Consider the following 41,883-nt stretch of genomic DNA (forward strand, 5'->3'; position numbering starts at 1 on the left):
TTTTAGAGCGATTTAGAGCACGTTGGAATGCCGCGGCAACCTAACAGAAATCAGTGCCGCGAAAATAACAAATGCGCTGGATATCCATAAACACGCTTCCAGCCCGAAGACCTGAAAAACCCAACCGGAGAGCACGGTGCCGATCAGCCGTCCCATGGCGTTGGACATGTAGTAGAAGCCCACATCCAGCGATACGCCGTCTTCCTTGGCGTAGGACACGATCAGGTAGCTGTGCAGCGAGGAATTCACCGCGAACAACGCACCAAAGATCATCAAACCGCCCAACAGCACCCACTGCGGCGACAACCCGGAGTTCAGTCCCAGCGCGATTGCCGCCGGCAGGCCTGCCAAGGCAACCGCCCAAAGAAACGCGGCGCGGCCATCCGGGACATGCCCTCGTTGCTTGCCGGTGATCCGCGGCGCGAGCGATTGCACGATGCCGTAGCCAATCACCCAGGCCGCCAGGAATCCACCGACCTTCCAGAAGTCCCAGCCAAAAACGCTGCTCAAGTACACCGGTAAAGCCACCACGAACCAGACATCGCGGGCACCGAACAGGAACATCCGTGCCGCCGACAAGATGTTGATGGCCCGGCTCTTGGAGAGGATGTCACGGAACCTGGGCTTGGCTTTCGCCTTGCCCAGGTCCTTTTTCAACAGGATCAGGCTGCTGAGCCAGATCAGCGAAAGAACGCCTGCCATGGCCAGCAGCGCCCCTCTGAAACCGATCAGGGCGAGCAATGCCCCGCCGAGAAAGAAACCGACGCCCTTGAGGGCATTCTTCGAGCCGGTGAGGATGGCTATCCATTGATAAAGCGTGCCCTGTTGCCCGTCGGGCACCAGAAGCTTGATCGAGCTTTTGGCGCTCATCTTGTTCAGGTCTTTGGCGATCCCCGACAGTGCCTGCGCCCCCATCACCCAAGGAATCGTCAGCCAGGCCACCGGCACCGTCAGCATCAACAGCGCCACCACCTGCATCCCCAGCCCGATGTTCATGGTCCGGTTCAGCCCCAGTCGCGCGCCGAGATAACCGCCCAGCAGGTTGGTGATCACGCCAAAGAGTTCGTAGAACAGAAACAACGCCGCGATTTGCAACGGGCTGTAGCCCAACCCGTGAAAGTGCAGCACCACCAACATGCGCAAGGCACCGTCGGTGAGGGTAAAAGCCCAGTAATTGCCCGTAACAAGCAGGTATTGCCGCACTGACGGCGCGAGGGCTGACAAGGCTTTCATCAACGCTCCTTAAACGGCCAGACCGACCATCCTGGCCAATTCGACGGTGCGGTTCGCGTACCCCCATTCGTTGTCGTACCAGGCATAGATTTTGACCTGGGTGCCGTTGATGACCATGGTCGACAGCGCATCGATGATCGATGAGCGCGGATCGGTGCGGTAGTCGATGGACACCAGCGGACGCTCCTCGAAACCGAGAATACCTTTGAGTTCGTTCTCGGACGCGTCCTTGAGAAACCGATTCACTTCGTCAACCGTGGTGACGCGATCGACCTCGAACACACAATCAGTCAGCGAAGCATTGGCCAACGGTACGCGCACTGCGTGACCATTCAGACGCCCGCGCAGCTCCGGGAAAATTTCCGCGATGGCGGTGGCCGAACCGGTGCTGGTCGGGATCAGGCTCATGCCCGAAGCCCGCGCACGGCGCAGATCCTTGTGGGGTTGGTCGAGAATGCTTTGGGTGTTGGTCAAGTCGTGAATGGTGGTGATCGAGCCGTGGCGAATGCCTAGCGCTTCATGGATCACCTTGACCACTGGCGCGAGGCAATTGGTGGTGCACGACGCCGCGGTAACGATGCGATGTTCCGCCGGATTGAACAGTTGATGGTTGACGCCCATGACGATGTTCAGCGCGCCCTCTTCTTTCACCGGAGCACTGACCACCACGCGCTTGACGCCCTGGTCGAGGTACGCCTGAAGCACCGCGACAGTCTTCATCTTGCCGCTGGCTTCAATCACCAGGTCGCAGCCCGACCAATCGGTATCGGCAATCGCCTTGTTGGCGGAAACCTTGATGCGCTTGCCGTCGATGACAATGCAGTTGCCCTCGGCGCTGGCTTGATCATTCCAGCGACCATGCACCGAATCGAAGTTCAGCAGGTGCGCATGCGTCGCCGCGTCGCCTGCGGGGTCGTTGATCTGCACGAACTCAAACTCCGGCCAGTGCCAGGCGGCGCGCATGGCGAGACGACCGATGCGGCCAAAACCATTGATGCCCACTTTGATAGTCATGTTGGTGTGCTCTGTATCTGTTGTCAGGGATAGGCTTTTGAAATTATCGAACCGGACAGCAGGCGGCTGCCCGTTCAGGGCGCTCACCCATGTCTTCAAGACGTTTGGCATCCGCGCTCAGCCAATGCTGGTTGGTTTCAAGCACGACAGTCAGCATTTGAAGCACCCAGTCAGGAAGGCTCGGGTGCAACCGGTAGTAAACCCATTGGCCTTGTCGACGGTCCGACAGCAATCCGCTGGTGCGCAACTGCGCCAGGTGCCTGGAGACTTTCGGCTGGCTCTCATCCAACGCACAGGTCAGCTCGCAGACACACAACTCTCCCTCGCGGGCGATGAGCAGCATCATGCGGACCCGGTTGTCGTCAGCCAGGCATTTGAAAACAGTGGTCGGCGTCAGAGAGTCAGCCATTTCGGGTCTCGGCGTTTGGGTTTCATACAGCAACACGGGCTTCGCGACACAGGCAAGCCTCATTAATATGCGTTTTGCCGAATATATGTTTTTCCGTATATGCGGTAAAGCAGCAAATCTTCGACCAACACAACCAGCGTCCTGACGTTCGTGCGGTCCCGGGAAGATCAGCGAAAGGATTTCGTATACCCTATCGCTATCTCACTCCAAACGATCGCCGCCGTGAACCTACCCAAACTCAACGCTCCCGACCTTGGCAATACGCCTTCGACCTCGGAAATCATCACCCGTCATCTGCGCGACGCGATCGTCGCCGGGCATTTCGCCGAAGATGAGCCGATTCGCCAGGACGACATTGCCCGCCAGTTCAACGTCAGCAAGATTCCGGTGCGCGAGGCCCTCAAGCGGCTGGAAGCCGAAGGGTTGGTGATGTTCCAGCGCAATCGTGGGGCGATGGTCACGCGGGTTTCCGATGCCGAGCTGGCGCAGATGTTCGAAGTGCGCATGTTGCTGGAAGACAAAATACTGCGCCTGGCCATCCCCAACATGACCGAAGAAACCTTCGCCCGTGCCGAGCGTATCTGTCAGGAATTCATCGGCGAGGACGACGTGGGCCGCTGGGCCGAGCTCAATTGGGAGCTGCACGCCTGCCTTTACGAACCAGCACAACGGCCGTTTCTGGTCAGCCTGATTCGTTCGGTCAACGACAAGCTGGAGCGCTACCTGCGCATGCAAATGAGCCTGTCGGCCGGCAAGGAACGGGCCGATCACGAACACCGTGAAATCCTCGCGGCTTGCCGTGCCGGCGATGTGGAGCTGGCGGTGAAGCTGCTGGACGAACACATTGCCGGGGTCTGCAAGACCCTGTTCGAACACCTGCCCCACGCCCACTGACGGCTCAGGATGCTGTGCCGATTTCGTCATCGGCACAGGATAAATCCATCAAGCCGGCACCTCGCCGCACAGGCCACTCTTGCGTTCACTCATCTGAACGGACGTGGCCCTTCCATGAAACGCATCACCGTGATCGACTCCCACACCGGCGGCGAACCGACCCGTCTGGTGACCGCCGGTTTTCCTGACCTGGGCACCGGCAGCATGGCTGAACGGCGTAAGTTGCTGGCCGACCATCACGATCAATGGCGCGCCGCCTGCGTGCTGGAACCACGAGGCAGCGACGTGCTGGTGGGTGCCCTGCTCTGCACACCGGTAGACCCGAGCGCCTGTGCCGGGGTGATTTTCTTCAACAACACCGGTTACCTGGGCATGTGCGGCCACGGCACCATCGGCCTGGTGGCGTCGTTGGCGCACCTGGGCAAGATCGGCCCCGGTGTGCACCGCATCGAGACGCCGGTGGGGACGGTGCAGGCGACCCTGCACGAAGACCATTCGGTGAGCGTGCGCAATGTGCCGGCCTACCGTTACCGCAAGGCGTTGGTGTTGCAGGTGCCGGGCATCGGCCAGGTGGTCGGCGATATTGCCTGGGGCGGCAACTGGTTTTTCCTGATCGCCGAGCATGGCCTGCGGGTGGCCGGCGACAACCTTGACGCGCTGACTGCTTATACCTACGCCGTGCAACAAGCGCTGGAAGCCCAGGGCATTCGTGGCGAAGACGGCGGGTTGATCGACCATATCGAACTGTTCGCCGATGACGATCACGCCGACAGCCGCAACTTCGTACTCTGCCCCGGCAAGGCCTATGACCGCTCACCGTGTGGCACCGGCACCAGTGCCAAACTGGCCTGCCTGGCGGCCGACGACAAGTTGCAACCGGGGCAGATCTGGCGTCAGGCCAGTGTCATCGGCAGCGAGTTCGAAGGCTCTTACGAATGGCAAGGCGAGCGCATCGTGCCGACCATTCGTGGCCGTGCCTTTATCAGCGCCGAGGCCAGTTTGATCATCGAACAGGATGACCCGTTCGCCTGGGGCATTCGCCCATGAGCGAGGGCCTGGTGGCCGATGTGATCGTGATCGGCGCCGGCATCATCGGCGCCGCCTGCGCCCAGGCGCTGGCCCGTCGTGGCTTGCAGGTGCTGGTGCTGGACGCCGGCCTGCACGGTGCGACAGCGGCGGGCATGGGCCACCTGCTGGTGCTCGATGACAACCCGGCCGAATTGGCCCTGAGCCAATATTCCCTGCAACGCTGGCGTGAACTGGCGCCGGACCTGCCCGACGGCTGCGCCTACCGCAACAACGGCACACTGTGGCTGGCGGCCAACGCCGAGGAAATGGCGGTCGCCCACAGCAAATACCTGAACCTGAAAGCCCAGGGCGTGGCGTGCGAACTGGTCAGTGCCAGCGCCTTGCGTCAGCGTGAACCGGAACTGCGCGAGGATCTGGAAGGCGGCTTGCTGATCAATGGCGACGGCATTCTGTATGCGCCGGCGACGGCCCGCTGGATGCTCGACACACCGAACATCCGTCAGCACCGGGCGCGGGTCAGCGCGGTCGATGGCAATCGCGTCTGCCTTGACGACGGTCAGTGGTTGCGGGCCGAAGCGGTGGTGTTGGCCAACGGCATTCAGGCCAGCGACCTGTGCCCGGAGTTGCCCATCGAGCCGAAAAAGGGCCACCTGCTGATTACCGACCGCTACCCCGGCACCGTCACCCACACCCTGGTGGAACTGGGTTACGTCACCAGCGCGCACAACGCCACCGGGCCATCCACCGCCTGCAATATTCAGCCGCGCCCGACCGGGCAATTGTTCATCGGAGCCTCACGGCAATTCGGCACCACCGACCCGCAGGTCGAAGGCTGGATGCTGGCGAAAATGCTCAAGCGTGCCGCCGAGTACATGCCAGGCCTGGCCCGGCTCAACGGCATCCGCGCCTGGACCGGTTTTCGCGCCGCCAGCCCCGACGGCCTGCCGCTGGTGGGCCAGCACCCACAGCAGCAGGGCTTGTGGCTGGCGGTCGGGCACGAAGGGTTGGGCGTCACCACGGCCCCCGGCACGGCCGACTTGCTGGTGGCGCAGCTGTTCAACGAAACCCCGCCACTGGCCGCGCAACCCTACCTGCCCCAGCGTTTCCTCGGAGAACCTGTCTATGCCTGAATTATTGCTGGACGGCCGCGCCTTGAAGGTGGCCGAGGGCACCAGCGTCGCCGCAGCCTTGGCGCTGGGCAGCGACGGATGCACACGCACTTCGGTCAGTGGCCAACGCCGCGCACCGCTGTGCGGCATGGGCATTTGCCAGGAATGCCGGGTGACCATCGACGGCCGGCGACGCCTGGCCTGCCAGACTCTGTGCCGCGACGGCATGCAGGTGCAGACATGCCCATGAACGAATACGCCGATCTGCTGATCATCGGAGCCGGCCCCGCTGGCATGGCCGCTGCTCTTGCCGCTGCCCCCAGTGGCGCACGCATCGTCATGCTCGACGACAATCCGCTGCCGGGCGGGCAAATCTGGCGTGACGGCCCTCAAGCCAACGTACCCGATCAGGCCCGTCGCCTGCGTGAGCGATTGCAGGCGTGCAGCAACATTCGCCGTCACGCCGCCACCCGGGTGATCGCCAGTCCCGGTCCGAAACAGCTGCTGGTCGAAAATGACGATGACGGCTGGCTGATCAGTTATCACCGATTGATTCTGTGCACCGGCGCCCGCGAGTTGCTGCTGCCCTTCCCCGGCTGGACGTTGCCCGGCGTGACCGGGGCCGGTGGCTTGCAGGCGCTGATCAAGGCGGGCCTGCCGGTGCAGGGTGAGCGCGTGGTGATCGCCGGCAGCGGCCCGTTGTTACTGGCGACTGCCGCCACCGCGAAAAAACACGGCGCGCAGATCCAGCGCATCGCCGAGCAAGCCTCGCGCACCGCCGTCGCCGGTTTCGCCGCACAACTGCCCCGCTGGCCTGGCAAATGGCTGCAATCGTTCAGCCTGTTCGACCGCCATTACCGCACCGCGACGCATGTGCTGGCCGCCCTTGGCACTGACCGACTGGAAGGTGTGCGCCTGCAACAGCAGGGCAAAATCATCGAACTGGAATGTGATCGGCTGGCCTGTGGTTTCGGCTTGATCCCGAACATTCAATTGGGCCAGGCACTGGGTTACGCCATCGAGGGTCAGGCGTTGGCCGTGGATGCCTGGCAGGCCAGTCGCGTCGATCATTATGCGGCGGGAGAATGCACCGGGTTTGGTGGCAGTGAACTGGCGTTGGTCGAAGGTGCCATTGCTGGGCACGCGGCGGTCGGTGACCTTGAAGCGGCACGCCAGTTGTGGCCACGTCGGGCACGCTGGCAGGGTTTCGCCAAGGCACTGAATCAGGCCTTCGCCCTCGACCCACAACTCAAATCCCTGGCCCGCCCCGACACCCTGGTCTGCCGCTGCGAAGACGTGCCCTACGGCGCATTGACCGGGCACACCGACTGGCGCGAAGCCAAGCTGGCCAGTCGCTGTGGTATGGGCGCCTGTCAGGGCCGGGTGTGTGGCGGCGCGGTGCAGCACCTGTTTGGCTGGCAACCCTCGGCGCCCCGTCCGCCCTTCAGCCCGGCCCGAATCGAGACCTTGATGTGCCTGGACGACACCCCGCCAGCCTGAAACCCCCTCGGGGGTTTCAGCCGCGCTGTCGAGCCTCTATGATCCCGGGGTCGCCCTCAGACCCCAGCGCCATGTACCCCTCGCTCAGCACCTTCAAACCCTCCGACCTGCCCACGCTGTTGAACAGCCTGCAGCCGATTGCGCCGCTGCTCGACACCCTGGCGGACGTGGTGTTTTTCATCAAGGACCGCGAAGCCCGCTATGCCTTCGTCAACCAGACCCTGGCCCGGCGTTGCGGTTTCAAACATCGCGAGGATCTGCTGGGGCTCACCGCCGAGATGGTCTTCCCGGAACGCTTCGGCCCGCTGTACACCGAACAGGATCGGCGGGTGCTGTCCAGCGGTCGCGAGATGGCCGACCAACTGGAACTGCACCTGTATTACGGCAACCAGCCGATCTGGTGCCTGACCCACAAACTCGCCTTGAAGGATGAACAGGGTCACATCGTGGGCCTGGCCGGGATCTCCCGCGACCTGCAATCGCCGCAGTCCAATCACCCCGCGTTCCAGAAACTCGCCGCCGTGGACGCGCACATCCGCAGCCACTTCGCCCGCCCCATCAGCCTCGCCGAACTGACCGCCATCGCCGGTTACTCCGTGGCGCAACTGGAGCGTCACTGCAAGCGGGTGTTCCAGCTCACGCCACGGCAGATGATCAACAAGGCGCGCCTGGAAGAAGGTTCTCGGCTGTTGCTGCACACCGAGTTGCCGATCACCGAGATCGCCTTGCGCTGCGGTTACACCGACCACAGTGCGTTCAGCCGGCAGTTTCGTGCGTTGACCGGTCTGTCACCGAGCCAGTATCGCGATACTCAGCGCTAAGGATCGTTCCCACGCGGAGCATGGGAATGATCAACCCACAGTAAGACCAATAAACAGGCGATGTTTAATAGACATCTCCAGACACTCACCCAGGCTACACATCCTTGCGCCTCTGCCTACGACTACGCCAGAATCCGCCGGCTAGTGCGCCTGTGGCCCGGGCTATATCGTTTCCCTGTCGCTGAAAAAAACAGCGATCGGGTTTGGTAGCCCGCCGTTCACATGTCGCATAGCTTCACCTTATGCAGGTGCTTCTTCAGCATTTGTATTTATGGTGGCCATGCGTAGGGTGCCCTCGGGCACGCCGGTTTTGCCATGTGGGCCGGTCTACCAACCTTCGTATGGCCACCACCTCTTCGTTTGGTAGCGAGAGTGATGGCTCCTCTAATCACATATGGAGTTCCATCTATGTTCAAACCAACGCCAAATCCACCGGAAACCGACGACGTTTCCCCCTACGAATCCCTCGATTCGAAAAAGCTCCACGCAGCCGCCGACCGCGCCCTCGATCACTACCTCAAACCACCCACCCCCAAAGACACCCAGCGCAAACCCAGCACCATTTACCACGTCGGCCCCAAGGTCGATAACGAAACCCTGCTGGTCAACGCCTGCGAATCCCTGGCGTCAGCGAGCATGATGCTCAGTGAGTTCGCCGGGTTGATGGACATGCCCCATCGCAACATCATGTTGGGGATTCAATCGGTGGTCATGCTCGGGGAGCTGGCGGTGAACCGCGTACTGGATAACCTTGATCCGCAGGTCTAGCCAGAATCTGTGGCAAAGGGGCTTGTTGTGGCGAGGGGGCTTGCCCCCGTTCGGCTGCGAAGCAGTCGTAAAACCGGTGTATGCGATGCACCTGAAAACCTGCGGTTGCAGATTTTGGGGTCGCTGCGCAACCCAACGGGGGCAAGCCCCCTCGCCACATGGGTGTGTCAGAGCACGGGGTGATCGCAGGGCGCCGATGTTCCTTAAAGGGGCGCCCCGCACAACCATTGCTCCCATCTGTAACACCCACCATCGCGGCCCCCGCCCCTCACGGCGTCACTCTGACGCACCGCAACACCTCTACTCCAAGGTCTGCCAACAAATTCACGCCTCGGCCTGGAAACGGGCACGTTGATTGCTATATTTAATATCGTATACGAAATCCCCAATACGATATCCAACAGCACATCACATCAACGAGGCCTCTATGAAAAACCCCGCATTTGCCGTAGCCCTCAGCGCTGTTCTCAGTACCTCCTTCATTGCCACCGCCCAGGCCGACAAGCTCGACGACATCATCGGTTCAGGCAAGCTGCGCTGCGCCGTGACCCTGGACTTCCCGCCCATGGGTTTCCGCGATGCTGGTAACAACCCGGCCGGTTTCGACGTGGACTATTGCCATGACCTGGCGAAAATCCTCGGGGTCGAGGCCGAAGTGGTCGAGACGCCGTTCCCGGACCGTATTCCGGCGCTGGTCTCCGGGCGGGCCGATGTGATCGTCGCCTCCACTTCCGACACCCTCGAACGGGCCAAGACCGTCGGCCTCACCGTGCCCTACTTCGCCTTCCAGATGGTGGTGCTGACCCGCGACGACACCGGCATCAACAGCTTCGATGACCTCAAGGGCAAACCCGTGGGTAACACCAGCGGCACCTATGAGGCCATCGCGCTAGAGAAAGACGTGAAGAACTGGGGCACCGGCACCTTCCGCGCCTATCAGTCGCAGAACGACACCCTGCTGGCGGTTGCCCAAGGCCATATCGACGCCACCGTGGTCACCAACACCGTGGCCGCCGCCACCCTCAAATCGGGCAAATACAAAAACCTGAAAGTCGCCGGTAACGCGCCGTACGTGATCGACTACGTCTCCCTCGGCGCCAAGCGTAACGAGTATGGCCTGCTCAACTACCTCAACCTGTTCGTCAACCAACAGGTGCGCACCGGTCGTTACAAAGAGTTGTTCGTCAAATGGGTCGGCACTGAAATCCCGCCGACCAACCTGACCGTGCCACAGGTCTACTACTGAGGTGTCCGGCATGCCTAGGCCCACTTCTCTGACCGGTCGCAGCCTGGTCGCGGGCGCCGCCGAGGGCGCCCTGCTGTTCGCCGATATCGGCTTGAGTTTCTGGGGCGGGGTCGATCCGTTTAGCGGCGAGATCATTGACCGTCACCATCCGCTCAGCGGCGAATACCTGGCCGGCCGCGTGCTGGCCATTCCCAGCGGTCGCGGCTCGTGCACCGGCAGTAGCGTGTTGATGGAACTGATCAGCAACGGTCACGCACCGGCTGCATTGGTGCTGGCCGAACCCGATGAGATCCTGACCTTGGGCGTGCTCGTGGCGCAGACGATTTTCGAGCGTTCCCTGCCGGTGCTGTGCATCGGCCGGGAGGCCTTCGCCGCGTTGCGCGGCAAGACCTTCGTTCGGGTCGACGGCGCCTCGGTAACCGTGTTCGAACACCTGCCGGGCGATGCCTGGCAGGCACTCGACAGCCCATTGCAAACGCAAGACCCAAGCGCCCCGCTCGAACTCACCGAACACGACCGGGCGCTGCTCGACGGCCAACATGGCAAGGCTGCACAAGTGGCCATGCAGATTGTTCTGCGCATGGCCGAACTGCAAGGTGCCCGCCGCCTGGTGGATGTCACCCAGGCGCACATCGACGGCTGCATCTACACCGGACCTGCGAGCCTGCGCTTTGCCGAACAACTGGTGCAATGGGGCGCCAACGTGCGGGTGCCCACCACCCTCAATTCAATTTCCGTGGACCAGCGCCGCTGGCGCGAATTGGGCATCGACCCGGCGCTCGGCGAACCGGCCAGCGCCTTGGGCGATGCCTATATGGCGATGGGTGCGCAACTCAGTTTCACCTGTGCGCCCTACCTGCTCGACAGCGCGCCGAAGGCGGGCGAGCAGATCGTCTGGGCCGAATCCAACGCGGTGGTCTACGCCAACAGCGTGCTGGGGGCACGCACCCTGAAGTACCCGGACTACCTGGATATCTGCATCGCCCTGACCGGCCGCGCCCCGTTGATCGGCTGCCACCTGGACGCACAACGCAAGGCCCGATTGCAGGTCGAAGTGCCCGCCCTGGGTGAACTGGACGATGCCTTCTACCCGCTGCTCGGTTACCACATCGGCGCGTTGGCGGGCAGCCGGATTCCTCTGGTGCGCGGGTTGGAAAACCGCAAGCCGAGCCTGGACGACCTCAAGGCGTTCGGCGCGGCGTTTGCCACCACCTCCGCCGCCCCGTTATTCCATATCGCCGGGATCACCCCGGAAGCTATCGACCCGGCGCAGGTGCTGGAGGGAGATGTAGCCCTGCCCGTGGAAACAATCCGCCTGAAGGATCTATTGGTCAGTTGGCGCGAACTCAACAGTGCCCGCGACAGCCGGGTAGATGTGGTCTCGTTGGGCAACCCGCATTTCTCCCTCAGCGAGTTCGCTCACCTGGCGCGACTGTGCCTGGGTCGGCACAAACACCCCGACGTGGTCCTCGCCATTACTTGCGGCCGCGCCGTGCTGGAGCAGGCTTGCGAAGCCGGGCATATCGCCGTGATCGAAGCCTTCGGCGCCACCCTGGTGACCGATACCTGCTGGTGCATGCTCGGCGAACCGGTGATCCCGCCGGGCGCAACAACCTTGATGACCAACTCCGGCAAATACGCCCATTACGCACCCGGCCTGGTGGGTCGCAAGGTGCATTTCGCCAGCCTGGCTGAATGTGTCGATACCGCTTGCAGTGCCACGGCCAGCGGTCGTCTGCCGGCCTGGCTGCAAACCGCCGCCCCTCTGGAGACTCTCGCGCATGTTTGATTACACCTTCCAATGGCGCGCCACCCTGCGCGCCCTGCCGGACATGCTCGCTGGCGCCTGGGTCACCTTCGAGACCGCCGCGCTGTCGATGATCTTCGGCGTGCTGATCGCCCTGGCCCTGACGGTGATGCGCGAAAGCAAAACCCCGCTGCTGCGCGGTATCGGCAACGGCTGGGTATCGATCGCGCGCAACACCCCATCGCTGTTCCAGATCTATGTCCTCTACTTCGGCCTCGGCTCGCTGGGCTTGCACGTCAGCTCATGGTTCGCCCTGCTCGCCGGGATCACCTTCAACAATGCCGGGTATCTGGCGGAGAACTTTCGCGGCGGCCTCAAGGCCGTACCCGACACGCAAGTGCGCGCCGCGCGTTCGCTGGGCATGAGTGCCTTCCAGGCCTACCGCATGATCATCGTCCCGCAGCTGTTGCGGATCGTCTTCTACCCGCTGACCAATCAGATGGTCTGGGCGGTGCTGATGACGTCGCTGGGGGTGATCGTCGGGCTGAACAATGACCTGACCGGGGTGACCCAGGACTACAACGTCAAAACGTTCCGCACCTTCGAATACTTCGCTATCGCCGCCGCGCTGTATTACCTGATTGCCAAGGCGATCGTCGCGTCAGCCCGGCTGATGGCCTGGCGGTTGTTCCGTTACTGAGGGCTTGACCATGTTTTCCACCAGTTTTTCCTGGAATGACCTGCTGTTCCTGCTCGATGGCGCCTGGGTCACCCTGCAACTGACGTTCTGGTCGATCATCCTCGGCTCCTTCGCCGGGCTGTTGTTTGGCCTGCTGCGAGCGCTGTTGCCACGCGCCAGCCTGCCCCTGGCCTGGGTGCTGGACGTGTTTCGCAGCGTGCCGCTGTTGATCCAGTTCGTGCTGTTCAACTCGCTCAAAAGCATCGTCGGCTTGAACCTCAGCGCCTTCAGCGTCGGCTGCATTGTGCTGGGGGTCTACACCGCCGCGTACTTCACCGAGATCGTGCGCAGCGGCGTGCTGTCGGTGCCGTTCACCTTGCGGCGGGCCAGTCGTTCGCTGGGCCTGAGCTTTTTGCAGGACCTGCGCTGGATCGTCCTGCCAATGGCCACCCGCGTGGCCTTCCCCGGCTGGCTGAACCTGGTGCTCGGGGTGATGAAAGACACCGCGCTGGTGATGTGGATCGGCATCGTCGAACTGCTGCGCGCCTCGCAAACCATCGTCACCCGCATTCAGGAACCGTTGCTGGTGCTGTGCGTCGCGGGCCTTATCTATTACGTCATGAGCCTGGTGGTTGCACGCCTGGGCGCTCGTCTGGAAAGAAGGTGGCAAGAAAATGATTGAGATCGACAACGTACATAAATCCTTCGGCGATCTGGCCGTGGTCAAGGGTGTCAGCCTGACGGTGGACAAGGGCGAAGTGGTGTCGATCATCGGCGGCTCGGGCTCCGGCAAATCGACCCTGCTGATGTGCATCAACGGCCTGGAGCCGATCCAGAAAGGCAACATCCGCGTCGACGGCGTCGAGGTCCATCACAGCGCCACCGACCTCAACCGCCTGCGGCAGAAAATCGGCATCGTGTTCCAGCAATGGAATGCCTTCCCGCACCTGACCGTGCTGGAAAACGTGATGCTGGCGCCGCGCAAGGTCTTGGGCAAAAGCAAGTGCGACGCCGAGGCGCTGGCGGTGCAGCAACTGACCCACGTGGGCCTTGGCGACAAGCTCAAGACCTTCCCCGGCAAGTTGTCCGGAGGCCAGCAGCAACGCATGGCCATCGCCCGCGCCCTGGCCATGTCACCGGACTACATGCTGTTCGACGAAGCCACCTCGGCCCTCGACCCGCAACTGGTCGGCGAGGTGCTGGACACCATGCGCATGCTCGCCGAAGACGGCATGACCATGGTGCTGGTGACCCACGAAATCCGCTTTGCCCGCGATGTGTCCGACCGTGTGGCGTTCTTTCGCAATGGCCTGGTGCACGAGATCGGCTCGCCGGATCAGGTGATTGGCAATCCGATACATGCGGAAACGGCGGCGTTTCTCAAATCAGTGAAATAACGACCGGCGATAAAAGGAGTCAGCCATGCGTTCATCGAAAGTCATTCATGTGGTCAGTTGCCACGCCGAAGGCGAAGTCGGCGATGTGATCGTCGGCGGTGTCGCCCCACCGCCCGGCGCCACCGTGTGGGAGCAATCGCGCTGGATCGCCAAGGATGAAACCCTGCGCAATTTCGTCCTCAACGAACCCCGTGGTGGCGTGTTCCGCCACGTCAACCTGCTGGTGCCGGCCAAGGACCCTCGGGCGCAAATGGCCTGGATCATCATGGAACCGGCCGACACGCCACCGATGTCCGGCTCCAACTCGCTGTGCGTCGCCACGGTGCTGCTCGACAGCGGCATCCTGCCGATGACCGAACCGCAAACCCGGCTGGTGCTCGAAGCGCCCGGCGGCTTGATCGAGGCCGTGGCCGATTGCCGCGACGGCAAGGTCGAACGGGTGGAAATCAAGAACGTGCCCTCCTTCGCTGATCGCCTCGACGCCTGGATCGAAGTCGAAGGCCTCGGCTCGTTACAGGTCGACACCGCGTACGGTGGCGACAGTTTTGTCATCGCCGACGCCAAACGCCTGGGCTTTTCCATCCGCCCTGACGAGGCGGCCGAGCTGGTCGAGGTCGGGTTGAAAATCACCCGCGCGGCCAATGAACAACTGGGCTTCGTCCATCCGCTGAACCCCGAGTGGTCGCATATTTCCTTCTGCCAGATTGCCGCGCCCATCGTGGTTGAAAATGGCATCGCCACCGGGGCCAACGCCGTGGTGATTCAACCCGGCAAGATCGACCGCTCGCCCACCGGTACTGGTTGTTCGGCGCGTATGGCAGTGTTGCAGGCCAAGGGATTGATGCAGGTTGGCGAGCGCTTTATCGGCCGTTCGATCCTCGGTTCCGAATTCCATTGCCGCATCGATTCGATGACCGAAGTGGCCGGCCGCCCGGCGATCTACCCGTGCATTTCCGGCCGGGCCTGGATCACCGGCACCCACCAATTGCTGCTCGACCCCAGCGATCCCTGGCCACAGGGCTATCGCCTGTCAGACACCTGGCCCGGCGCCTGAAACTCCCCCAGACCAACGGCTATAAAAAACCCTGATTGATTGAAAAAACCACTGGCCGAGTATCAGCATTTAAAATATCGTATACGAAATACAAAAACGAACCGGAGGCAACAATGAGCAAGCGCATTAACTGGAGTGGCGTCTTCCCCGCGGTGACCACTCAATTCAACGATGACTTCTCCATCAACCTGGAAAAAACCCACCAGGTGATTTCCAACGTGATCCGTGACGGCGTATCGGGCCTGGTGGTGTGTGGTTCGGTGGGGGAAAACACCTCATTGACCGCCGAAGAAAAAATCGCCGTGACCGAAGTTGCGGTCGACGCTTCCCGCGGCCGCGTGCCGGTGATTTGCGGTGTGGCCGAGTTCACCAGTGTGCAAGCGGCCAAGGTGGCGAATGCGGTGCGCAGGGTCGGTGTCGACGGCGTGATGCTGATGCCGGCGCTGGTCTATGGCTCCAAGCCGTTCGAGACCGCCGAGCATTACCGCTACGTGGCGAAGAACGCCGACGTACCGCTGATGGTTTACAACAACCCGCCGATCTACAAAAACGACGTCACCCCGGACATCCTGATTTCCCTGGCCGACTGCGACAACGTGGTGTGCTTCAAGGATTCCTCCGGCGATACCCGCCGTTTCATCGACGTGCGCAATGAAGTCGGCGACCGTTTCGTGCTGTTCGCAGGTCTCGACGACGTGGTGCTGGAAAGCATCGCGGTGGGTGCCGAAGGCTGGGTCTCGGGCATGTCGAACGTATTCCCGAAAGAAGGCGAGACCATCTTCCGCCTGGCCAAGGCCGGTCGCTTCGCCGAAGCCATGCCGATCTACGAATGGCTGATGCCGATCCTGCACCTCGATGCCCGTGCCGACCTGGTGCAGTGCATCAAACTCTGCGAAGCCATCGCCGGTCGCGGCAGCGCCCTGACCCGTCCGCCACGCCTGGCGCTGCCGCAAGCTGATCGGGAGTTCGTCGAACAGATCATGGCCAAGGCCATGGCCAACCGTCCGGAGTTGCCGGACGTCGGTCTCTGAGTGATTGCCGGGCGGATCCTTGCGGGTCCGGCCCGGCTACCTGTTTTCGCGCCTCTACAGGAAACGTCAGCATGTCCAATCCTCACAGCACCTCCAGCGCAACCACACCCTCGGGACTCAAACGCGTAGTGGCCGCCGCCATGGCCGGCACTGTCGCCGAGTGGTATGAATTCTTTCTCTACGGCACCGCTTCGGCATTGGTCTTCGGCCAGCTGTTCTTCCGTCAGACCGACAGTCCGATCGACGGCATCATCGCCGCCTTCGCCCTGTACGCCGTCGGCTTCCTCGCCCGTCCGTTGGGCGGTCTGGTGTTCGGTCACTACGGTGACAAATTCGGCCGCAAGCGCCTGCTGCAACTGAGCCTGGTGGTGGTTGGCATCACCACGTTCCTGATGGGTTGCCTGCCCGGCTTCGACAGCATCGGCTATGCCGCGCCAGTGTTATTGGTGCTGCTGCGGCTGATTCAGGGCTTTGCCTTTGGGGGCGAATGGGGTGGCGCGATTCTGCTGGTGTCCGAACACTGCCCGGACAATCGCCGGGGCTTCTGGGCCAGTTGGCCGCAAGCCGGGGTGCCGGCCGGTAACCTGGTGGCGACCGTCGCCCTGCTGCTGTTGTCGTCAAACCTGTCGGAACAACAATTCCTCGCTTGGGGCTGGCGCGTGGCGTTCTGGTTCTCGGCGGTGGTGGTGCTGATCGGCTACTGGATTCGCACCAGCGTCGATGACGCGCCGATTTTCAAGGAGGCCCAGGCCCGGCAAGCGCAGACCAAGCAGCAACAACTGGGCGTGGTGGAAGTGCTGCGTCATCACTGGCGCGCGGTGCTGGTGGGGATCGGCGCGCGGTTTGCCGAGAACATCCTCTATTACACCGTGGTCACCTTTTCGATCACCTACCTGAAACTGGTGGTGCACAAGGACACCTCAGAGATTCTGTTGCTGATGTTCGGCGCACACCTGCTGCACTTTTTCCTGATCCCGTTGATGGGCTATCTGTCGGACATCGTGGGCCGCAAACCGGTGTACCTGATCGGCGCGGTGCTCACTGCGTTCTGGGGCTTCATCGGCTTCCCGATGATGGACACCGGTAACAACTGGCTGATCATCGGCGCCATCACCCTGGGCCTGGCCATCGAGTCGATGACCTATGCGCCCTACTCGGCGCTGATGGCCGAAATGTTCCCGACCCACGTGCGCTACACCGCCCTTTCGCTGTGCTACCAGGTGGCGCCGATCTTCGCCGGATCCCTCGCGCCGCTGATCGCCATCACCCTGCTCAACAAGTACCACAGCTCGACACCGATCGCCTGGTACCTGGTGGGCGCTGCGCTGATCTCCATCGTGGCTGTCGGCCTGACCCGGGAAACCCGTGGCAAGTCATTGCACCAGGTGGATGCCGAATCCGCTGCGCGTATTGCTGCGCTGGATAACGCCGTGCCGGCCGCTGCGCTCCGGGGTGATTCGCTGGCCTGAACCGGATCTTTAGTCCGGCAAACATTTGTGGCGAGGGGGCTTGTCGGAACGCCGCATCGCCCCGTTCGACCGCGCAGCGGTCGCAAATCCCTTTCAGGGCCGCTTCGCGACCCAACGGGGGCAAGCCCCCTCGCCACGGGTTTTGTGTTCGACGCGCCTTTTCCTCAATCAAAACTGCCCTTTTTCGACAGGAGTTTTCCATGCCCGAGATCATCGGCCACAACTACATCGGCGGTGCCCGCAGCGCCGCTGGCAACATCGCGATGCAGAGCCATGACGCCAGCACCGGCGCAGCGCTGCCCTATTCGTTCATGCAAGCCACCGTCGAGGAAGTGCACGCCGCAGCCCAAGCCGCCGCTGCCGCTTACCCTGCCTTTCGTAACTTGCCGGCGACATGCCGTGCAGAATTTCTCGAGGCCATCGCCGCGCAACTGGATGCCCTGGATGACGAATTCGTCGCCCTGGTCACCCGCGAAACCGCCCTGCCGACCGCACGCATCCAGGGCGAACGCAGCCGTACCAGCGGCCAGATGCGCCTGTTCGCTCAGGTGCTGCGCCGGGGCGATTTCTACGGGGCGCGCATCGACCGGGCGTTGCCCGAACGTCAGCCTCTGCCACGGGTCGACCTGCGCCAATACCGGATCGGCGTCGGTCCGGTGGCCGTGTTCGGCGCCAGTAACTTCCCGCTGGCCTTTTCCACCGCTGGCGGTGATACCGCGGCTGCTCTGGCCGCCGGTTGCCCGGTGGTGTTCAAGGCCCACAGCGGACACATGGCGACCGCTGAACACGTGGCCGACGCAATCATCCGCGCCGCCGAGCAAACCGACATGCCTAAAGGCGTGTTCAACATGATCTACGGCGCGGGCGTCGGTGAAACGCTGGTCAAGCATCCGGCGATACAGGCCGTCGGTTTCACCGGCTCGCTCAAAGGTGGTCGCGCCCTCTGTGACATGGCCGCCGCACGGCCACAACCGATTCCCGTATTCGCCGAAATGAGCAGCATCAACCCGGTGCTGGTATTGCCTGAAGCCCTGCGCGCACGGGGCGAAAAAATCGCCGGTGAACTGGTGGCGTCGGTGGTTCAGGGGTGCGGTCAGTTCTGTACCAATCCGGGGTTGGTAATCGGTATTGGCTCACCACAGTTCAGCGCGTTCACCGCTCGGCTCAGTGCCTTGATGGCCGAACAGCCGGCGCAAACCATGCTCAACGCCGGCACCCTCGCCAGCTACGAAAAAGGTGTGCAGGCGTTAGTCGACCATCCAGGGATAAGCCATCTGGCAGGCCAGGACCAGCACGGTAATCAAGCCCGGCCGCAACTGTTCAAGGCCGACGTCAGCCTGCTGCTCAAGGGTGATCCGCTGTTGCAGGAAGAAGTGTTCGGCCCGACCACCCTCGTCGTCGAAGTGGCCGATAAAGCCGAGTTACAACAAGCGCTGAACAGTTTGCACGGTCAACTCACCGCCACTTTGATTGGCGAAGAGCAGGACCTGAAGGAACACGCCGATCTGCTGGTGCTGCTGGAACAAAAGGTCGGCCGGGTACTGTTCAATGGCTACCCCACCGGCGTTGAAGTGTGCGATGCGATGGTGCATGGCGGTCCTTACCCGGCGACCTCCGACGCCCGTGGCACGTCGGTCGGCAGCCTGGCCATCGAGCGTTTCCTGCGCCCGGTGTGCTACCAGAACTGCCCGGATGCCTTGCTGCCCGACGCCCTGAAAAACGCCAACCCGCTTGGCATTGCCCGCCTGGTTGATGGCGCCAGCCACCGCGAACCGGTCTGACAACACAACGCTCCTGTGTGGCGAGGGGGCTTGCCCCCGTTCGGCTGCGTAGCAGTCGTAAAAACATTACATGCGGTGTACCTGACACAGCGCGATTGCTGGTTTTGGGGCCGCTTCGCAACCCAACGGGGGCAAGCCCCCTCACCACACAAGCCCCCTCGCCACACAGGCTCGCTTCCACAGGAGTTCGGATTATCAAGTCAGCAGTGCTTTCAGATCGTTGTACAGCGCCTCGGGAATCTGCACGCCCTCCACCAAACTGTGCGCCCGTGCCGCATAACGCCGTTGCGACGGCAAGCGCGCCCCCTGCCCTTCAATCCCTTGAAACAACACCTCGGCCCGGGCCAAGTGCTCTTCAGTGGCCGCGCCCAGAAAACGTCGCGGATCCAGCGCGATGATCAACTCGCCATGGTACGGCGATGACTTGCTGCCCGCGTCGTAAGCCAGTGACTCGGCGCTGGTCAGGTCACCGATCAAAGGCCCGGCAATCAACTCCACCATCGCCGCCAGCGCCGAGCCCTTGTGCCCACCGAACGTCAGCATCGCGCCGCTATCGAGCACCACGTTGGCATCGGTGCTCGGCCGCCCCTCAGCGTCCACGCCCCAGCCCTCGGGAATCGCCTTGCCGGCACGCCGATGCAACTCGATATCGCCACGGGCAATCGCACTGGTGGCGAAGTCGAACACAAACGGATCCTGCCCCACGCGTGGCCAGCCAAAGGCAATGGGATTGGTGCCGAACACCGGCACCCGTCCCCCGGCCGGCGCCACCCAGGCATGGCTCGGATTACACGCCAGCGCCACCAGCCCGGCGGCGGTCAACTGCTCGATCTCCACCCACAGCGCCGAGAAATGCACACAACGATTGATCGCCAGCGCCGCAATCCCGTTGGCCCGGGTTTTCTCTTCCAGTAACGGCAGCCCCGCCTGGAACGCCAACTGCGAAAAACCACCCCCGGCATCCACCCGCACAATCGACGGTGCCTGGTCGATCACCCGTGGCTCGGCGTCGGCCGACACCTTGCCGGCCCGCAGGGAATTCACGCAGCCCAGAATCCGGTACAAACCGTGGGACGCACAGCCATCGCGCTCGCCAGCGATCACCGTCGCCGCCACCGCTTGCGCATGGGCCAGGTTAAAACCGTTGTGCAACAGGATCGATTCGGCCAATTCACGGGCTTCGATCAGGGTCAGTCGAATCATGGTCATCTCCTTGGATAGACCGGTCAGACTGGTCCAGTCCAAGGCTCACGGCTTGATCGCTTTAGGTCGGGTTGATGACGAATTCGGCACATCGCTGAAACAGTCGGACGGCGTATTGCCCGGCCACTCGTCGGGCGACGCAACCCGACTGATTGACAGCGATGGGTGCCTGCGCAATTATTATTACATCGCATGCGATATAAACGTATGCGACACACAAATCACATCATTCGAAACGTTGAGGATCCACCCCATGAGCAAGATCGAAAAAGTCCTGATGACCGGCAAGACTCACACCACCGCCAGCGCCGCTGGCAACACGTCGCGTGGTCATAACGGCAGCCTCGACATTACGCTGTCGTCGCCTGGAAGCGCGAAACCGGCGCACGTGTTCACCGCCATTCAGCCACACCCGACCGCCGAGCAACTGTTCGCCGGTGCATGGTCGGCCTGTTACACCGCCGCTGTCGGGCTGGTGGCCAATGACATGAACGTGGTGCTGCCGTCTGATCTGTCGGTCGACATCGAAGTCGATCTGGGCCAGACCGGTGCGGCGTACTTCCTTCAGGCTCGATTGACGCTCCGCGTGCCGGGTCTGACGCACGACGTTGCGACGACACTGGCGCACACCGCCGATCAAATTTGCCCGTACTCGAAGGCGACGCGCGGCAATATCGACGTGGCCCTGAACGTCCTCACGGTTTAACGCACCGCAATTGGCATTTTTTTTACCCACATACATCGCATGCGCTTTAAGCGCATGCGAATCACAAACCCATACGTGCGGCCGGTCAGACGTTGCTGTCAGACCGGCCACCGTCAACAAATCAGAGCTGTTCCGACACAATCGTATACGAGGTATATTTTGCCTTTGCGAGCCTTCTACTTTGGCCAACGAGGAAGCACATGAAACGCACTGACAAGACCGTCCCCGCTGATCTGAAGCTCTCCGACTTCCTGTGTTTTGCGGTCTATTCCACGAACCTGGCCTTCGGCAAGGCCTACAAGCCGATACTCGAGCACTTGGGGCTCACCTATACGCAATACATCACCATCGTTGCGCTATGGGAGGAAGACCACCAAACCGTGGGCAGCCTTGGCGAGAAGCTGTTTCTCGAATCGAACACGCTCACACCGATCCTGAAGAAACTGGAAGCGATGGGCTACCTGCAAAGGCAACGTGATCCCGAGGACGAGCGGCAGGTGCGGATCAGCCTGACGAAAAGCGGTCGACAGCTACGCGAAGACCGCCCCGAGAAGGGCCTTTCCCACGCAACGGGTCTGGAACCGGAAGAGTTCGCACAGTTGCAGAACGCGATCGTGAAACTGCGCAGCAATCTCATCAAATCGACGAAAGCCGAGGGATGAGCAAAACAAATACCTTGATACCGGAATGAAAAAACGGGCGCCCTGATCGGCGCCCGTTTTTTATTCAAAGGCTCGCTGGCAGGGTTGCGGTTACTGCCCATGAGTACTCCGCTTGTCGCCCCGTTTTGATATGTTTATTTTCATACAGTTGATTTGTGAAATATTTTATGTCATTTATAGCCTCGCAAATCATCAGGACAGTCCACCTCGCCAGACCGGACGGCAGCCCCGTATCACCAACGCCCCATCCAAGGAGTCAACAATATGAACAAGACAGAACTTCTAGGTGCTCTGGCACTGTGCGCCGCAAGCTTGCTGGCACACGCCGACGAGGACAGCCTGCGTATCGGCATCGAAGCCGCCTACCCGCCCTTCTCCTTCAAGACGCCGGAGGGCAATGTCAGTGGTTTCGATTACGACATCGGCAACGCGCTGTGTGCAGAGATGAAGGTCAAATGCGAGTGGGTCATCCAGGAATTCGACGGCATGATCCCGTCGCTCAAAGTGCGCAAGATCGACGCTGTGCTGTCGTCGATGTCGATCACTGAAGACCGGATGAAGTCGGTCGACTTCAGCAAAAAGTACTACCACACGCCGGGCAAGTTCGCGATGAAGACCGGCAGTGTGATCAACGACCCGCTGGTCGATCTCAAAGGCAAGAAAGTCGGCGTGCAACGCGCCTCGACCTACGACCGTTTCGCCACTGAGCAACTGGCGCAAGCCGGCGCCCTGGTGGTCCGCTACGGCTCACAAAATGAAGCCTTCCTCGATCTGGCATCAGGTCGCCTGGACGCCACCCTCGCCGACATCGTCAACACCGATGAGAGCTTCATCAAAACCCCCATAGGTAAAGGTTTCGCTCTGGTGGGGCCGGACATCAACGACCCGAAATACTTCGGCAGAGGCGCCGGGATCGCGGTGCGTAAAGGCGACAGTGCGAACGTTGCACGCCTGAGCGCAGCGATTGACGCCATCCGCGCCAATGGCAAGTACCAGCAAGTGATGGCCAAGTACTTCGCCTTCGATATCTACGGCGAATAAGCCGTTACCCGAAACCCTGGCGCCGGCGTTTGCGGGTGCCACTTCTGGCTTGTCTCGCGCGCCTCCCGGCGCTCGCTTGAGGAACTTCATCATGCTTCACGGCTACGGATCGAGCATTCTCGATGGCGCCTGGCTGACCATTCATCTGGCCCTGACTTCCATGACCATGGCGATTGCCCTGGGTCTGATCGGCGCCGCCTTTCGTCTGTCACCGTTCAAATGGCTGGCGGTGCTGGGCGAAGGCTATACCACCCTGATTCGCGGTATTCCCGACCTGGTGCTGATCCTGCTGATTTTCTACGGCGGCCAGGACCTGGTGAACCGCATTGCCCTCGCGCTCGGTTACACCCGCTACATCGACATCAACCCCTTTATCGCCGGCGTCTGCACCATGGGCTTCATTTTCGGTGCCTATCTCTCGGAAACCTTTCGCGGCGCCTTTATGGCGATCCCTAAAGGTCAGGCAGAAGCCGGTGTGGCTTATGGCATGAGCGGCGCTCAGGTGTTCTGGCGGATTCTGGTGCCGCAGATGATTCGTTTCGCCATCCCGGGGTTCACCAACAACTGGTTGGTGCTGACCAAATCCACCGCGCTGATCTCGGTGATCGGGTTGCAGGACATGATGTTCAAAGCCAAAAACGCAGCGGACGCCACCCATGAGCCGTTCACGTTTTTCCTCGCGGTTGCCGCGCTCTACTTGCTGCTGACCAGCGTGTCATTGCTGGTGCTGCGCTATCTGGAAAAACACTACTCGGTCGGCGTCAAAGCCGCCGAACTGTGACGGGGAGCACAGCCATGATTCTCGACTACAACCTGATCTGGGAAAACCTGCCGCTGTACCTCAATGGCGCCTTGTTGACCCTCAAAGTTCTACTGATTTCCCTGGCCGTTGGCCTGGTGCTGGCGATTCCTTTAGCGCTGATGCGCGTCTCCCGATCGCCGTTGATCAGCTTCCCGGCCTGGCTCTACACCTATGTGATTCGCGGCACCCCGATGCTGGTGCAATTGTTCCTGATCTATTACGGCTTGGCGCAGTTCGAAGCGGTACGCCAAAGCGCGCTCTGGCCTTACCTGTCCAGCGCAACCTTTTGTGCCTGCCTGGCCTTCGCGATCAATACCAGTGCCTATAGCGCGGAACTGCTGGCCGGCAGCTTGAAGGCCACGGCCCACGGCGAGATCGAAGCCGCCAAGGCCATGGGCATGTCGCGCTTTACCTTGTACCGCCGCGTGCTCCTGCCGTCGGCCTTGCGCCGGGCACTGCCGCAATACAGCAACGAAGTGCTGATGATGCTGCAGACCACCAGCCTGGCGTCGATCGTCACCCTGGTCGACATCACCGGAGCCGCTCGTACGGTCAGTTCGCGGTTCTATCTGCCATTCGAGGCGTTCATCACCGCCGGCCTTATCTACCTGGCCCTGACCTTCATCCTGGTTCGTCTGTTCAAGCTGGCCGAGCGCCGCTGGCTGGCGTATCTGGCACCGCGCAAGCACTAAGGAGCTGTTATGGAGCACATTGAATACCTGTTGCCGTGGGGTGCCTCGGGCACAGAACGACGGCTGTCGCTGTTTCGTTTTGGCAGCGGGCCACGCAAGGCCTACATCCAGGCCTCCCTGCATGCCGACGAGTTGCCAGGGATGCGCGTGGCGGTTGAACTTAAGCAGCGTCTGCGCGTGCTGGAAGAACAAGGTCGCCTGAATGGGGTCGTCGAGTTGGTGCCGATGGCCAACCCGATTGGCATCGCCCAGATGTTCCAGGCCACCCATCAAGGCCGTTTTGAGTTCTCCAGCGGGAAGAACTTCAATCGTGATTTTCCAGAGCTGGCCGAAGCTGTGGCGGCGCTGGTGAAAGGTCAACTGGGCACCCACGCCGACGTCAACACCGGGTTGATCCGCCGCGCCATGGCCGATGTTCTCGCCGACATGCCACCGCCGACCTCGGAACTCGATGGCCTGCGCCGCCTGTTGCTTTCACATGCCTGTGACGCCGATGTGGTGCTGGACCTGCACTGCGATTTCGAGTCGATCATGCTGCTTTACGCCATGCCGCAACACTGGCCGCGCCTGCGCTCATTGGCCGCTCGACTGGGTGCCGGCGCCGCATTGCTGGCCGAGGATGCGGGCGGCAGTGCCTTTGATGAAGCCTGCGCGATTCCCTGGTTGCGCCTGGCCGAACTCTTTCCTGAAGCCGATATTTCTTTGGCCTGTGTGGCGACCACCATTGAACTGCGCGGCATGGCCGATACCGAACGCGAGCCCTGCATCGACAGCGCGCAGGCCATTCTCGGCTATCTCGCCGAGCAAGGCCTGATCAGCGGTGACTGGCCGGCCGCGCCACCGACCGAGTGTGAAGCGACGCCATTCGCCGGCGCGCAGTACGCCTATGCGCCGCACCCCGGCGTGGTGAGTTTTCTGCAACCGCTGGGTGCCCGGGTCAGGGTCGGCGACCCGCTGTTCGAAGTGATTGATCCGCTGACCGATCGCCACAGCATCGTGCGCGCCAGCACCGACGGCATCCTCTATGCCCGTGAACGTCTGCGCTTTGCCCAGCCCGGTTTGTGGCTGGCCAAAGTGGCCGGTACTCGCCCTATTCGCCAAGGCCGCTTGCTCAGCGACTGATTCCAGAGAGTTGAAACCATGTACAAACTTGAAATTCAGGATCTTCACAAAAGCTACGGCACCCACGAAGTGCTCAAGGGCGTGTCCCTGGAGGCGAAGGCCGGTGATGTGATCAGCATCATCGGCTCCAGCGGTTCCGGCAAAAGCACCTTCCTGCGTTGCATCAACCTGCTGGAACAGCCCAACGCCGGCAACATCGTGCTCAATGGCGAACCGCTCAAGCTGGTGACCAACAAACTCGGCGGGCTCAAGGCTGCCGAGCCCAAACAGCTACAACGCATGCGTTCGCGGCTATCGATGGTGTTTCAGCACTTCAACCTCTGGTCGCACATGAGCGCCCTTGAAAACGTCATGGAGGCCCCGGTGCATGTGCTGGGCATCAACAAGAAACAGGCGCGGGAAAAGGCCGAGCATTACCTGAACAAAGTCGGCGTGGCGCACCGCATGGACGCCTGGCCGGCGCATATGTCGGGTGGTGAGCAGCAGCGGGTAGCGATTGCCCGGGCGCTGGCCATGGAGCCGGAAGTGATGCTGTTCGATGAACCGACCTCAGCCCTCGACCCCGAGCTGGTCGGCGAGGTGCTGAAAGTCATGCAGGACCTCGCACTCGAAGGCCGCACCATGGTGGTCGTGACCCACGAAATGGGCTTTGCCCGCGAGGTCTCGAACCAGCTGGTGTTCCTGCACAAGGGCCTGGTCGAAGAACGCGGCAACCCACGTGAAGTGCTGGTCAATCCGCAGTCCGAGCGGCTTCGGCAGTTTCTGGCCGGCAGCTTGAAATAACCACCGGCTCGCTCGCCGCTCCCTGGCTTGGCGATGCACAACGAGGTTTGGCATGCGATACACTCCAGCCAACCTCGAACCAAGCCTTCTCCAACCCTTCAGGAACTGTAGAGCCGGACATGCCGACCCCTTCGAAAGACACCACGGTCTATGCCGCGCCGGTGATGCGTAAACTGGCGGAAATCGTTTCCGATCTACAGCCTTCACTGCGCAAGGTGGCGGATTTTATCCTGCGTCACCCGCTAAGGGCCGCGACGCTGACCATCGAAGAAATGGCCCATGAAACCTCCACCTCGCCGGCCGCGGTCAATCGTCTGGCCAAGGCACTGAACCTGGGTGGCTACACCGGCATGAAGGCCGAGCTGGTTGCGACGTTGCAGCAGATGGTGTCGCCGGTCGACAAACTGCGCAACGAACTGGCGCATCGTCCTGGCGGTGCATTTGGCCTGCATGAGCAAATCCAGAGCGCCACCAGCAACCTCGCCACGGCAGCCACCAACAACCACGCCGACACCTTTGAAGCCTTCGTCACCCGCCTGATCGAAGCGCGCAAAATCTACATCCTGGGCTTTGGCAACAGCGTCTACTTCGCCGGCCTCGCCGCCTCGACCCTGATGCCCTTCTGTGCAGACGCCACCGCCATCAGCATGGAGGGCGGCAACGAAAACGCCGCTTACCGCCTGGCCGCCATCACCGATCAGGATGTGTTGCTGGCGATCTCCCTGCCGCGCTATTCCCTCGATACCCTGCAACTCGCCCGCTTCGCCAATGAGCGCGGCGCCTCGGTGCTGGCGATCACCGACTCACCCGCATCGCCGCTCACCAGCATTGCCGAACACGTGCTGTTTGCCCCCGCCGACCATCCGGTAATGACCAGCTCCAACATCGCCGTGCTCGCCTTGATCGAAGGTTTGGTGGCGGGTGTGATGGCGCGCAATAAAGAAGCGGTCAAGTTGGCGACCGAGCTGACTGAAAGCGTGATGTCTTATTTGCATATTCCTGCCAGCAGCAAATCGTCGAAGAAGTGATATCGGTGTCGCAGGGATTGCTCAGAGCAAGTGCCCAGCCCAGATCTTGCGATTGACCAGGTCGGCTGCGATTTCGATAAAGGCATCTCCGACGAATTTGGCAGCCGGGCTGACGCGCCTGTCCGCGGGAAAGACCAAGACCAATTTACGCATTGGAACGGGGTCGACCAACGGTGCCGCACTGAGCACGCCCGCTTCGATTTGCGCGTAAATCGAGGCCAACGGCAAAGCGGTCAAACCGAAGCCATTGCGGACCAGGTCGATCATCGCGCCGAAGGAATCGGCTTCAACGCTGGTCTTGAGCTTGATCCCGACTTCACGCGCACAATTATCCAAAATCACCCGAAGGCCATGTCGGGCGCTGGGCAATACCAACTGTTGCTCGGCCAGCGACGCGAACGACACCGGCGTATCAAGACGCAGGTTGGCGCTGGCAGGGCCGACCAGCAGCAGGTTTTCCATCATCACCGGCACGATACGCAGCGTGTGCAGGGGTTGCGGATCGTAGGAAATCGCCAGTTCCAACTCGCCACGCTGAACCCAATCCAGCAGGTAGCCGCTGAAGGCCGAGGAAAACCTGATGCCGAGATTCGGATGCGCCTCTTTGATCTTGCGAACCAGAGGGACGGTGACGATTTCCGCGACCGTCGGCGTTGTCCCGATGACCACCGTTCCACGGAAAGAGGTTTTTCCGCCCACCACCGAGCTTCGGATGGACTCCATCTCTTCCATGATTCGGGTGGCATGGGCCAGCACTTCGCGGCCGGCCTCGGTAATTTCCATGCCTCGCCCATGTCGGTCGAACAGGTAGGTGCCGAGTTCCTTTTCCAGTAACCGGATTTGCCGGCTCAGGGCCGGCTGCGCGATGTGAAGACGATCCGAGGCCTTGCTGAGACTGCCCAGCTCGGCCACATGAATCAGGGTCTTGAGTTGAACGACATCCATTACCAGGCCAGTCAGCATCGGGCTCGGCGCGATATGCGTCGAAAGTGCTGTGAGTGTAATCGCATTTGCGCACCTTGGAATGCCCCGCCAACCGTGTATCGCGAGGCCTCAAGACTGGCGAGTCGGCTGTATCCCCCAGCGCGCCGGGGCTGCACGCCAAGCTATAGAATTCAGGTATATCAGTTAGGCCTGCCTGACGGCTTATTAGCCTCCTGACTCTGCGGTAGCGTGCAATCAACGTCGGCGCCAAAGAGCGCTCGACTCACTACAAGAATAAGATTCGAGGGCTCGCGCCATGATGTTCAATGCTTCGTCTTACCTGACCTGTCCGATTTCCCCCGGCCACGTACAGCTCGCCATGCTCGTGCATCCTCCCTCCCCTTTCTCTTCAGTAAACCCGGCCACGAACGAGTTCACGCCGCTTCGTTAAACCCGACAACCCATCGAGCCAGTCACGTCGGACACGCATCAGCGTGCTCCTCGTATCGCCTCGCCTTGAAGAAAGGGTGAACAGCATGTCCGCATCAATCACAGACACCAAAGACCACGCTGCCGCAGCCGCTCCGATGAGAGCGCCGAACCGCGTCAAAGCCATCATGGGTGCCTGCTCGGGCAATCTGGTGGAGTGGTACGACTTTTTCATTTACGCCTACACCGCCATCTATTTTGCCGCTTCGTTTTTCCCCAAGGGGGACACCACCAGCCAGTTATTGTCGACTGCGGGTGTCTTCGCCGTCGGCTTTTTCATGCGCCCGCTCGGCGGCTGGATCTTCGGCTGGATTGCCGACACCCGTGGCCGCAAGGTGTCGATGATTATCTCGGTGTTCATGATGTGCGCCGGCTCACTGCTGATCGCCGTCATGCCCACCTACGCAACCATAGGCGTCGCGGCACCGATTCTGCTGGTGGTGGCCAGGTTGATTCAGGGCCTGTCCGTCGGCGCGGAGTACGGCACCGGCGCCACCTACATCAGCGAAATTGCGACACCAGGTCGTCGCTGTTTCTATGGTTCCTTCCAGTACTTCACCATCATTGCCGGTCAGTTGCTGGCCTTGATGACCGTGGTCATTCTCCAGCAAACCCTGACCGGCGAAGAGTTGCGCGAATGGGGCTGGAGGATTCCGTTCTTCATCGGCGCCCTGAGCTCGATCGTGGTGGTGTATCTGCGGCGGGCCATGCATGAAACCGCGACCAAAAAAGACATGAACCGCAAAGATGCCGGCTCTCTGCGCGGCCTGTTCAAACACAAACGGGCGGTCGCGCTGGTGGTGGCGTTCACCATCGGCGGATCGCTGTACTTCTACACCTTCACCACCTACATGCAGAAATTCCTGGTGATCTCCGCAGGCTTCAGCCCGGAAACGGTGAGCTTCATCATGACCGCCGCCCTGGTCGGCTTCATGTTCTGCCAGCCGCTCTTTGGCCTGCTCGCTGACCGTATCGGGATCAAGGCGCACATGCTGATGTTTTCCGGGTTCGCCATGTTGCTGGTGATCCCCCTGCTCTATTCATTGCAGTCGGTCAGCAGTCCGTTTATGGCGTTTCTGCTGGTGTTTGGCGGGCTGGCCATCGCATCGCTCTACACTCCGATCGCCGGGATCGTCAAAGCCGAGCTGTTTCCGCCGGCAGTGCGCGCTTTGGGTGTGGGCTTTCCGTATGCCGTCGGCAATGCGGCATTCGGCGGCACCGCCGAGTACGTCGCCTTGTCGCTGCGATCCCAGGGGATCGAGGAGTATTTTTTCTTCTATGTCGCAGCGGTAGTGACCATCACCTTCATCGCCGCGATGTTGATGCCGAATCTGTCTCGCTACGGGTACATCAGCGGTTCGGGTGAAGTCGAAGAGCGCACCGGGCTCAAGGGTTATTCAAAACCGAGCGCTGCCGGGGTCTGACCAAGAAATTTGAGCGCCAAAAGTCCTGTGGGAGCGCGCGGTGCCGCGATCCCACAGGTTCTGCGCCCTGTTTTGTTATTGCGCAGTGCTCGCCTGGAAATCGGCGATCTGTTGCCACATCGCGATCGGATTGGAATACATCGGGAAATGCCCACACTCGGGAATGGGCGCCAGCCGCACACCTTCAGCCTGGATGTGTGGCAAGTAGGACAATGACGCGTTCTGTTCGCCGTACATGAACATGCGCGGGCATTTCAAACCGAGGAACTTGTCCATCAGGTCGGCGTTATCGGAGAGGTCGACCATCGACTGAAAAATCCCTCGCACCGCACCGGCACGCACCTTGTGCCGCAAGCTCGCGGAATAGAGTGCGCTGGCATACGCCGGGGCGTGTCGGGCGCGTTCGATGAAAGCGGCGAAAAACGCCTCGGGATCGTCGCTCGGATAATCGACTATCTGCCGGCTGAGGAAGCAGTCTTCCGGGGCGATATTGCCCTCGATATCGACAAAGCTGAGCACCCGATCCGGGAACTGATGGGCCAGCATCAGCGCGGTCAGCCCGCCCATTGAGTGGCCGACCAGATGGAAGCGCTCGATACCGAAATGCGCCAGCACTTGCAGCGCCGTCTGCAGCAGAAAGGGAATGGAAATCCTGGAAAGGTCACTGCACTGGCTTTCACCGCAACCCGGTGCGTCGTAAGCAACGAAAGGGTGACCGGCAAACGCGGGCTGCCGCACGATGTCGGCATAGTCCTCTTTGGTCGAACCAAACCCATGCAGGAACACAATCGGCGCCAGCACGCCGTCGCGATGGATGGCGGCCATGTTCAGCTGGACACCCTCCACCGTCAGAGGGAGTTGCACGTGAGTGAACGTTTCTGGTGAGGGCACGATGTTGGACTCCTTGAGCGGAAAGGTTGCGCCGAGCCTGGGTTGCCGGCAGCCTGGCTCGCAATTTCAAGGCAATCGGGTGTTCTGTAAATTCCTGATTGAGGAAGGCTTTCATAGGTCAATCCTATGAATCAGTGTTCACACACAATCCCTGCGCCAACTCACACCTTGGCCCGGAACCGGGCAACGACGTCCTCCACCACCGGATTGGGCCGATCGGCATTCCAGGCCACTGCGGTGGTCACGACATTGAGCTTCTGGCTCAGCGCCCGAAACACAACGTTGTCCGGCGCCAGTTTTTTCAGTGACGCCGGCACCAGTGCGATGCCTTGGCCATAGCTGACAAAAGCAATTTGCGAAGCGACGGAACGCACTTCATGCAGCACCCGAGGGGAAAACCCGCTGGCCCGGCAGGTCGCGATCAGATTGTCGAAGTACACCGGGCTGACCTTGCGGGAAAACATTACCAACGGCTCATTGGACAGACTGGACAGACTGATGCGTGTGCGCGAAGCCAAGGGGTGATCACTGGGCAGCGCCACCACCAGGCGATCCTCCAACAGCGGCAGTGAATTGATCGAAGCGCCAAGATCACCGTCCAGCCGGGCGAAGGCCAAATCGATATCACCGGCCTCCAGTGCCGGGACGGCTTCGACGCTGTCGATTTCGCGCACGGACACGGTGAGGTGCGGGTAATCGTTCTTCAACTGCTCGATCAGCCCCGGCAACACATCGAACATCGCCGTGGAAATCGCACCAATGGTCAACATCCCCGACTGCCCCGCCACCGCCTCCTCCACGGCGAGTTCCAGACGCTCCAGTTGGTCGGCGAACTTGCGCACCGCCGGCAGGATCGCGGCGCCAACAGGGGTCAGTTTCGCCCCGCGTCGCGAACGGTCGAACAGCTTGACCTTGAGCGCCTGCTCCAACACCTGTATCTGCTCGCTCAGCGGTGGCTGGGACATGCCCAGGCGTTTGGCCGCGCGGCCGAAATTCTGTTCTTCGGCCACAGCGAGGAACAACCAGAGGTGACGAATCAGACGAAAATTGATCATGGCTAATCCATAGGTTTAACGTATCTAACGTATCTGTGATTAGTAATATACCTATCAAATTGTCTCACTGACACTGGGCGCCTCCGTCACCACAGGGGCTTTCCCATGATCAATAAAAGTTTGCTGGATCGCTTGGCGGCGCTGGATACCAATACGGTTTCCGATGCGCTCGACTTCCTCGGCCTGCCGGGTGCCACCGTTGGGCTGCGCCCGTTGTGGAACTGCCCAAGGATCGTCGGCCGCGCCAGCACGGTGCTACTGGCGCCAAAATCCGACAGTGCGCCCACAGTGCACCTGATTACCCCGGTGGTTGAACAGATCGACAGCGACGATCGCGTGCTGGTGATCGCCGGCGGTATCGAAGGCATCTCCTGCTGGGGTGACATCCTCGCAAACGCAGCGGCCGGCAAGAAAGTGCGCGGCACGGTGATCGACGGTTTCAGTCGCGACATCGACGGTAGCGAAGCCATCGGTTACCCGGTTTACGGCCGTGGCGTGACCATGATCAGCGCGCGCAATCGGGTGGTGCAGATCGATGCTGGCGTGACGATCAACGTCGCCGGCGTCGATGTCAGCGAGAACGACTATGTCATCGCCGATACCTGCGGCACGGTGTTCGTGCCCTCAACCCATATTGAGAAAGTGGTCGACCTTGGCGAGCGTATTGCTCGCCGCCAGGACGGCATGGTCGAGGCAGTCCGCAGCGGTCGCTCGGTAGCCGAAGTGATGCATGACACCCAATTCGAAGCGATCCACGTGGAGCACGCCTGATGAACATCGAAGACAAAGAACTGGTCGCCTTGTTTGAAGGTCTGGACACTCCGGGTGTCTCCGATGCCTTGGACAAACTTGGCCTGCCCGGCCAATGCCTCGGTGTGGCGCCACTGGACAACTACAGCAAGGTCATCGTCGGTCCGGCGTTCACCGTGCAATACGTCTCGGCTAGCGTACCGCCTGGCACCGTGGGCGATTTCATCGAAGACGTGGCGCCCGGCGACGTGGTGGTCATCGACAACGGCGGCCGCACCGACTGCACCGTCTGGGGCGACATCATGACCCAGTACGCCGGCACCCGGCAGATCGCCGCCACGGTCATCGACGGCGTATGCCGTGACGTGAACAAGGCGCTGGGCGATGGCTATCCGATCTTCAGCAAGGGCCGCTTCATGCGCACCGGCAAAGACCGGGTGCAGGTGCAGTCGGTCAACCAGCCAGTGTCGATCGGCACCGCACGGGTCTGCTCCCGAGACATCGTGGTCGCCGACGCCAACGGCGTGGTGATCGTGCCTCGCGCGCGTGCGGCGGAAGTGGCGGCGTGTGCCCGTCAGATCGAATCGGTCGAAGCCGACATTCGTGCCCTGATCGCTCAGGGCAAAACCCTTAAGGAAGCCCGGGCCGCCCTGGGCTACCACAGCCTGCAGAGGAAAGCCTGATGAGCACGCTCCCCTTCCCCGCGGATTTTCACCAACGGGCAAAAGTACTGGGCAGTTCGACGCTGTATGAAGCGTCCCATCTGCCCTGCGCGGTCGACAGTGTGATCCGCCCGATCTGGGACGGCGCCTTCATCGCCGCCCCCGCCTACCCGCTGGAATGTTCGCCGGGCGACAACCTGGCCCTGCACCTGGCGATGGAACGAGTGCCCCGTGGCAGCGTACTGGTCGTGGGCACGGGTGGTTTCATCGCCGGTTACTGGGGCGAAGTGCTCACCGTGGCGGCCGAAGCGGCTGGCGTGGTAGGTCTGGTGATCGATGGCGGCGTACGCGATATCGCGGCCCTGAAGAAACGCCAGTTCCCGGTATTTGCCCGTGGCATCTCGGTCAAAGGCACGGTCAAGGCCAGCGCCCCGTCGGTGGGGCAACCGTTCAATTTCAACGGTGCCTTGGTGGCTCAGGGTGATCTGGTGGTGGCCGACGATGACGGCGTCATCATCATCCCCAAGGCGGATGCGGCGCGTACCCTGGCCGAAGGCGAGGTGCGCGCGAACAAGGAAACGCAGATGATGCAGGCGCTGACCGAAGGCCGCTCGACCCTGGAACTGATGAACCTGACCGAGTGGAGAACCCGCGCATGAGCGTTGATATCCAACGACTGAACCAGCGCCTGGCCAGCGCGCAACCTTCCGCGACCTACCGGATCATGGACCGGGTGGCGGAACGCCGGGCACAAGGCGCGAAGATCATTTCGCTGTGCGCCGGCGAGCCCGACTTCGATACCCCCAGGCATGTGCGCGAAGCGGCCATTAATGCCATTGAACACGGCCATACCCGCTACACCCAGGTCGCCGGGGTCCGTTCACTGCGAGAAGCAGTGGCCGCCAAATTCCGCCGCGAGAATGGCCTGGACGTCACCTGGCAAGACACCCTCGTCTGCAACGGTGGCAAACAGGTGATCTACAACGCCCTGGCTGCAACACTCAACGAGGGCGACCAGGTTATCGTGCCGGCGCCGTACTGGGTCAGCTACCCGGAGATGGTGCAACTGTGCGGCGGTGAAGCGCAGATCGTTACCTGCGATGCCAGCACCGGCTTCAAACTGACGCCCTCGGCGCTGGCCGCCGCGATCACCCCGCAGACCCGCTGGTTGATCCTCAATTCACCGTCCAATCCCACCGGCGCGGTGTACAGCGAAGCTGAGCTTCGCGCACTGGCGGCGGTGTTGCTGGATCATCCCCACGTACTGATCCTGGCCGATGACATCTATGAGCACCTGATCTTCGACGATCAAACGTTCCATACCCTGGCCCAGGTTGAACCACGGCTGGCAGCACGAACCCTGACCATGAACGGTGTCTCCAAGGCCTACGCCATGACCGGCTGGCGCATCGGTTTTGCCACCGGGCCGCGCTGGTTGCTGGAGGCCATGGAAAAACTCCAGGGCCAGCAGACCTCTGGTGCGAGTTCTGTCTCGCAACAAGCCGCACTCGCCGCGCTGGAAGGGCCGAAAGATTTCATTCGCGAAAGCCGTGCAGTGTTCCAGAGTCGTCGCGATTTGATGGTGGCGCTGCTGAACGATACGCCAGGTCTTGAATGCGTGAGTCCGGCCGGAGCCTTTTACGCATTTGCCTCCTGTGCCGGCTTGATCGGCCGTACCTCGGCGGGCGGTCGAGTGCTGCACACCGACGAAGATGTGGCCCACGCGCTGCTCGACGAAGCAGATGTGGCCGTGGTGCATGGCAGCGCTTTTGGCCTTGGCCCGTACATTCGCATTGCCTATGCGTTGGATGATGCGTCATTGCGCAAGGCTTGCGAGGCGATACGCGCGTTCTGTGCGGCTCTGCGTTAACTCGAATATGGAACAGGCAAAACCCGAATAAACGACAAAGGGCGAGCATCCACCTCTGTGAATGCTCACCCTTTGATCTTGAAGATGCACCGATAACAGGTCAGACCGTCAGCGGTTTTTCTCCTGTATCACCCTGAACATCCAGAGCAATTGCATGACGCTCGGCCTCGTCCTCACTCACCAACTCGCCCTCCCATTTGGCCACCACCGCTGTTGCGATGGAATTGCCCACCGCGTTGGTCGCCGAGCGGCCCATGTCCAGAAAGGTATCGATCCCTAGAATCAGTAGCAGACCGGCTTCGGGGATATCGAACTGAGTCAGGGTCGCTGCAATGACCACCAGCGAAGCACGCGGCACGCCGGCCATGCCTTTGGAGGTCAGCATCAGCGTCAACAGCATGGTGATCTGCGTACCGATAGACATCTCGATGCCATACGCCTGGGCGATGAACAGCACGGCAAAGGTGCAGTACATCATCGAGCCGTCCAGATTGAAGGAATAGCCCATGGGCATGACGAAACTGGAGATTCTGCGTTTGACTCCAAAACGATCCAGCGCGTGAAGAATCTTCGGGTAAGCCGACTCGGAACTGGCAGTGGCAAAAGACAGAAGGAAAGCTTCTCTGATCAACACCACCAGTTTGAACACACGCCGTCCGAGGAACATCCAGCCGGCAAACACCAACATGACCCAGAGCACGATCAGCCCGAAATAGAAGTCGCGCATGAACACGGCGAACTTGACTAGAATGGACAGGCCGTTGATGGTAACGGTCGCTGCCATGGCCGCCATCACCGCCAGTGGTGCAAGCTTCATCACATAACCGGTGACCTTCAACATTGCGTGGGACAGGTCTTCGATGACATTCACCAGGCCGGCGGCTTTTTTGCCCAAGGAGGCCAACGCAACGCCGAAAAATATCGAGAACACCACGATTTGCAGAATTTCGTTGGTGGCCATGGCCTCTGCGAAGGATTTGGGCACCAGATGGGTCATGAAATCCTTGAGGGTGAATACCGACGTTTGCAAGTTGGTCGTACTGGTCACGTCTGGCAGCGGCAATCCCAGGTTGTGCCCGGGCTGCAACATGTTCGCCATGACCAACCCCACCGACAGCGAGATCAATGAGGCTGTTACGAACCAGCCCAGTGCCTTGCCGAATACCCGGCCGATAGCGCTTGCATCCCCCATATGAGCGATGCCCACCACCAGGGTCGAGAACACCAGAGGAGCGATGAGCATTTTGATCAGGCGTAGAAAAATGTCAGAGATGATCGAGATATAACCGGCGATCCTGGTTGCCATCGCTTTGTCCGGGAAGTTCAGGAAAATCATGTAACCGATAAGAACCCCCAATAGCATGGCGATCAGAATGCCTGCCGCAGCCGGTAGCCTGTTTTTCATTAGGTGTAACCCCTTCTTATTGTTGTTGCGTCGGTTACGCGCTGTAACCACGTAGCCGGAAAACTACCCTAGCCCCACCTCCTCAATAAGAGCGGATCACGCTCTAGCTGATATGCCCGAATGCTATGGCCCGGCGCCCAGGCTCGGCACCTTTGCGCAAGGCTGCTGCTCGGTTTTGCTCTTCCCATAATGTGTGGTTATCGCCGTTCCCTGCTGCGCCACGCACTCACCTCCAAGCTATACAAAACAGGCATATCTCAAAGACAAAAACGGTAGTCGTCGGCAGCAATCAGCACTCCCAGAATGTGTGAAAACACAAAAGCAGCACTGCTTGGGAGACTGGCATGTCAACAGAAGCTGAACAAACCGTGGGACAGGATTGGCAGGAGGACGTGTTCCGCGTGCTCAAGGCCCACGACGTCAAACATGTGGTCTTCGTACCGGATGCAGGCCACTCGGCGGCCATCCGCATGTCGTATGCCGACCCGGACATCAAGGCCGTCGTCCTCACCACCGAAGAAGAAGGCATCGGCTACCTCGCCGGCGCCTGGCTGGGCGGTGAGCGCGGCGCACTCTTGATGCAATCCAGCGGTGTCGGCAACTGCATCAACACCCTGGCACTGCAGGTCTGTGCCGGTTTCCCGCTGTTGATGGTGGTGACCATGCGCGGTGACTGGGCCGAGTTCAACGCGTGGCAGAACCCGATGGGCCAGGCCACCGAAGCCTCCCTGAACCTGATGAAAGTCATGACCTGGCGCGCCGACGTTCCCGAAGACGTCGCCCCGCTGCTGCACGGTGCCGCGACCATGGCATTCAACGGTGATTCGTCCACTGCCCTGCTGCTCGGCCAGCGCCTGATCGGAGAAAAGAAATGGGTCAAGTAAGCGCCAACCACATCCTGTGCCGCCGCGAAGTGGTCAAGGCCTTGCTGGCCGACCGCAAAGACGTGCTGGTCGTGACCGGCCTGGGCTCGGCGTCCTATGACGTCATGGCCGCCGGCGACCACGATCTGAATTACTACCTCTGGGCCGCCATGGGCAGTGCCATCACGGTCGGCCTGGGCCTGGCGAATGCCCAGCCGGACAAGTCGGTGGTGGTGGTCACCGGCGACGGCGAGTTGCTCATGGGCTTCGGCGCACTGGCCACCGTCGCGCTGCAAAAACCCGCCAACCTGACCATCGCCGTGCTGGATAACGGTCACTTTGGCGAAACCGGCATGCAAGTCAGCCACGCGGGTTTTGGTATTTCCCTGGACCAAGTGGCGAAGACCTGCGGCTTCAGCTGGACCGACGAAATCCGTGACATGCAAGGCGTGCATGACCTGCGCGAGCGCTTCGCCACCCGCGACGGCGTCAAGCTCGCAACGATCAAGATCAAAGCTGAAAACCCGCCACGGGTGCTGCCACCGCGTGATGGTCACTACATCAAGAATCGCTTTCGTGCTGCGCTGGGTTTCAACCCGATCTGATTGCGCCCTACCCGGACCGAGTCACGCCGGGCTGATGCCAGGCGTGGCACGTTGAGGAGAATAATAATGACTGATCGCAACGCTGAAGAACTCAATGCCATCCGCGAGGGCGTACGCGCTCTTTGCGCAGAATTCGATGCCGCTTACTGGCGCAAAATCGACGAAGAAAAAGGCTTTCCGGAAACCTTCGTCAAGGCCCTGACCGATGCCGGCTGGTTGGCGGCGATGATCCCGGTTGAATACGGCGGCTCCGGCCTGGGGCTGGCCGAGGCCTCGGTGATCCTCGAAGAGGTGAACCGCTGCGGCGGCAACTCCGGGACCGTGCACGGGCAGATGTACAACATGTTCACCCTGCTGCGACACGGCAACGAGGCGCAGAAAAGCTACTACCTGCCGAAGCTGGCCAACGGTGAATTGCGCCTGCAATCGATGGGCGTGACCGAACCCACCACCGGCACCGACACCACCAAGATCAAGACTACTGCCGTACGCAAAGGCGACAAGTACGTGATCAACGGGCAGAAGGTGTGGATCTCGCGCGTTCAGCATTCCGACCTGATGATCCTGCTGGCACGCACCACGCCGTTGGCCGACGTGAAGAAAAAGTCCGAAGGCATGTCGATCTTCCTCGTCGACCTGCGCGAGGCCATCGGCAATGGCATGACCGTGCAGCCCATCGCGAACATGGTCAATCACGAAACCAACGAGTTGTTCTTCGACAACCTGGAAATCCCCGCTGACAGCCTGATTGGCGAAGAAGGCAAAGGCTTCCGGTACATCCTCGACGGACTGAATGCCGAACGCACCTTGATCGCCGCCGAGTGCATCGGTGACGGTCGCTGGTTTATCGAAAAGGCCAGCGCCTATGCCCGCGACCGCGTGGTGTTCGGGCGCCCGATCGGGCAGAACCAGGGCGTGCAGTTCCCGATCGCCGAAGCCCACATCGAAATCGAAGCGGCCGACCTGATGCGCTGGCGTGCCTGCGAGGAATACGACAGCGGCATCAACGCCGGGGCCAGCGCCAACATGGCCAAGTACCTGGCGGCCAAGGCGTCCTGGGAGGCCGCGAATGCTTGCCTGCAAACCCACGGCGGATTTGGCTTTGCCTGCGAATACGACGTCGAGCGCAAGTTCCGCGAAACCCGTCTGTATCAGGTCGCACCCATCTCCACCAACCTGATCCTGTCGTACGTTGCCGAACACCTGCTCGAACTGCCGCGCTCTTTCTAATAACAAGAGAGATAAACATCATGAGCCAGCCCAAAGGCCTCCGCCCGCTCGATGGCATTACCGTCGTCAGCCTTGAGCATGCCATTGCAGCGCCCTTCTGCACCCGCCAACTGGCCGACCTCGGCGCCCGGGTGATCAAGGTCGAACGTCCAGGCACAGGTGATTTCGCCCGGGGCTACGACCAACGCGTCAACGGCCTGGCTTCGCACTTCGTCTGGACCAACCGTTCGAAAGAAAGCCTGACCCTCGACCTGAAGCAGGACTCGGCCACCGAGGTGCTGGACAGTTTGCTGGCCACTGCCGACGTGCTCGTACAGAACCTGGCACCCGGTGCCGCTGCGCGGATGGGATTGTCATTTGAGGTGTTGCACCAGCGCTTTCCACGCCTGATTGTCTGTGACATTTCAGGCTATGGCGTCGGTGGTCCCTATGAGAAGAAGAAAGCCTACGACTTGCTGATCCAGAGTGAAGGCGGCTTTCTATCGGTCACCGGCAGCCCGGGCGAGGACGAAATGGCCAAGGCCGGTTGCTCCATCGCCGACATCGCGGCCGGCATGTACGCCTACACCGGGATTCTGTCTGCCCTGCTGCTGCGCGAACGGACCGGCGAAGGCAGCCACCTCGATGTGTCGATGCTCGAAAGCCTGGTCGAGTGGATGAATTACCCGATGTACTACGCCTACGACGGTGCGCCTCCACCCCCTCGCGCCGGTGCAGCGCACGCCACCATTTACCCCTATGGCCCCTTCCCCATCGGTGACGGCACCACCGTGATGCTGGGTTTGCAGAACGAGCGTGAATGGCAGCTGTTTTGCGAGAAGGTGCTGCTTGCCCCCGAACTGGCAAAAGACCCGCGTTTCTCGGCCAACTTCAAACGCGTCGAGAACCGCAATGCGCTACGGGAACTGATCATCGAATCGTTCTCCACGCTCAACTTCGATGCAGTGATCGATCGCCTCGACCATGCGCAAATTGCCAACGCCCGGGTGAATGACATGCAAGGTGTCTGGGACCACCCGCAACTTCAGGCCCGTGACCGTTGGCGAGCCGTTGAAACCTCCGCCGGCCCCGTTCCAAGCCTGATCCCGCCCGGCAGCAGCAGCGCATTCGAGCCGCGCATGGATGCCGTGCCGGGCCTTGGTCAACACACCGAACAGTTGCTCAGGGAACTGGGGCTGGGCGCGGAGCGCATTGAAGAAATGCGCGCCGCCGGGGCCATCTGACTGCAACGATCAACGTTTTTCGAGAGAACACTGCCCAATGAAGATCCTCGTAGCTGTGAAACGCGTGGTCGATTACAACGTGAAGGTTCGTGTGAAAGCGGACCATTCCGGCGTCGACCTCGCTAACGTCAAGATGTCGATGAACCCGTTCTGCGAAATCGCAGTGGAAGAAGCTGTACGCCTGAAAGAGAGCGGCATTGCGACTGAAATCGTCGTCGTTTCCATCGGCCCATCCACCGCTCAAGAGCAACTGCGCACCGCGCTGGCGCTGGGTGCCGACCGCGCCATCCTCGTCGAATCCGCTGAAGACCTGACTTCCCTGGCCGTGGCCAAGCTGCTCAAGGCCGTGGTCGACAAGGAGCAGCCACAGCTGGTGATCCTCGGTAAACAAGCCATCGACAGCGACAACAACCAGACTGGCCAGATGCTCGCGGCATTGAGCGGCTACGGTCAGGGCACGTTCGCATCCAAAGTCGAAGTCAGCGGAGCCAGCGTTGCCGTGACCCGCGAAATCGACGGCGGCGCGCAGACCGTTTCCCTGAAATTGCCGGCCATCGTCACTACCGACCTGCGTTTGAACGAGCCGCGCTACGCGTCCCTGCCAAACATCATGAAAGCCAAGAAGAAGCCTCTCGAGAGGCTGACTCCGGACGCTTTGGGCGTTTCCACCGTCTCCACCAACACAACCTTGAAAGTCGAAGCCCCAGCTGCACGCAGCGCGGGGATCAAGGTCAAGTCGGTGGCTGAGCTGGTGGAGAAATTGAAGAACGAAGCGAAGGTGATCTGAATGACGATCCTGGTAATTGCTGACTATTCAAATGACCAGCAGGACAACAAAGTGCTGGCCCCGGCCACGCTGAACACCGTGGCTGCCGCCGCGAAAATCGGTGGCGACATCCACGTTCTGGTGGCCGGTGCAGGTGTTGGCGCCGTGGCTGAAGCCGCGGCGAAAATTGCCGGTGTGGCGAAAGTGTTGGTGGCCGACAACGCCGCCTACGCGCATCAACTGCCGGAAAACGTTGCCCCGTTAGTGGCAGGTCTGGTGATCGAGCAACGCACGATTTACAGCCATGTGCTGGCTTCCGCCACTTCCAACGGCAAAAACATCCTGCCGCGCGTTGCTGCTCAGCTGGACGTTGACCAGATCTCCGAGATCATCTCGGTAGAAAGCGCCGATACCTTCAAGCGCCCGATCTACGCCGGTAACGCCATCGCTACTGTGCAATCGAATGCTGCAGTGAAAGTGATCACCGTGCGTGCGACCGGTTTCGA

At 61.1% G+C, this 41,883-nt stretch carries 42 protein-coding genes and 1 pseudogene; 35 read left to right on the forward strand and 8 right to left on the reverse strand.

What is annotated here, in order from left to right; all coding sequences use genetic code 11:
• Positions 1-12: 12 nt before the first annotated feature.
• The 3 genes from arsJ to AC1DQM_RS08295 are packed head-to-tail and all read right to left on the reverse strand — an operon-like array spanning position 13 to position 2,656.
• The gene (gene arsJ, locus AC1DQM_RS08285) at positions 13-1,233 is read right to left on the reverse strand and encodes an organoarsenical effux MFS transporter ArsJ (RefSeq protein ID WP_477746001.1); all 1,221 of its coding nucleotides are present in this window, start codon (positions 1,231-1,233) and stop codon (positions 13-15) included.
• Positions 1,234-1,242: 9 nt separating this feature from the next.
• Positions 1,243-2,247, reverse strand: coding sequence for an ArsJ-associated glyceraldehyde-3-phosphate dehydrogenase (locus AC1DQM_RS08290; protein WP_018928292.1), 1,005 nt, complete (start codon positions 2,245-2,247; stop codon positions 1,243-1,245).
• A 43-nt stretch (positions 2,248-2,290) separates the two neighbouring features.
• The gene (locus AC1DQM_RS08295) at positions 2,291-2,656 is read right to left on the reverse strand and encodes a metalloregulator ArsR/SmtB family transcription factor (RefSeq protein WP_086945530.1); all 366 of its coding nucleotides are present in this window, start codon (positions 2,654-2,656) and stop codon (positions 2,291-2,293) included.
• 222 nt (positions 2,657-2,878) lie between these two features.
• Between AC1DQM_RS08295 and AC1DQM_RS08300 the strand changes: the two genes are divergently transcribed.
• From AC1DQM_RS08300 to AC1DQM_RS08375, 16 genes are all read left to right on the forward strand, one after another.
• Positions 2,879-3,550 (forward strand): GntR family transcriptional regulator, encoded by a 672-nt coding sequence (locus tag AC1DQM_RS08300; RefSeq protein WP_007935506.1) that lies wholly within the window; start codon positions 2,879-2,881, stop codon positions 3,548-3,550.
• 114 nt (positions 3,551-3,664) lie between these two features.
• Positions 3,665-4,597, forward strand: a complete 933-nt coding sequence (locus AC1DQM_RS08305) for a 4-hydroxyproline epimerase (RefSeq protein ID WP_477746002.1) — start codon at positions 3,665-3,667, stop codon at positions 4,595-4,597.
• Entirely contained in the window at positions 4,594-5,709 is a 1,116-nt protein-coding gene (locus AC1DQM_RS08310) for an NAD(P)/FAD-dependent oxidoreductase (RefSeq protein WP_477746003.1), read from the forward strand. Before AC1DQM_RS08305 ends, AC1DQM_RS08310 begins: the two co-directional genes overlap by 4 nt.
• Positions 5,702-5,938 (forward strand): (2Fe-2S)-binding protein, encoded by a 237-nt coding sequence (locus tag AC1DQM_RS08315; protein WP_008074690.1) that lies wholly within the window; start codon positions 5,702-5,704, stop codon positions 5,936-5,938. The genes AC1DQM_RS08310 and AC1DQM_RS08315 overlap by 8 nt, the downstream gene beginning before the upstream one ends.
• The gene (locus AC1DQM_RS08320; protein WP_477746019.1) at positions 5,935-7,188 is read left to right on the forward strand and encodes an FAD-dependent oxidoreductase; all 1,254 of its coding nucleotides are present in this window, start codon (positions 5,935-5,937) and stop codon (positions 7,186-7,188) included. The genes AC1DQM_RS08315 and AC1DQM_RS08320 overlap by 4 nt, the downstream gene beginning before the upstream one ends.
• 71 nt (positions 7,189-7,259) lie before the next feature.
• Complete coding sequence (locus tag AC1DQM_RS08325) at positions 7,260-8,009, forward strand: AraC family transcriptional regulator (RefSeq protein ID WP_477746004.1); 750 nt, start codon at positions 7,260-7,262, stop codon at positions 8,007-8,009.
• A gap of 408 nt (positions 8,010-8,417) precedes the next feature.
• Positions 8,418-8,777, forward strand: coding sequence for a DUF6124 family protein (locus AC1DQM_RS08330; RefSeq protein WP_477746005.1), 360 nt, complete (start codon positions 8,418-8,420; stop codon positions 8,775-8,777).
• 427 nt (positions 8,778-9,204) lie between these two features.
• Positions 9,205-10,023: an ABC transporter substrate-binding protein gene (locus tag AC1DQM_RS08335; protein ID WP_018928300.1), complete on the forward strand. Its 819-nt coding sequence runs from the start codon at positions 9,205-9,207 to the stop codon at positions 10,021-10,023.
• 10 nt (positions 10,024-10,033) lie between these two features.
• Positions 10,034-11,812, forward strand: coding sequence for a cis-3-hydroxy-L-proline dehydratase (gene lhpI / locus AC1DQM_RS08340; RefSeq protein ID WP_477746006.1), 1,779 nt, complete (start codon positions 10,034-10,036; stop codon positions 11,810-11,812).
• Entirely contained in the window at positions 11,805-12,470 is a 666-nt protein-coding gene (locus AC1DQM_RS08345) for an amino acid ABC transporter permease (protein ID WP_018928302.1), read from the forward strand. The genes lhpI and AC1DQM_RS08345 overlap by 8 nt, the downstream gene beginning before the upstream one ends.
• A gap of 10 nt (positions 12,471-12,480) precedes the next feature.
• Positions 12,481-13,131, forward strand: coding sequence for an amino acid ABC transporter permease (locus AC1DQM_RS08350; RefSeq protein WP_018928303.1), 651 nt, complete (start codon positions 12,481-12,483; stop codon positions 13,129-13,131).
• Positions 13,124-13,846, forward strand: coding sequence for an amino acid ABC transporter ATP-binding protein (locus AC1DQM_RS08355; RefSeq protein ID WP_064616854.1), 723 nt, complete (start codon positions 13,124-13,126; stop codon positions 13,844-13,846). Before AC1DQM_RS08350 ends, AC1DQM_RS08355 begins: the two co-directional genes overlap by 8 nt.
• Positions 13,847-13,871: 25 nt before the next feature.
• Entirely contained in the window at positions 13,872-14,900 is a 1,029-nt protein-coding gene (locus AC1DQM_RS08360) for a trans-3-hydroxy-L-proline dehydratase (RefSeq protein WP_096480776.1), read from the forward strand.
• Positions 14,901-15,013: 113 nt separating this feature from the next.
• Positions 15,014-15,931 carry a dihydrodipicolinate synthase family protein gene (locus AC1DQM_RS08365; RefSeq protein WP_018928306.1) on the forward strand — a complete coding sequence of 306 codons (918 nt, stop codon included), beginning with the start codon at positions 15,014-15,016 and terminating at the stop codon, positions 15,929-15,931.
• Positions 15,932-16,002: 71 nt separating this feature from the next.
• Complete coding sequence (gene abaF, locus AC1DQM_RS08370; protein ID WP_477746007.1) at positions 16,003-17,400, forward strand: fosfomycin efflux MFS transporter AbaF; 1,398 nt, start codon at positions 16,003-16,005, stop codon at positions 17,398-17,400.
• A gap of 200 nt (positions 17,401-17,600) precedes the next feature.
• Positions 17,601-19,181: an aldehyde dehydrogenase (NADP(+)) gene (locus AC1DQM_RS08375; protein WP_477746008.1), complete on the forward strand. Its 1,581-nt coding sequence runs from the start codon at positions 17,601-17,603 to the stop codon at positions 19,179-19,181.
• Positions 19,182-19,376: 195 nt separating this feature from the next.
• Here the strand turns inward: AC1DQM_RS08375 and AC1DQM_RS08380 are convergent, their stop codons facing one another.
• Positions 19,377-20,384, reverse strand: coding sequence for an Ldh family oxidoreductase (locus AC1DQM_RS08380; protein WP_457326885.1), 1,008 nt, complete (start codon positions 20,382-20,384; stop codon positions 19,377-19,379).
• A 253-nt stretch (positions 20,385-20,637) separates the two neighbouring features.
• On the opposite strand from AC1DQM_RS08380, the gene AC1DQM_RS08385 reads away from it, so the two are divergent.
• From AC1DQM_RS08385 to AC1DQM_RS08420, 8 genes are all read left to right on the forward strand, one after another.
• The gene (locus AC1DQM_RS08385) at positions 20,638-21,090 is read left to right on the forward strand and encodes an Ohr family peroxiredoxin (RefSeq protein ID WP_019649553.1); all 453 of its coding nucleotides are present in this window, start codon (positions 20,638-20,640) and stop codon (positions 21,088-21,090) included.
• A 200-nt stretch (positions 21,091-21,290) separates the two neighbouring features.
• A complete protein-coding gene (locus tag AC1DQM_RS08390; protein ID WP_477746009.1) occupies positions 21,291-21,752 on the forward strand; it encodes a MarR family winged helix-turn-helix transcriptional regulator in 462 nt (153 codons plus the stop codon).
• 264 nt (positions 21,753-22,016) lie between these two features.
• On the forward strand, positions 22,017-22,793 hold the full coding sequence (locus tag AC1DQM_RS08395; protein WP_477746010.1) for an ABC transporter substrate-binding protein: 777 nt from the start codon (positions 22,017-22,019) through the stop codon (positions 22,791-22,793).
• A gap of 91 nt (positions 22,794-22,884) precedes the next feature.
• Positions 22,885-23,574, forward strand: coding sequence for an ABC transporter permease (locus tag AC1DQM_RS08400; RefSeq protein ID WP_138867101.1), 690 nt, complete (start codon positions 22,885-22,887; stop codon positions 23,572-23,574).
• 14 nt (positions 23,575-23,588) lie between these two features.
• Positions 23,589-24,287, forward strand: coding sequence for an ABC transporter permease (locus tag AC1DQM_RS08405; protein WP_007940246.1), 699 nt, complete (start codon positions 23,589-23,591; stop codon positions 24,285-24,287).
• A 9-nt stretch (positions 24,288-24,296) separates the two neighbouring features.
• The gene (locus AC1DQM_RS08410) at positions 24,297-25,409 is read left to right on the forward strand and encodes a succinylglutamate desuccinylase/aspartoacylase family protein (protein ID WP_192379299.1); all 1,113 of its coding nucleotides are present in this window, start codon (positions 24,297-24,299) and stop codon (positions 25,407-25,409) included.
• Between the two features lie 18 nt (positions 25,410-25,427).
• Positions 25,428-26,192 (forward strand): ABC transporter ATP-binding protein, encoded by a 765-nt coding sequence (locus AC1DQM_RS08415; RefSeq protein ID WP_477744340.1) that lies wholly within the window; start codon positions 25,428-25,430, stop codon positions 26,190-26,192.
• A gap of 119 nt (positions 26,193-26,311) precedes the next feature.
• Complete coding sequence (locus AC1DQM_RS08420) at positions 26,312-27,220, forward strand: MurR/RpiR family transcriptional regulator (RefSeq protein ID WP_007940239.1); 909 nt, start codon at positions 26,312-26,314, stop codon at positions 27,218-27,220.
• 21 nt (positions 27,221-27,241) lie between these two features.
• On the opposite strand, the gene AC1DQM_RS08425 is transcribed toward AC1DQM_RS08420, so the two are convergent.
• Positions 27,242-28,183, reverse strand: coding sequence for a LysR substrate-binding domain-containing protein (locus tag AC1DQM_RS08425; protein WP_477746011.1), 942 nt, complete (start codon positions 28,181-28,183; stop codon positions 27,242-27,244).
• 497 nt (positions 28,184-28,680) lie between these two features.
• Here AC1DQM_RS08425 and AC1DQM_RS08430 point away from each other — a divergent pair, with 497 nt between their 5' ends.
• Positions 28,681-30,057 carry an MFS family transporter gene (locus AC1DQM_RS08430; protein WP_477746012.1) on the forward strand — a complete coding sequence of 459 codons (1,377 nt, stop codon included), beginning with the start codon at positions 28,681-28,683 and terminating at the stop codon, positions 30,055-30,057.
• 75 nt (positions 30,058-30,132) lie between these two features.
• Here AC1DQM_RS08430 and AC1DQM_RS08435 read toward each other — a convergent pair whose 3' ends face one another.
• Both AC1DQM_RS08435 and AC1DQM_RS08440 read right to left on the reverse strand, forming a co-directional pair.
• On the reverse strand, positions 30,133-30,948 hold the full coding sequence (locus tag AC1DQM_RS08435; RefSeq protein ID WP_477746013.1) for an alpha/beta fold hydrolase: 816 nt from the start codon (positions 30,946-30,948) through the stop codon (positions 30,133-30,135).
• Positions 30,949-31,109: 161 nt separating this feature from the next.
• Positions 31,110-32,003 carry a LysR family transcriptional regulator gene (locus tag AC1DQM_RS08440; RefSeq protein ID WP_018928348.1) on the reverse strand — a complete coding sequence of 298 codons (894 nt, stop codon included), beginning with the start codon at positions 32,001-32,003 and terminating at the stop codon, positions 31,110-31,112.
• A 105-nt stretch (positions 32,004-32,108) separates the two neighbouring features.
• Between AC1DQM_RS08440 and AC1DQM_RS08445 the strand changes: the two genes are divergently transcribed.
• The 4 genes from AC1DQM_RS08445 to AC1DQM_RS08460 are packed head-to-tail and all read left to right on the forward strand — an operon-like array spanning position 32,109 to position 35,285.
• Positions 32,109-32,774: an RraA family protein gene (locus AC1DQM_RS08445; protein ID WP_111453658.1), complete on the forward strand. Its 666-nt coding sequence runs from the start codon at positions 32,109-32,111 to the stop codon at positions 32,772-32,774.
• Entirely contained in the window at positions 32,774-33,436 is a 663-nt protein-coding gene (locus AC1DQM_RS08450) for an RraA family protein (protein WP_018928350.1), read from the forward strand. Before AC1DQM_RS08445 ends, AC1DQM_RS08450 begins: the two co-directional genes overlap by 1 nt.
• On the forward strand, positions 33,436-34,074 hold the full coding sequence (locus tag AC1DQM_RS08455; RefSeq protein ID WP_018928351.1) for an RraA family protein: 639 nt from the start codon (positions 33,436-33,438) through the stop codon (positions 34,072-34,074). The genes AC1DQM_RS08450 and AC1DQM_RS08455 overlap by 1 nt, the downstream gene beginning before the upstream one ends.
• On the forward strand, positions 34,071-35,285 hold the full coding sequence (locus AC1DQM_RS08460) for a pyridoxal phosphate-dependent aminotransferase (RefSeq protein WP_477746014.1): 1,215 nt from the start codon (positions 34,071-34,073) through the stop codon (positions 35,283-35,285). Before AC1DQM_RS08455 ends, AC1DQM_RS08460 begins: the two co-directional genes overlap by 4 nt.
• Positions 35,286-35,385: 100 nt before the next feature.
• Here the strand turns inward: AC1DQM_RS08460 and AC1DQM_RS08465 are convergent, their stop codons facing one another.
• A complete protein-coding gene (locus tag AC1DQM_RS08465) occupies positions 35,386-36,690 on the reverse strand; it encodes a dicarboxylate/amino acid:cation symporter (protein ID WP_477746015.1) in 1,305 nt (434 codons plus the stop codon).
• 344 nt (positions 36,691-37,034) lie between these two features.
• Between AC1DQM_RS08465 and AC1DQM_RS08470 the strand changes: the two genes are divergently transcribed.
• From AC1DQM_RS08470 to AC1DQM_RS08495, 6 genes and pseudogenes are all read left to right on the forward strand, one after another.
• Positions 37,035-37,574, forward strand: coding sequence for a thiamine pyrophosphate-binding protein (locus tag AC1DQM_RS08470; RefSeq protein WP_018928360.1), 540 nt, complete (start codon positions 37,035-37,037; stop codon positions 37,572-37,574).
• Complete coding sequence (locus AC1DQM_RS08475; RefSeq protein WP_138867082.1) at positions 37,562-38,158, forward strand: thiamine pyrophosphate-dependent enzyme; 597 nt, start codon at positions 37,562-37,564, stop codon at positions 38,156-38,158. The genes AC1DQM_RS08470 and AC1DQM_RS08475 overlap by 13 nt, the downstream gene beginning before the upstream one ends.
• Before the next feature lie 66 nt (positions 38,159-38,224).
• Positions 38,225-39,388 carry an acyl-CoA dehydrogenase family protein gene (locus tag AC1DQM_RS08480; protein ID WP_018928362.1) on the forward strand — a complete coding sequence of 388 codons (1,164 nt, stop codon included), beginning with the start codon at positions 38,225-38,227 and terminating at the stop codon, positions 39,386-39,388.
• 20 nt (positions 39,389-39,408) lie between these two features.
• Positions 39,409-40,611: a CaiB/BaiF CoA transferase family protein gene (locus tag AC1DQM_RS08485; protein ID WP_230138942.1), complete on the forward strand. Its 1,203-nt coding sequence runs from the start codon at positions 39,409-39,411 to the stop codon at positions 40,609-40,611.
• A 37-nt stretch (positions 40,612-40,648) separates the two neighbouring features.
• Complete coding sequence (locus AC1DQM_RS08490; protein WP_192379289.1) at positions 40,649-41,398, forward strand: electron transfer flavoprotein subunit beta/FixA family protein; 750 nt, start codon at positions 40,649-40,651, stop codon at positions 41,396-41,398.
• A pseudogene (locus AC1DQM_RS08495) lies at positions 41,399-41,883 on the forward strand (electron transfer flavoprotein subunit alpha/FixB family protein); the annotation flags it as partial. It lies immediately after the preceding gene.

It is taken from the genome of Pseudomonas sp. 01L34 (assembly GCF_056400265.1).

What these genes read in the sequence shown, in the direction of transcription:
- arsJ (WP_477746001.1), bottom strand. Translation starts at nt 1,233, where the DNA reads ATGAAAGCCTTGTCAGCCCTCGCGCCGTCAGTGCGGCAATACCTGCTT.
- AC1DQM_RS08290 (WP_018928292.1), bottom strand. Translation starts at nt 2,247, where the DNA reads ATGACTATCAAAGTGGGCATCAATGGTTTTGGCCGCATCGGTCGTCTC.
- AC1DQM_RS08295 (WP_086945530.1), bottom strand. Translation starts at nt 2,656, where the DNA reads ATGGCTGACTCTCTGACGCCGACCACTGTTTTCAAATGCCTGGCTGAC.
- AC1DQM_RS08305 (WP_477746002.1), top strand. Translation starts at nt 3,665, where the DNA reads ATGAAACGCATCACCGTGATCGACTCCCACACCGGCGGCGAACCGACC.
- AC1DQM_RS08310 (WP_477746003.1), top strand. Translation starts at nt 4,594, where the DNA reads ATGAGCGAGGGCCTGGTGGCCGATGTGATCGTGATCGGCGCCGGCATC.
- AC1DQM_RS08315 (WP_008074690.1), top strand. Translation starts at nt 5,702, where the DNA reads ATGCCTGAATTATTGCTGGACGGCCGCGCCTTGAAGGTGGCCGAGGGC.
- AC1DQM_RS08320 (WP_477746019.1), top strand. Translation starts at nt 5,935, where the DNA reads ATGAACGAATACGCCGATCTGCTGATCATCGGAGCCGGCCCCGCTGGC.
- AC1DQM_RS08325 (WP_477746004.1), top strand. Translation starts at nt 7,260, where the DNA reads ATGTACCCCTCGCTCAGCACCTTCAAACCCTCCGACCTGCCCACGCTG.
- AC1DQM_RS08330 (WP_477746005.1), top strand. Translation starts at nt 8,418, where the DNA reads ATGTTCAAACCAACGCCAAATCCACCGGAAACCGACGACGTTTCCCCC.
- AC1DQM_RS08335 (WP_018928300.1), top strand. Translation starts at nt 9,205, where the DNA reads ATGAAAAACCCCGCATTTGCCGTAGCCCTCAGCGCTGTTCTCAGTACC.
- lhpI (WP_477746006.1), top strand. Translation starts at nt 10,034, where the DNA reads ATGCCTAGGCCCACTTCTCTGACCGGTCGCAGCCTGGTCGCGGGCGCC.
- AC1DQM_RS08345 (WP_018928302.1), top strand. Translation starts at nt 11,805, where the DNA reads ATGTTTGATTACACCTTCCAATGGCGCGCCACCCTGCGCGCCCTGCCG.
- AC1DQM_RS08350 (WP_018928303.1), top strand. Translation starts at nt 12,481, where the DNA reads ATGTTTTCCACCAGTTTTTCCTGGAATGACCTGCTGTTCCTGCTCGAT.
- AC1DQM_RS08355 (WP_064616854.1), top strand. Translation starts at nt 13,124, where the DNA reads ATGATTGAGATCGACAACGTACATAAATCCTTCGGCGATCTGGCCGTG.
- AC1DQM_RS08360 (WP_096480776.1), top strand. Translation starts at nt 13,872, where the DNA reads ATGCGTTCATCGAAAGTCATTCATGTGGTCAGTTGCCACGCCGAAGGC.
- AC1DQM_RS08365 (WP_018928306.1), top strand. Translation starts at nt 15,014, where the DNA reads ATGAGCAAGCGCATTAACTGGAGTGGCGTCTTCCCCGCGGTGACCACT.
- abaF (WP_477746007.1), top strand. Translation starts at nt 16,003, where the DNA reads ATGTCCAATCCTCACAGCACCTCCAGCGCAACCACACCCTCGGGACTC.
- AC1DQM_RS08375 (WP_477746008.1), top strand. Translation starts at nt 17,601, where the DNA reads ATGCCCGAGATCATCGGCCACAACTACATCGGCGGTGCCCGCAGCGCC.
- AC1DQM_RS08380 (WP_457326885.1), bottom strand. Translation starts at nt 20,384, where the DNA reads ATGATTCGACTGACCCTGATCGAAGCCCGTGAATTGGCCGAATCGATC.
- AC1DQM_RS08385 (WP_019649553.1), top strand. Translation starts at nt 20,638, where the DNA reads ATGAGCAAGATCGAAAAAGTCCTGATGACCGGCAAGACTCACACCACC.
- AC1DQM_RS08390 (WP_477746009.1), top strand. Translation starts at nt 21,291, where the DNA reads ATGAAACGCACTGACAAGACCGTCCCCGCTGATCTGAAGCTCTCCGAC.
- AC1DQM_RS08395 (WP_477746010.1), top strand. Translation starts at nt 22,017, where the DNA reads ATGAACAAGACAGAACTTCTAGGTGCTCTGGCACTGTGCGCCGCAAGC.
- AC1DQM_RS08400 (WP_138867101.1), top strand. Translation starts at nt 22,885, where the DNA reads ATGCTTCACGGCTACGGATCGAGCATTCTCGATGGCGCCTGGCTGACC.
- AC1DQM_RS08405 (WP_007940246.1), top strand. Translation starts at nt 23,589, where the DNA reads ATGATTCTCGACTACAACCTGATCTGGGAAAACCTGCCGCTGTACCTC.
- AC1DQM_RS08410 (WP_192379299.1), top strand. Translation starts at nt 24,297, where the DNA reads ATGGAGCACATTGAATACCTGTTGCCGTGGGGTGCCTCGGGCACAGAA.
- AC1DQM_RS08415 (WP_477744340.1), top strand. Translation starts at nt 25,428, where the DNA reads ATGTACAAACTTGAAATTCAGGATCTTCACAAAAGCTACGGCACCCAC.
- AC1DQM_RS08420 (WP_007940239.1), top strand. Translation starts at nt 26,312, where the DNA reads ATGCCGACCCCTTCGAAAGACACCACGGTCTATGCCGCGCCGGTGATG.
- AC1DQM_RS08425 (WP_477746011.1), bottom strand. Translation starts at nt 28,183, where the DNA reads ATGCTGACTGGCCTGGTAATGGATGTCGTTCAACTCAAGACCCTGATT.
- AC1DQM_RS08430 (WP_477746012.1), top strand. Translation starts at nt 28,681, where the DNA reads ATGTCCGCATCAATCACAGACACCAAAGACCACGCTGCCGCAGCCGCT.
- AC1DQM_RS08440 (WP_018928348.1), bottom strand. Translation starts at nt 32,003, where the DNA reads ATGATCAATTTTCGTCTGATTCGTCACCTCTGGTTGTTCCTCGCTGTG.
- AC1DQM_RS08445 (WP_111453658.1), top strand. Translation starts at nt 32,109, where the DNA reads ATGATCAATAAAAGTTTGCTGGATCGCTTGGCGGCGCTGGATACCAAT.
- AC1DQM_RS08450 (WP_018928350.1), top strand. Translation starts at nt 32,774, where the DNA reads ATGAACATCGAAGACAAAGAACTGGTCGCCTTGTTTGAAGGTCTGGAC.
- AC1DQM_RS08455 (WP_018928351.1), top strand. Translation starts at nt 33,436, where the DNA reads ATGAGCACGCTCCCCTTCCCCGCGGATTTTCACCAACGGGCAAAAGTA.
- AC1DQM_RS08460 (WP_477746014.1), top strand. Translation starts at nt 34,071, where the DNA reads ATGAGCGTTGATATCCAACGACTGAACCAGCGCCTGGCCAGCGCGCAA.
- AC1DQM_RS08465 (WP_477746015.1), bottom strand. Translation starts at nt 36,690, where the DNA reads ATGAAAAACAGGCTACCGGCTGCGGCAGGCATTCTGATCGCCATGCTA.
- AC1DQM_RS08470 (WP_018928360.1), top strand. Translation starts at nt 37,035, where the DNA reads ATGTCAACAGAAGCTGAACAAACCGTGGGACAGGATTGGCAGGAGGAC.
- AC1DQM_RS08475 (WP_138867082.1), top strand. Translation starts at nt 37,562, where the DNA reads ATGGGTCAAGTAAGCGCCAACCACATCCTGTGCCGCCGCGAAGTGGTC.
- AC1DQM_RS08480 (WP_018928362.1), top strand. Translation starts at nt 38,225, where the DNA reads ATGACTGATCGCAACGCTGAAGAACTCAATGCCATCCGCGAGGGCGTA.
- AC1DQM_RS08485 (WP_230138942.1), top strand. Translation starts at nt 39,409, where the DNA reads ATGAGCCAGCCCAAAGGCCTCCGCCCGCTCGATGGCATTACCGTCGTC.
- AC1DQM_RS08490 (WP_192379289.1), top strand. Translation starts at nt 40,649, where the DNA reads ATGAAGATCCTCGTAGCTGTGAAACGCGTGGTCGATTACAACGTGAAG.